The 57,671-nt window shown below is 34.9% G+C and carries 35 protein-coding genes (2 of these 35 only partly in view); 13 read left to right on the top strand and 22 right to left on the bottom strand.

Translation table 11 applies throughout. The features are described from left to right. Positions 1-5,015: the 5' portion of an MBG domain-containing protein gene (locus tag OZP12_RS14290; protein WP_281225704.1), read on the bottom strand. It extends 1,984 nt beyond the left edge of the window; only the first 5,015 of its 6,999 coding nucleotides appear in the window; its start codon is at positions 5,013-5,015; the stop codon falls past the left edge of the window. Positions 5,016-5,109: 94 nt separating this feature from the next. Between OZP12_RS14290 and OZP12_RS14285 the strand changes: the two genes are divergently transcribed. Then, complete coding sequence (locus OZP12_RS14285) at positions 5,110-6,126, top strand: SAM-dependent methyltransferase (RefSeq protein WP_281225703.1); 1,017 nt, start codon at positions 5,110-5,112, stop codon at positions 6,124-6,126. A 9-nt stretch (positions 6,127-6,135) separates the two neighbouring features. Here the strand turns inward: OZP12_RS14285 and OZP12_RS14280 are convergent, their stop codons facing one another. Together OZP12_RS14280 and OZP12_RS14275 are read right to left on the bottom strand one after the other, a co-directional pair. After that, positions 6,136-6,690, bottom strand: coding sequence for a phage tail protein (locus OZP12_RS14280; RefSeq protein ID WP_281225702.1), 555 nt, complete (start codon positions 6,688-6,690; stop codon positions 6,136-6,138). 49 nt (positions 6,691-6,739) lie between these two features. Further along, complete coding sequence (locus OZP12_RS14275; RefSeq protein ID WP_281225701.1) at positions 6,740-6,883, bottom strand: tail fiber protein; 144 nt, start codon at positions 6,881-6,883, stop codon at positions 6,740-6,742. Between the two features lie 824 nt (positions 6,884-7,707). On the opposite strand from OZP12_RS14275, the gene mprF reads away from it, so the two are divergent. The 3 genes from mprF (at position 7,708) to OZP12_RS14260 (ending at position 14,986) form a co-directional block, all read left to right on the top strand. Beyond that, complete coding sequence (gene mprF, locus OZP12_RS14270; RefSeq protein ID WP_281225700.1) at positions 7,708-10,335, top strand: bifunctional lysylphosphatidylglycerol flippase/synthetase MprF; 2,628 nt, start codon at positions 7,708-7,710, stop codon at positions 10,333-10,335. Positions 10,336-10,849: 514 nt separating this feature from the next. Next, complete coding sequence (locus OZP12_RS14265; protein ID WP_281225699.1) at positions 10,850-13,642, top strand: outer membrane beta-barrel protein; 2,793 nt, start codon at positions 10,850-10,852, stop codon at positions 13,640-13,642. Positions 13,643-13,699: 57 nt separating this feature from the next. Next, positions 13,700-14,986: a BNR repeat-containing protein gene (locus OZP12_RS14260; protein ID WP_281225698.1), complete on the top strand. Its 1,287-nt coding sequence runs from the start codon at positions 13,700-13,702 to the stop codon at positions 14,984-14,986. An 89-nt stretch (positions 14,987-15,075) separates the two neighbouring features. Here OZP12_RS14260 and OZP12_RS14255 read toward each other — a convergent pair whose 3' ends face one another. The 5 genes from OZP12_RS14255 to OZP12_RS14235 all read right to left on the bottom strand — a co-directional run bounded on the left by OZP12_RS14255 (position 15,076) and on the right by OZP12_RS14235 (position 26,575). Then, on the bottom strand, positions 15,076-16,875 hold the full coding sequence (locus OZP12_RS14255; protein ID WP_281225697.1) for a glycoside hydrolase family 2 protein: 1,800 nt from the start codon (positions 16,873-16,875) through the stop codon (positions 15,076-15,078). A 54-nt stretch (positions 16,876-16,929) separates the two neighbouring features. Further along, positions 16,930-19,287 (bottom strand): glycoside hydrolase family 2 protein, encoded by a 2,358-nt coding sequence (locus OZP12_RS14250; RefSeq protein ID WP_281225696.1) that lies wholly within the window; start codon positions 19,285-19,287, stop codon positions 16,930-16,932. A gap of 90 nt (positions 19,288-19,377) precedes the next feature. Then, on the bottom strand, positions 19,378-20,559 hold the full coding sequence (locus tag OZP12_RS14245) for a glycoside hydrolase family 88 protein (RefSeq protein ID WP_281225695.1): 1,182 nt from the start codon (positions 20,557-20,559) through the stop codon (positions 19,378-19,380). Positions 20,560-20,812: 253 nt separating this feature from the next. Beyond that, positions 20,813-24,892 carry a two-component regulator propeller domain-containing protein gene (locus tag OZP12_RS14240; RefSeq protein ID WP_281225694.1) on the bottom strand — a complete coding sequence of 1,360 codons (4,080 nt, stop codon included), beginning with the start codon at positions 24,890-24,892 and terminating at the stop codon, positions 20,813-20,815. A 48-nt stretch (positions 24,893-24,940) separates the two neighbouring features. After that, complete coding sequence (locus OZP12_RS14235; RefSeq protein WP_281225693.1) at positions 24,941-26,575, bottom strand: DUF4955 domain-containing protein; 1,635 nt, start codon at positions 26,573-26,575, stop codon at positions 24,941-24,943. A 727-nt stretch (positions 26,576-27,302) separates the two neighbouring features. Between OZP12_RS14235 and OZP12_RS14230 the strand changes: the two genes are divergently transcribed. The 8 genes from OZP12_RS14230 (at position 27,303) to OZP12_RS14195 (ending at position 43,392) form a co-directional block, all read left to right on the top strand. Next, positions 27,303-30,641 carry a SusC/RagA family TonB-linked outer membrane protein gene (locus OZP12_RS14230; protein WP_281225692.1) on the top strand — a complete coding sequence of 1,113 codons (3,339 nt, stop codon included), beginning with the start codon at positions 27,303-27,305 and terminating at the stop codon, positions 30,639-30,641. A gap of 25 nt (positions 30,642-30,666) precedes the next feature. Further along, positions 30,667-32,658 (top strand): RagB/SusD family nutrient uptake outer membrane protein, encoded by a 1,992-nt coding sequence (locus tag OZP12_RS14225; protein WP_281225691.1) that lies wholly within the window; start codon positions 30,667-30,669, stop codon positions 32,656-32,658. A gap of 278 nt (positions 32,659-32,936) precedes the next feature. Continuing rightward, on the top strand, positions 32,937-33,503 hold the full coding sequence (locus OZP12_RS14220; RefSeq protein WP_281225690.1) for an RNA polymerase sigma-70 factor: 567 nt from the start codon (positions 32,937-32,939) through the stop codon (positions 33,501-33,503). A gap of 245 nt (positions 33,504-33,748) precedes the next feature. Next, positions 33,749-34,927, top strand: coding sequence for a FecR family protein (locus tag OZP12_RS14215; RefSeq protein ID WP_281225689.1), 1,179 nt, complete (start codon positions 33,749-33,751; stop codon positions 34,925-34,927). A 230-nt stretch (positions 34,928-35,157) separates the two neighbouring features. Then, positions 35,158-38,652: a SusC/RagA family TonB-linked outer membrane protein gene (locus OZP12_RS14210; protein WP_281225688.1), complete on the top strand. Its 3,495-nt coding sequence runs from the start codon at positions 35,158-35,160 to the stop codon at positions 38,650-38,652. 14 nt (positions 38,653-38,666) lie between these two features. Next, positions 38,667-40,748 carry a RagB/SusD family nutrient uptake outer membrane protein gene (locus OZP12_RS14205; protein WP_281225687.1) on the top strand — a complete coding sequence of 694 codons (2,082 nt, stop codon included), beginning with the start codon at positions 38,667-38,669 and terminating at the stop codon, positions 40,746-40,748. A gap of 136 nt (positions 40,749-40,884) precedes the next feature. Next, on the top strand, positions 40,885-42,135 hold the full coding sequence (locus OZP12_RS14200) for a pectate lyase family protein (protein WP_281225686.1): 1,251 nt from the start codon (positions 40,885-40,887) through the stop codon (positions 42,133-42,135). Positions 42,136-42,147: 12 nt separating this feature from the next. Then, positions 42,148-43,392 carry an oligogalacturonate lyase family protein gene (locus tag OZP12_RS14195; protein WP_281225685.1) on the top strand — a complete coding sequence of 415 codons (1,245 nt, stop codon included), beginning with the start codon at positions 42,148-42,150 and terminating at the stop codon, positions 43,390-43,392. A 114-nt stretch (positions 43,393-43,506) separates the two neighbouring features. Here OZP12_RS14195 and OZP12_RS14190 read toward each other — a convergent pair whose 3' ends face one another. The 8 genes from OZP12_RS14190 to OZP12_RS14155 all read right to left on the bottom strand — a co-directional run bounded on the left by OZP12_RS14190 (position 43,507) and on the right by OZP12_RS14155 (position 50,307). Then, positions 43,507-44,049: a YceI family protein gene (locus OZP12_RS14190; RefSeq protein WP_281225684.1), complete on the bottom strand. Its 543-nt coding sequence runs from the start codon at positions 44,047-44,049 to the stop codon at positions 43,507-43,509. Between the two features lie 10 nt (positions 44,050-44,059). Continuing rightward, the gene (locus OZP12_RS14185; RefSeq protein WP_281225683.1) at positions 44,060-44,404 is read right to left on the bottom strand and encodes a hypothetical protein; all 345 of its coding nucleotides are present in this window, start codon (positions 44,402-44,404) and stop codon (positions 44,060-44,062) included. Between the two features lie 18 nt (positions 44,405-44,422). After that, complete coding sequence (locus OZP12_RS14180) at positions 44,423-45,286, bottom strand: DUF5777 family beta-barrel protein (RefSeq protein WP_281225682.1); 864 nt, start codon at positions 45,284-45,286, stop codon at positions 44,423-44,425. A gap of 5 nt (positions 45,287-45,291) precedes the next feature. After that, on the bottom strand, positions 45,292-45,687 hold the full coding sequence (locus tag OZP12_RS14175) for an OB-fold protein (protein ID WP_281225681.1): 396 nt from the start codon (positions 45,685-45,687) through the stop codon (positions 45,292-45,294). Between the two features lie 24 nt (positions 45,688-45,711). Further along, positions 45,712-46,095, bottom strand: coding sequence for a c-type cytochrome (locus OZP12_RS14170; RefSeq protein WP_281225680.1), 384 nt, complete (start codon positions 46,093-46,095; stop codon positions 45,712-45,714). 211 nt (positions 46,096-46,306) lie between these two features. Next, entirely contained in the window at positions 46,307-48,757 is a 2,451-nt protein-coding gene (locus OZP12_RS14165) for a carboxypeptidase-like regulatory domain-containing protein (protein WP_281225679.1), read from the bottom strand. 84 nt (positions 48,758-48,841) lie between these two features. After that, positions 48,842-49,741: a FecR family protein gene (locus OZP12_RS14160; protein ID WP_281225678.1), complete on the bottom strand. Its 900-nt coding sequence runs from the start codon at positions 49,739-49,741 to the stop codon at positions 48,842-48,844. A gap of 50 nt (positions 49,742-49,791) precedes the next feature. Next, positions 49,792-50,307, bottom strand: a complete 516-nt coding sequence (locus OZP12_RS14155) for an RNA polymerase sigma factor (RefSeq protein WP_281225677.1) — start codon at positions 50,305-50,307, stop codon at positions 49,792-49,794. A 189-nt stretch (positions 50,308-50,496) separates the two neighbouring features. On the opposite strand from OZP12_RS14155, the gene OZP12_RS14150 reads away from it, so the two are divergent. Next, a complete protein-coding gene (locus OZP12_RS14150; RefSeq protein WP_281225676.1) occupies positions 50,497-51,516 on the top strand; it encodes a hypothetical protein in 1,020 nt (339 codons plus the stop codon). Between the two features lie 157 nt (positions 51,517-51,673). Here OZP12_RS14150 and OZP12_RS14145 read toward each other — a convergent pair whose 3' ends face one another. The 6 genes from OZP12_RS14145 to OZP12_RS14120 all read right to left on the bottom strand — a co-directional run. Then, entirely contained in the window at positions 51,674-53,173 is a 1,500-nt protein-coding gene (locus OZP12_RS14145; protein ID WP_281225675.1) for an FGGY family carbohydrate kinase, read from the bottom strand. Positions 53,174-53,224: 51 nt separating this feature from the next. Continuing rightward, positions 53,225-54,100: an ABC transporter permease gene (locus OZP12_RS14140; RefSeq protein ID WP_284702033.1), complete on the bottom strand. Its 876-nt coding sequence runs from the start codon at positions 54,098-54,100 to the stop codon at positions 53,225-53,227. 113 nt (positions 54,101-54,213) lie between these two features. Continuing rightward, the gene (locus OZP12_RS14135) at positions 54,214-55,704 is read right to left on the bottom strand and encodes a sugar ABC transporter ATP-binding protein (RefSeq protein WP_281225673.1); all 1,491 of its coding nucleotides are present in this window, start codon (positions 55,702-55,704) and stop codon (positions 54,214-54,216) included. Between the two features lies 1 nt (position 55,705). After that, positions 55,706-56,317, bottom strand: coding sequence for a DUF2291 domain-containing protein (locus tag OZP12_RS14130; RefSeq protein ID WP_281225672.1), 612 nt, complete (start codon positions 56,315-56,317; stop codon positions 55,706-55,708). A gap of 2 nt (positions 56,318-56,319) precedes the next feature. Next, positions 56,320-57,240 (bottom strand): D-ribose ABC transporter substrate-binding protein, encoded by a 921-nt coding sequence (locus OZP12_RS14125; protein WP_281225671.1) that lies wholly within the window; start codon positions 57,238-57,240, stop codon positions 56,320-56,322. Further along, positions 57,237-57,671, bottom strand: the end of a protein-coding gene (locus tag OZP12_RS14120) for a transketolase family protein (protein ID WP_281225670.1). 522 nt of this gene lie beyond the right edge of the window; only the last 435 of its 957 coding nucleotides appear in the window; its start codon lies beyond the right edge, outside the window; the stop codon is at positions 57,237-57,239. Before OZP12_RS14120 ends, OZP12_RS14125 begins: the two co-directional genes overlap by 4 nt.

Here is a 57,671-nt window from a genome sequence, read left to right as displayed (position 1 = left end):
CCTGTTATCTGTCCAGCTGTTGATAGCGAAAAACCAGAAGGCAAACTTCCAGCTGTAACTGCATACGTTTTAGATCCTGTTCCTCCTGAAGCTACTATAGTTTGGCTATATCCAGTATTATAATCATAACCAGATAAAACTGTTGTTGTAAAATTAATAGCCGTAGGCTGTGTAATGGTAAAGTTTTCGGTGATTGAACAACTATTGGCATCAGTAATTGTACAAACATAAGGTGTAGCACTTGCCGCTAAACCTGAAGCTGTTGCTCCTGTTCCACCAGAAGGCGACCAAGAATACGTATAACCACCAGAACCACCTGCAGCAGTTACCGAAGCCGAACCGTTAGTTCCGCCGTTGCAAGCCACATTGGTTTGCGAAGTAGTAGCTGTTATAGCTGTAGGCTGAGTAATTGTAAAACTTTTTGTGATTGAACAACTATTGGCATCAGTAATTGTACAAACATAAGGTGTAGCACTTGCCGCTAAACCTGAAGCTGTTGCTCCTGTTCCACCAGAAGGCGACCAAGAATACGTATAACCACCAGAACCACCTGCAGCAGTTACAGAAGCCGAACCGTTAGTTCCGCCGTTGCAAGCCACATTGGTTTGCGAAGTAGTAGCTGTTATAGCTGTAGGCTGAGTAATTGTAAAACTTTTTGTGATTGAACAACTATTGGCATCAGTAATTGTACAAACATAAGGTGTAGCACTTGCTGCTAAACCTGAAGCTGTTGCTGCCGTTCCTCCGGAAGGCGACCAAGAGTAAGTATAACCCGGAGTTCCGCCGGAAGCAGTTACCGAAGCCGAACCATTCGATCCACCATTACAAGATACATTGGTTTGCGAAGTAGTAGCTGTTATAGCTGTAGGCTGAGTAATTGTAAAACTTTTTGTGATTGAACAATTATTCGCATCAGTAATTGTACAAACATAAGGTGTAGCACTTGCCGCTAAACCTGAAGCTGTTGCTCCTGTTCCACCAGAAGGCGACCAAGAATACGTATAACCACCAGAACCACCTGCAGCAGTTACCGAAGCCGAACCGTTAGTTCCGCCGTTGCAAGCCACATTGGTTTGAGAAGTAGTAGCTGTTATAGCTGTAGGCTGAGTAATTGTAAAACTTTTTGTGATTGAACAACTATTGGCATCAGTAATTGTACAAACATAAGGTGTAGCACTTGCCGCTAAACCTGAAGCAGTTGCTCCTGTTCCACCAGAAGGCGACCAAGAATACGTATAACCACCAGAACCACCTGCAGCAGTTACCGAAGCCGAGCCATTCGAACCTCCATTACAGGCTAAATTGGTTTGCGAAGTAGTAGCTGTTATAGCTGTAGGCTGAGTAATTGTAAAACTTTTTGTGATTGAACAACTATTGGCATCAGTAATTGTACAAACATAGGGTGTAGCGCTTGCTGCTAAACCTGAAGCTGTTGCTCCTGTTCCACCTGAAGGCGACCAAGAGTAAGTATAACCCGGAGTTCCACCTGCAGCAGTTACCGAAGCAGATCCATTTGATCCACCATTACAAGATACATTGGTTTGCGAAGTAGTAGCCGTTATAATAGCTGTAGGCTGAGTAATTGTAAAACTTTTTGTGATTGAACAATTATTCGCATCAGTAATTGTACAAACATAAGGTGTAGCACTTGCTGCTAAACCTGAAGCTGTTGCTGCCGTTCCTCCGGAAGGCGACCAAGAGTAAGTATAACCCGGAGTTCCGCCGGAAGCAGTTACCGAAGCAGATCCATTTGATCCACCATTACAAGATACATTGGTTTGCGAAGTAGTAGCTGTTATAGCTGTAGGCTGAGTAATTGTAAAACTTTTTGTGATTGAACAATTATTCGCATCAGTAATTGTACAAACATAAGGTGTAGCACTTGCTGCTAAACCTGAAGCTGTTGCTGCCGTTCCTCCAGAAGGCGACCAAGAGTAAGTATAACCCGGAGTTCCACCTGCAGCAGTTACCGAAGCAGATCCATTTGATCCACCATTACAAGATACATTGGTTTGCGAAGTAGTAGCCGTTATAGCTGTAGGCTGAGTAATTGTAAAGCTTTTTGTGATTGAACAACTATTGGCATCAGTAATTGTACAAACATAAGGTGTAGCGCTTGCTGCTAAACCTGAAGCTGTTGCTCCTGTTCCACCAGAAGGCGACCAAGAGTAAGTATAACTAGGAGTTCCACCAGAAGCAGTTACCGAAGCCGAACCATTTGATCCACCATTACAAGAAACATTGGTTTGCGAAGTAGTAGCTGTTATAGCTGTAGGCTGAGTAATTGTAAAACTTTTTGTGATTGAACAATTATTCGCATCAGTAATTGTACAAACATAAGGTGTAGCACTTGCTGCTAAACCTGAAGCTGTTGCTGCCGTTCCTCCGGAAGGCGACCAAGAGTAAGTATAACCCGGAGTTCCACCGGAAGCAGTTACCGAAGCAGATCCATTTGATCCACCATTACAAGAAACATTGGTTTGCGAAGTAGTAGCCGTTATAGCTGTAGGCTGAGTAATTGTAAAACTTTTTGTGATTGAACAATTATTCGCATCAGTAATTGTACAAACATAAGGTGTAGCACTTGCTGCTAAACCTGAAGCTGTTGCTGCCGTTCCACCAGAAGGCGACCAAGAGTAAGTATAACCCGGAGTTCCACCGGAAGCAGTTACCGAAGCTGAACCATTCGATCCACCATTACAAGAAACATTGGTTTGCGAAGTAGTAGCCGTTATAGCTGTAGGCTGAGTAATTGTAAAACTTTTTGTGATTGAACAATTATTCGCATCAGTAATTGTACAAACATAAGGTGTAGCACTTGCTGCTAAACCTGAAGCTGTTGCTGTCGTTCCTCCGGAAGGCGACCAAGAGTAAGTATAACCCGGAGTTCCGCCGGAAGCAGTTACCGAAGCAGATCCATTTGATCCACCATTACAAGATACATTGGTTTGCGAAGTAGTAGCTGTTATAGCTGTAGGCTGAGTAATTGTAAAACTTTTTGTGATTGAACAACTATTGGCATCAGTAATTGTACAAACATAGGGTGTAGCGCTTGCTGCTAAACCTGAAGCTGTTGCTCCTGTTCCTCCGGAAGGCGACCAAGAGTAAGTATAACCCGGAGTTCCGCCGGAAGCAGTTACCGAAGCCGAACCATTTGAACCTCCATTACAGGCTAAATTGGTTTGCGAAGTAGTAGCCGTTATAGCTGTAGGCTGAGTAATTGTAAAACTTTTTGTGATTGAACAACTATTAGCATCAGTAATTGTACAAACATAAGGTGTAGCACTTGCTGCTAAACCTGAAGCTGTTGCTCCTGTTCCTCCGGAAGGCGACCAAGAGTAAGTATAACCCGGAGTTCCGCCGGAAGCAGTTACCGAAGCAGATCCATTTGATCCACCATTACAAGATACATTGGTTTGCGAAGTAGTAGCCGTTATAGCTGTAGGCTGAGTAATTGTAAAACTTTTTGTGATTGAACAATTATTGGCATCAGTAATTGTACAAACATAGGGTGTAGCGCTTGCTGCTAAACCTGAAGCTGTTGCTGCCGTTCCACCAGAAGGCGACCAAGAGTAAGTATAACTAGGAGTTCCACCAGAAGCAGTTACCGAAGCCGAACCATTTGATCCACCATTACAAGATACATTGGTTTGCGAAGTAGTAGCTGTTATAGCTGTAGGCTGAGTAATTGTAAAACTTTTTGTGATTGAACAACTATTGGCATCAGTAATTGTACAAACATAGGGTGTAGCGCTTGCTGCTAAACCTGAAGCTGTTGCTCCTGTTCCTCCGGAAGGCGACCAAGAGTAAGTATAACCTGGAGTTCCACCGGAAGCAGTTACCGAAGCCGAACCATTTGATCCACCATTACAAGAAACATTGGTTTGCGAAGTAGTAGCCGTTATAGCTGTAGGCTGAGTTATAGTAATGTTTTTTGTAATTTGTGTTGATTCATTATCTGTTATAGTACATATATAGGCTCCAGCTGCTAAACCTGTAGCAGTAGCTCCTGTTCCTCCCGAAGGTGACCAAGAATAACTATAACTTGTAACACCGCCAGAAGCCGTTACTGAAGCTGTACCATTACTGCCGCCGTTACAAGATACATTAGTTTTACTAGTGGTTGCCGATAATGCTGCATTGGTTGTAAAAGATAAATCTGCACCATAACCGGTCCCTCCAGAATTCTTAGCATATGCTCTGTAGTGAATGAGCGTTGATGGTGGGAATGAAGAAACGGTACCACTATAAGTTCCGACACCGGTTCCAATTTGGAATTTATTGTTCGCAATAGTTGGATTAGCTGTTGTTGCCCAAACGATTCCTCTTTCTATGGTAGCATCACCACCATCGGCAGTAACATTACCACCCATAGTTGCTTTTACAGCACCTGTATTGGTTGCTGTAGTAGTAGTTACTGTCGGAGCGACAGCACCATTTACAAATATAAAATCATCAACAGCAAAATATCTGTAATTGCTGCTCAAATGAATTTCAAGTTGATCGATAATAAAACCGGTGTTATCTGAACCTCCTTCGGTAACAAAATTGATTGGCATAAAACCATTGTTTGGAAGAGCGGTACCTATATCAGAACCTGTAGTATTTTTTACTACCGTAAATTGTGTTACTCCGGCAAGTTTCCCTATAAAGGTAATCGAGCCAGGTGCGCCAGTACTGGTTGCACCTGCCGCAAATGTTGGACTACCGGTTACAAATAGCCATAGACTGTTGATTTTAAAGCTACCAGTAACATCAGAGATAGTTCCACTCTGCCCAAAAGTTAGGTTACCGCCATCTGCGACCTCAATATATTTGTTTGAACCGTTATAACCTGTACCGGCAAGATTGGCAACGGTAAAGCTGATATCGCTGCTGGTTAAGTTAAACGTTTTCGCTCCATTTGTAAAACTGGCTGAGCCATCGGTCTGGCTTTCAAAGGTTTCAGTAGTTTGCGCACCAATATGCTGGATAGTAAAAAACAACAGAGTTAATAATAAGTAGAGTTTTTTCATAATTTATGTATTAAATTGATGTGTTGGTATTACTGTATATTATTTTATCCTATATTTCTAACTTGAAAAAAGTCAGATACTAAAGTTTTAAAATATGTATAAACAGGAACTTATGTTTATTGTGGAGTCTATCCTTGCATCAAATACGGTTGATGAACACATAGAATGTGCCCAAAAGCTTTCATGTTTTTATAAAAAAAAGACTATGCTTGCAATTTCAGCAGACAATGAAATTCTCGTAAAAGGAGGTGTAGCTTTATCAAGCTCCGGAGCTGCAGACTGTGTTGATGACTATTTGCGTACCGTTTTTTTTATAAAAGGGATTCACAAAGCTTTAACTAAACTGTGTACCGATTTTCCCGAAAGAAGCATTAATATTCTCTATGCCGGATGTGGTCCTTATGCAACATTAATTCTGCCTTTACTTCCATTATTTGATAAAGAGAGGATTAATGCTGTTTTATTAGATATTAATGCAGAATCAATAGTAGCAGTACAACAGTTGTTAGCCGTTATTGGTCTTGAGGATTATCAGCTTCAATTAATAGAGACTGACGCCATCACGTATACTAAACCGGAAGGTTTTACTATAGATCTGGCAATATCCGAAACCATGCATTATGCTCTTACCCGGGAACCTCAAGTGGCAATTATGAGAAATCTTATGAAACAGTTAACTCCTGATGCCATCTTAATTCCGGAAGAAATAAGGATCGATCTTGCTTATACCTTTTTTAATCACGAGCCTTATCTTAACAATACTTCGTATGAAGTAAAGGGCTACAAAAAAATGCAGCCCTATCCTAAGAATGTATTTGTAGATAGATTATTTACAATAAACAAAGAACATTTAGGCAGGGAAAATCACAATTCAAAATTGGAGAGTCGCTTTTATACCCTGCCTGCTGATTTTAGTAACCAACCTGATGTATGCATTTTTACTGAAATTAAGGTATTTGGAGACATTGAGTTAAAAACTGCGGAGTCTTATATAACAAATCCTTATTGTGTTGTATCTATGTATAATCTTATCGGTTACTCAGGAATTCAATTAGTATATGACTATTGTGAAATACCGCAATGGACCTATAATCTTGCTCTAAAAGAATGACTGTAAAGTTTAATTTCTGGAAGGAAAAATACCTTCAGTGCAGATGATATAGTTCATAGCCAAATAAGGTTGCATTATTGAAATTGGAATATTACTACCAGTGGTACCTGTAGTAATACTAGTTGCTAAATTTACATTTGGGGTTGATGTTGCAAAGCCTAATGTTGGTGTAAAGACTCTTGAAATGACTGATCCAGGAATAGCGATAGAAGACCCTGTTGTTGGTATTGAAGCGGTAGAGTTTGTGTTGGCTACGGCTATAGTACCAGGGCCAGTGTGAGCGTGTGCCGGTAAGTTGCTAGTTAAAATACTTGTACTTGGAGTACCGGCAGCTTCTCCTAAGTCATAGGTTTCGCCATTTCTGGTTCCTGCACCAAGAGGTACTGCTCCCTGTAAATTAGGCAATGCAAAAGTGGACTGACCATCTCCGCCGTAAGTGGTACCTAAAATTGAAAATAATGCTACATTCTGCGAAATTGGCAATATTTGTCCATTGCATAAGGCCCATCCTTTTGGGGCGAAATTCCCTGCGAAAAGTTTTACGATTCCAATGTATTCATCCATAGTGTTTATTTTTAAAGGTTAGTGTTTATTTAGTATTTATATTGATAAATTAAAAATTACTTTCGAGCTGTAATGAAAATAAAGCTGTATTTTGTTCAATTGACAAAATTTGTCCTTGGTAGGGCATATATTCGCGTGGCGCAAAATTGAATCCTAAAATTTTAGTTTCTCCAATAAATGGTTCTGTTGACATAGTTTTTTTTTTAGAATTAAAAATTAAATAAATAAAAAAAATGTGAACAGGATATACGTATATATACCTGTTCTCGTTAATCATGATAAAATTAGATAATTTTGTATTTTTTTATGGAGAAATGGTATAAGGTGCCTTTTTCTTGTCATGAGAGAAGAAAATTGATATATGTAAGAAATGGCTTTTAATGATGAAGATGTTAAAAATGGATATAGTTACAATTCAGATGATGTAATTGATAGTAGTTAGGCTTAAAAAAAGCAAAGTTTTTGAGATAAATAAAAGTCCAATTTTGCTAACTATTCCAAAATAAAATGACAAATTAAAGTTAGTTCGAAGTAAAAAAATAAATATATATATTAAAAAAAACAGATTACTTGTATGTGTAAATGGTTTAAAATCAATAAGATAAATTTTGAGTAGTCTCTATGTTAGATGCTACTAGAATTGCAAAAATTTACTTTATTATAGACCAAATCAATATAAATTCACAATTTATTGCAGCTGCGAGATCAATATATGTTTTTTGATCATTTTAATTACAACTTTCATTCTTTCAGATAATCCAACTCCTGTTCGTGCGTTGGGAATGGAATACTTTTGGAGAATTTACGATAGGTTTAACAACATCAATTGAAACCCTCGATTCAATGATTGGCTTTACACTTTTCCCTAAAGTAATAGTTTGTTTAGGTAATGAGCTGGAAGCTGTAACTTAAATTCTATTTTGTATCTTATTGTTGGTTTTCAATTGACTGAATATTAGTATATTTATATGTGTTAAAATTAGATTTTTCATAGATAAACTACCCGCAGATATAAATATGAAAACAGTAACCATTTCCAACAAATTTTTTAGTTTTTTTAAAGAAAGAAAAGGAACTTCATTTCTGCATGAAAATGATAAAATTATCAGACAATTTGTTTTGACTATTTTTTTTATCGGAATTGGAATTTGGTTTATTAAGCATGAGCATTCAGAGTTAAGGGAAGTAAAAAATGTAATTGCAAATGCCAGCGGTTTTTGGGTTTTCAGTGGAATTATTTTAGCTGTGATCTATATTGTCTTGCAGGCACTAATGTATTTTGCCTCTTTTAAAGCTATCCAAAGCCATATTTCATTTAAACAAGCAGTAGTTCTATTCCTTAAGCGAAATTTTGTTAGTGTATTTTTACCGGCAGGAGGGATTTCTTCTTTAGTCTTTTTCACAAAACCAATTGAAAAGGAAGGAGTGAAACCAACACAAATTCATTTTGCTTCAATATTATATGGTTTTGTTGGTATTCTTTCTGTAATCATTGTAGCGATACCGGCTCTGATTTATTCTTTTTTTGAAGGGATAGTAGGATCAGGTGAGTGGTATGCGTTTGGTGCAATCGCAGGATTAAGTTTGCTTATCTTTTTTATCTATTCTTCAATTTTAAAAAAAGGAAAGCTATATCGACTAATACTAAAGTTTTTCCCGTCTGCGGAGGTGTTTATATATGATTTGCAGAACAACAAAATCGACAAAAAGAAATTTTTTCAAATTGTTTTTTATTCCATACTTATCGAATTTGTTGGGATTGGACATTTGTATATAGCAATGGTTGCCTTGGGATTTTCACCATCATTGTCTGCCGCTGTGATGGGTTATATTGTTTCGGTTATATTTTTGATTGTTTCTCCTTTTCTGCGTGGACTTGGTGCTATAGAAATTTCAATGAGTTTTATATTGATCCAATTTGGTTTTAAAAATGTCGATGCTATTGCAGTAACTTTTTTATATCGCTTCTTCGAATTTTGGATTCCGTTACTGTTTGGAGCTTCACTTTTTTTAGTTAATGTCAATAAGTTGTTGCTTCGAATTGCACCTTCATTTTTACTTTTTGCATTAGGATTAATAAATATTTTTTCTGTTTTAACACCAGCAATTTCAGAAAGGTTGCATGTTTTAGAAAACCTAATTCCTATTTCGGCTATCAAAGCTTCCAATATTTTTGTAATCACTGCCGGAATATTTTTGTTAGTCAATTCTGCGTTTATGCTAAAAGGATTGCGGACTGCTTGGTGGTTCGCTATTTTCTTAAGCGGAGTTTCTGTCGTTGGTCACCTCACAAAAGCCATAGATTATGAAGAAGCTTTGGTAGCTTTGATTGTTGTTGTTAGTTTACTTCTTACCAAAAAAGAATATTATATAAAAAGCAATTCACATTTGCAAAGTATAGGTTTAAAAACAGTTTTAGTAAGTATTGCGGCTGTTTTAATATACAGTGTTTTGGGGTTTTATTTTTTGGATAAAAAACATTTTGATATTGATTTTCATTGGTTGCAGTCTATTAGATATGCGTTGCAAAATTACTTTTTGATAGGCAGTTCAGATTTGGTTCCTCTTGATAGTTTTGCCAGACACTTTTTACTTTCTATAAATATTTGCGGTTTTCTGTCTTTAGGTTTTTTAATCTATGCGCTAATTCGTCCCTATACTATCAAAAATGAGGTAGTAGAGGATGATTTTGTAACAGCCAATTCTCTTTTGAATCAGTATGGGACTTCTGCTTTGGATTATTTTAAAACGTACGATGATAAAATTATTTTTGTATCAAAAAGTAAAAGAGCGTTTTTGGCTTATCGTGTGATAGAAAATTTTGCTGTGGTTTTAGAAAATCCTGTTGCCGAATCGGATGCGGGAATCAAACAATGCATACTCGAATTTGATACTTATTGTTATGAAAATGGATTGCGTAGTATTTATTACCGGGTCCCTGAAGAAGATTTAAAGATTTATTTCTTACTCAGAAAAAAGAGTTTGTTTATAGGACAGGAAGGAGTAGTCGATTTATCGACTTTTACTTTAGAAGGCGGTGCAAAAAAATCACTGCGTAATGCGATAAGCAAAGTAAAAGAGAAGGGATATAAAACTTCAGTTCATGCGGCACCAATAAAAGAAGGGCTTTTGCAAAAAATAAAATCAGTAAGTGATGAATGGTTGACCAGTACTGGAAAAAGTGAAATCATTTTTTCTCAGGGAATGTTTAATTGGGATGAACTCAAACAGCAAACCGTTATTACTGTCGAAAACTCAGAGGAAAAAGTAGTGGCTTTTTTAAATGTAATTCCCGATTATGCAAAAGGAGAGGGTACTTATGATTTGATACGTAAAACGAATGATGCTCCAAACGGAATTATGGATTTTATTCTTGTTGAACTTTTTACGTATTTAAAGTCTAAAGGTTGCACCTCAGTAAATTTAGGATTTGCCGCAATGAGTGGGATAGAAGAAGCGCATACTTTTCCTGAAAAATCAATGAAGTTTGCCTATGAAAGGATTCATTTTTTTTCACATTATAAAGGCTTGAGGGATTTTAAAGAAAAATTCTCTCCTGTATGGCATAATAAATATTTGATTTATACCCATGATTATGATTTATTACAAGTTCCCATTGTTTTAAATAAAGTGATAAAACCATAATTATTAGTTTCAAATAAAGTTTAAAACTATGCACTTTAGTACATTCGCTTTTAGCTTCTAAAAAATATTCATTTACCACAGATTCACAGATTTTAAGATCATTTTAATCTGTGAATCTGTGGCAATTTCATAAAATTTTCGGAATCGAACCTTGCTGACTTTCAGCTTCTCGTAAAACAGATCTCCGAACTTTTATTGTAGAGTGGTTTAGTTAATGCAATGTATGCGAACAAATCGAATAATTTCACCCAATGGGTAATTTACTCTTCGGCATTCATTTCTACATTAAAATCATTCTCAGAACTCCTTATAAATTTTGATACTGTTATAATTTTAGAAATTTAAATAGTTGTTATAAAATTAATTTTATTTCGTTTTTTTTAACGTTTAATTAAATTTTTTTTAAAGTATTAATTACTAGGTTTGGAAATGCTTAAAAAAACTTACAAAAAAACAATATAAGCATCAGTCATAGCAGTTAAATCAATTTTTTAAAAAATTAAATTATTACCGTATGAATAAAATTTACTTTCAGATCATTACTTGCTTTATTTGTTTTTTTGCCGATGCCCAAACCAAAGTAACCTTAAAAGGAAAGCTTTTGGATAAAGAGACATCAGCCCCAATAGAAGAAGCAACTGTTTACATTACCAGCGTCAAAGATTCTACTGTAATTGATTATACTGTTTCGGATAAGAATGGAAATTTTAAGATCGATACTAAAAAAATTACTGTTCCCTTTTTTATGAAAATTTCGGCAACAGGTTACGGAAATCATACCATCAAGGAGAATTCCTGTACCGAGAATAAGGATTTTGGAGTTATATCGATTTTGAAAAAAGGAATAGTACTTTCTGAAGTTGTAGTGAAAAATGAAGCTCCTCCCGTCAAAATTAAAAAAGATACTTTAGAATTTAATGCTGCTTCTTTCAAAGTGCGCCCAGACGCGAATGTGGAAGCTTTGATTAGACGCTTGCCTGGAGCCTCAATAGATGAGAACAAGAATATAACTATCAATGGAAAAGCGGTTGACAAAATCTTGGTTAATGGTAAGCCTTTTTTTAGTGAAGATGGAAAGATTGCACTTCAGAATTTAACGGCTGACATGATTAAAAAAGTGCAGGTCTCTAATACCAAAACAAAAGAAGAAGAAATGACCAAACAAGAGTCAAGCTCAAATACTACAACCATAAATCTGGTTTTACAGGAAGATAAAAACAAAGGTTTTTTCGGGAAATTTATGGCAGGTTACGGCACCGATAATCGCTATGAAACGAGTGGAATAGCCAGTTATTTCAAAAACAAACGCCGTATTACTGCTATTGCTTCGTCCAACAATATCAATGCTACAGGATTTTCCATGGACGATGTTTTTGACAATATGGGAGGAGGAAGGAATAATAGCAGTGTTCGATTTATGGGAGGTAATAATTCTAATTCGGGTAATTCAGCCGGGATAACTCGTTCGAGTACTGTCGGATTAAATTATGACGACGAATTTGTAAAGGATTTCAATTCACACATGGCATACAATTATAGAAATTTGGACAATGAAAACCGCAACAAAACTTCAAGGGCGGATTTTTTACCAAGTGGAAATATCTTTACCGAATCAGAATCTGCAAGCAATCAATTAAATGAAGGACATGATGCTAATTTTGAATTTGATTATAAAATCAATGACAAGACCAGAATTATAATGAGCCCAAAAATGTCAACATCGTCAATAATGGGTGATTATACCTCGCATTCCTCTTCTCGAGACGATAACAATCAATTAATGAATGAAAGCAGTACCAAGAATAATAGCAAGAGCGATTCTGATAGAATTGATAACTGGTTATATTTTAGTAGAACACTGAATAAAAAAGGACGCTTCTTTAATGCTTCCTTATCTAATTCCAATTCAAAAAAACACTCCGATTCGTTTAATAATTCGATTACTAAATTTTATCAGGACGCAACGCCGGATGATATTCGAAATCAAAATGTATTATCTAAAAATTCATATGATAGATACGGTTTATTTGCTCAATATTCGGAACCTATAACTGATTCTTTGTCTGTTTCAGTAAGTGTATACACAAATTCGGAAAAATCGATACAAGACGATAATACTTTCGACTTTGATAACACAGCAGCAGGATATTCAGATAGAAATGAACTACTGTCAAAATATTATAATTCTAGAACTACCACATTAGAACCTAGTGCTGCATTTATGGTTAGGAAAAAAAATCTTACAATGAGAGCGAGTATTGGAACATATTCAGCGACTACAAACAATCATTCTAATTATTTAGGTATCAATACTGATTTGGAAAAAAATTATGTGCTTCCCAACGGAAGTTTCTATATGAATTACAAATTATCAAAATCAAAAAGTTTTTATTCATATTATTATCGTCAAATTAATTTGCCTTCAGCTCAACAACTATTGCCAGTAATCGATCTTTCTAACCCATTGAATACGGTTGTAGGGAATAGTAATTTGAATCCAGGAAAAAGTCACTATGGCAATTTGGGTTTTTCAAATTTTGATACAGCTCGTAATACGGGACTTAATATTTATGCAAATGCTAATTACAGAGATAGCGGTATTGTCACTACTTCATTTTATGATGAGAATGGAAAACAAACTACAACTTATGCCAATATTTCAGGAACTTACAATTTCAATGGAGGAGCCAATTGGGACAAAACCTATAAAAAAGAGTTGAATACTTTTAAATATTCATTGAAATTTTACGGCGGATATGAACTAGCAAAAGGATACACCAATACGAAATTGTATTCGGCTGAGATAAAAAGCCTAAATCCAGGAGTATCTTTCTCGTATGATTATGGAACATTTTTTACGTTGCGTCCATCCTATAATTTTACATTTAGTAAAACCAATTATGACAACTACAGTATTGATGAAACTTCAAACAGAGAACATAATTTCAAGATAGAAGCAACCAATTATTTTTATAAACAATGGGTTTTTGGGAATGATTTTAGTTATAATTATAATTCGAATATTTCAGGAGGATTTAAAAAAGATTTTTATTTGTGGAATACGAGTTTATCTTATAAATCAAAAGATGACAATTGGATATTTAAAGTAAAAGTTTATGATATTTTGGATCAAAACCAAAGCGCCAAACGAACTATATCTGCAACATCGATAGTGGATTCGGAAAACACTGTTTTGAAACGTTATGGAATGCTTTCGCTTACGTATAAATTTAAAAAGTTTGGAAAGAAATTGGAAATAAAAGAAGAGCAAGAGAAAAAGGAAACTAAACCGGAAGTGAAAAAATAAGCTATTTTTGTGTCAACGTATTTTATAATGATCCAGAATTAAAAAAATCAAAAAGCAATGAAGTCTATAAAACTGTTTTTTTTGTTGGTACTAATTTCAACTTTTGGAAATGCCCAAGAAGCTTCAAATGTAGGTTTAGGTTGGGCGGGTAATAGTGTTAATACTGTTGTTTTTAGGAAAAACTCGGTGGTGACTTTTAAAAACACACAGTATACTTCGTATTACGATTCTATTGGCAATGTGATCCTTGCCAAAAGAACGTTGGGTTCTAATAACTGGAACATCAAAAAAACAGCCTACAAAGGAAATTATAAAGATGCCCATAATTCAATTAGTATTATTGTTGATGGTGACGGGTTTTTACATATTTCTTGGGACCATCATGGAAATAAATTGCGATATGCTAAGAGTATTGCTCCAAACTCCTTGGATTTAGGTGAGGAACAACCAATGACTGGACAAAACGAAACCAAAGTTACCTATCCAGAATTTTACAAGTTAAAGAGTGGTGATTTACTTTTTTTGTATAGAGAAGGTGCATCGGGACAAGGAAATTTAGTTTTAAACAGATACCACATCAAAACAAAAAAATGGGAGCGTATCCATAATAATTTGATTGATGGGCAAGGCGAACGAAATGCTTACTGGCAAGCTTGCATCGATAAGCAAGGAGTTTTTCATTTAAGTTGGGTTTGGAGAGAGTCAAGTGATGTGGCAACCAATCATGATATGAATTATGCAAAGTCATTAGATGGAGGAAAAACATGGATTTCATCAGAGAAGCAAACTCTTGTGATTCCAATGAATTTGAATAGCGTAAAACCAATTATCACGATTCCTCAAAAAAGTGAATTGATTAATTCAACATCTATGACGACAGATGCAAAAGGGAATCCTTATATAGCTACGTATTGGAGAGAACAGAATTCTACCATTCCGCAATATCATCTTATTTATTTCAATGGAAAAAAATGGGATGTTCAACAAGTTTCCGATAGGAAGACTCCTTTTTCTTTAAGTGGAGTGGGAACCAAACGTATTCCGATTTCCCGACCACAAATTGTAGCCAATGATGAAAGAATTAGTGTCATTTTTAGGGATGAAGAACGCGGAAATAAAATCTCTATAGCAACTAAAAAAATAAAAGGGAATGGGATTTGGAATATTACAGACGTAAGCAATGTTGATGTAGGTTTATGGGAACCATCTTATGATACAGAATTATGGCAAAGTAAAGGAAAACTCGATTTATTTGTGCAACAAACGGGGCAAGGTGATGGAGAAAAATCCGAAAACAAACCAGCTCAAATGGTGAAAATTGTAAGTGTAAATAATTTTAAATAAACTTGATAAGCTTGAGTTTTTAAATAAAGAAAAATGGGGTCGACAAACCCCATTTTTTAATTTATTTAGTTCATATACTTGAGATACAATTATTGTTCTTTTTTCTTCTTTGCATACCAATCCTGCATAATGTAAAAAGCTTTCTTTTTTTGACCATCATTTGATATAAGTCCTTTTCGGTTGTATCCGTCCTGAATGCCAGGAAGTAATCTTTTTGGCGACCTGAAATCAACCAGAATCCAAGGACTTAATCCGCTTAGGTGAGGGATTTTTTCAATCATTTTTAAATTCTGAATGTATAAATATTCCTGATATTCTTCAGTCCAGCGTTCGTTTTTTTCTCCATGAAAACCTGCTTTTGCACCACCTCCAAATTCAGAAACAATTACGGGTTTGTTGTATGGCGTTTTCCAAGACATTTTTTCGGCATCTTCCAAGTTTCCTCCGTACCAGCCTAAATATTGATTGAAAGCAATAATATCAAGAGATTTGCCAATTTCGTCATCAATCATTCCATTATGTGTCAATAAAGCCGCACTGATTAATCTTGTATTATCAAGAGACTTTGTGTAAGCGGCTAAATTCTTGATGAATGTATTTCGGGCATCAGAAACTGGAGTTTCATTTGCGATAGACCAAATAATGATACAAGCTCTGTTTTTGTCTCTTGTTATCGCGGCAGTCAATTGATCTTGCGCATTTTGATAGGTTTTTTGATTGGTGAATTCCACTGTCCAGTAAACCGGAATTTCTTCCCAAACCATTAAACCCATTTTATCAGCTTCTCTGATGATGTTTTCATTATGTGGGTAATGCGCCAGACGAACATAGTTACAACCCAACTCTTTTGCCCAGTTTAACAAGCGCAAAGCATCTTCTTCAGTGTTGGCTCTACCACCTTTAGCATTTTCTTCGTGAATCGAAATACCACGCAAAAAGATTGGTTTTCCGTTTAATAAAATTTTGTCTTCTTGTGTTTCAATCGTTCTGAAACCAATGTTATCTTTAAGTTTCTGTCCATTATAATCAATAGTTACGTCATACAATTTTGGATTTTCCGGTGACCAATAAGAGACTTTTTTGACAGGAATTTCAAAATTTAAAATTCCGTCGGCGCTAATTTTTCCTTTGTAATTGATTTTTAATTCAGGGATAGAAATTGTTACCACATTCTGTAAAGCATCTGGATTATTGACTTTGATAAAACCTGAAATTAAATCTTTGTTACCTTTTTTAAGCTGAATATTATAATCTTCCACAAAAGAAGCATCTTCTTCAATTAAAGTCACATCACGGGTGATTCCGCCATAATTCCACCAGTCAGTATTTACAGTAGGTACATCTTCTTTGTGACGGGTATTATCCACTTTGATGACCAAATAATTGTCTTTTGGTTTTACAACTGAAGTTATTTCATAATTAAATGGTGTAAATCCGCCTTCATGTGTTCCCAGTTTTTTTCCGTTTAAATAAACATCCGCTTTGTAATTGATGGCGCCCAAATAGATAAAAAGACGTTTTTTAGCGGCCAAATTATAATCGAAAGATTTTTTGAACCAAACATTTCCTTCGTAATATTTAAGTTCAGGAACTTGTGAATTCCAATCGCTTGGAATATTGATTGTTGGCGATTTGTCAAAATCATATTCAACCAATTCTTGCTTGTTTACAGCATGATAATTACTGTAGAATGCCGATTTTGGTGCTTTTTCCTGTTTGTCATATTGATCTAGATGAAAGCTGTAAAACCCAGTTTGATAAGGATCGACGATATAATTCCAAACACCGTTTAAAGAAGTAGTATTTCTATTTGGAACATTTGAGATTAGATTTTGAGCAAATCCAAAAACAGAAGATGTTAGGAGTAGTGCGGTTAATAGTTTTTTCATTTTTTATAATTTGTGTTTTGTTGTCTTTGCTATAATTTAGGCATTTATTAAAACTTAATTTTTTTGCGAAATTGACTTTGTGAGATTATCGGTTACCGGTATTTTTAAATATTCCCCTTTAAAACTTTGGTTCAGTGCCGTCATCTCAATCGGATTGTTTGATCCATCTGGAATAACTTCAATAGAAGCTTTTCCGTTTGCCATTTTGATGGATTCGCTTCCGGTTGGTGTTCCTTGATTTTTTAAGGTTTTACCGCCTTTTAAGCATTGAAAATAAACACTTTGTTCATAATCCAAACAGCGTAAGTTATTATTGTCAATTGCAATTGCTGTTACCAGATAATTACCATTTTTTAATTTTTCCGAAGATAATTGCAACGACACAGCGGCATCATTTTTTACAAATCGATAATTGACTTTTAGTGTGTCAGAAACCGTTTTTCCATCTTTGTTTTTGCCTATGGAAATTAAAATATTATCTCCCTTTTTAAAATTTACATCCCAAGTTAAACCATTTGCAGGATATAGGGATAGATTTCGTTGTTTTTCTCCGAGGGATTTTCCATCATGATACAAAGTGACTTTTTCGCAATTACTGAAAACACTGATTGTCCTAGGTGTGTTTTCTGGTCCCTGGCGTTCTGTCCATGTATGTGATTCTATATAAGTAAAAGGTTCATTACTCCAATAGCTTTTAAAAACATAATAAGCATCTTTGGGATTTCCGTTTCGATCAACCAATCCTTTTTGATTCATATACGGAATATCGTCTTCTGGCCGTAACGGCGTTGCAAAATCCTTAAATGCCCATTGTATGTTACCTACAAAAGTTGGGTCATTCTCGGATATATGCAAGTGCCAATCAAACAAATCAACAATGTAATTTTCGCTCCAATCCCCAATCTGGGCAATATTGGTAATTTTCGTTTGGACAATTGGTTCTTCCCAACCATCCGATTTTATCAGGCTTTCACCTGTAATGGGGTTTTCACTGTGACGGCCAACATGACTGTCTCCGCCATATTCAGCGTGGATAAAATGTTTGTATTCTTTTTTATAAACATCAATTGCTTTTTGATAGCTTTTATAACTTCCGGAATACCAGCCAGACCAAATAGAAGGGGAGAAGACATCTACAATATGTGAGCCTTCATAATATTTTCTGATAGCCGTTTTTCTGCTCGGATCCAGTTTGTGCGCAATAGTATTTAATTCGGTTAAAAAGATATTTGTTCTTTCGGCATTGTCGCCGTCAGGAAAATCGGGAAGCCAGTTGATTTCATTTCCTAGTGACCAAATAATAATGCTCGGATGGTTGAAATTCTGATTAATCATCTCGTTCAGCATATTTTTAGCATTGGTCTGCCAAAGTTCATCTCCAATGCCTCCACGACACCAAGGCAATTCATCCCAAACCAATATACCCAGTTCATCACAAGCTTTATAAATTTCAGGGTCTTGTGGGTAATGAGCTAAACGAACAAAATTTGCCCCCATTTTTTTGATCGATTCCATATCGGCGCGATGCTGTGCATTGCTCATTGCAGCACCAACTCCTGCTTGTTCTTCATGACGGTGTGTACCACGAATAAGCAGACGTTTTCCGTTAAGGTAAAATGGTCCGTGATCTTTAAACTCAAACCATCTAAAACCTATTTTTTCATTAATAGAATCTTTGATTTGTTTTTTTTCTGATAACAAAACCGTTAGTGTATATAGATTCGGATTTTCGGTATCCCAAAGTTCAGGGTTTTTGATATTTTCAAAAGTGATCGTCGAAGTTTTATCTGAAACCGGAATAGTTTTGCTGACTATTTTTTTTCCTTTCGGATTTTTTAAAGTTAGGGTTAACGATAAATCTTTTGAATTTTCAGCATTCACTATTGAAGAAATAATTTGTACCGAAGCATTTTTAGCCGAAACATGAGGAGTTGTAATTTTTACATCCTCAATATGATTTTTGTATTTGGATACTAACCAAACATCACGAGTAATTCCTCCGTAAATAAAGAAATCGCTTTTTTGAGACGGAATAATTTCAATATCATAACTATTATCAACCCGAACAAAAATGTCGTTGTTTCCTTCTTTGATAAAATTAGTAATGTCGATTGTAAAACCAATATATCCGCCAATATGCGAACCGGCTTCTTTACCGTTTACATATACTTTGGTCGTAATGTTTGATCCTTCAAAATATAAAGAGTAACGCCTGTTTTTATCAATTTGTGGAATATTTAGTTTTTTTTGATACCAACTTGCATCGCGCCTGTATCCGGGGCTTAAATCGGTGGCATCTTCGGCATTCCAAGTGTGTGGTAAGTTTAAAGAGACCCAGTTTGAGTTTTTTTGAGCCTCGCTTAGATTTGATGTATGGTTTTCAAGATAAAGCCAATCGTTATTAATGTTCATCTTTGTCTGAGCAAAACTGCCCAGACAAATTTGAAACATAACAAAAAACGCAATAATCGAAAATGTACTATAATGTGATTTTTTCATATATTATAAGGCTTTCTTTCTTAGCAACGCTTCAAGGAAATAGTAATCAGCATAGATTATTGGTTCGTCAATTTCATCGTGTTTTGGCCAGTTTCCTGTGCTGTGATCGAGTACAAAAGGCGCCTTAATTTTTGAATCTAAAATATACTTATCTGATTGTACAGATGCCATTACTTTATTGGCAAAGGCCAAATAACTTTCATTTTTGGTATAACCGTATAATTCGTATAAAGCGGATGCCATAATCATTGCAGCAGAAACATCTCTGGCCGAATTTGGAATACTTGGATCTTTTAAATCCCAATACGGAATTCCATCCTCAGGCAGATTTTTATTTGTCATAAAAAACATTGCTGTAGCTTCGGCTTGTTTTAAATAAGCTGCATCTTTTGTATATCTGTAGGACATGGTAAAACCGTAAACTGCCCAAGCTTGACCGCGTGCCCAAACCGAATCATCATTGTATCCCTGCAACGTCGTTTTCTTTCTGACATTGCCAGTATTTGGATCGTAATCAATAACGTGGTAGCAACTATTGTCCTCTCTAAATTGATTATTTAAAGTCGCATTAGCATGTTGAATCGCTATGTCACGATATTTTGGATTTCCTGATAATTTTGTAGCTTCAAAAAGAAGTTCCAGATTCATCATATTGTCAATAATTACGGGATAGTCCCAAACATTTTTATTGAAATCCCAGGAACGAATGGCACCTACTGTTGGATTAAATCTTTTGGATAAAGTTTCGGCACCTTTAATAACCACGTCTTTGTATTCTTTCTTGTTTTCCACTTTTAGCGCTTCTCCAAAACTGCAATACACTTTAAAACCTACATCATGTGAATCATTATTAAGGCTTTCTTTTTTACTGAAAGAGGTCCATTTTTGAGCTAGTTCTTTGTATTTGGAATCGCCTGTAAGCTGGTACAACTGCCAAAGGTTTCCGGCAAAAAAACCACTCGTCCAGTCTCTTGAGGATACTTTTTTGATAGTATTGGTTTTAATAGTCATACTTCTGGGCATCGACATCGAATCAACAGGGTAATCAAGTAACATTTTGTAACGGGTTTCCAGAAGATTATTTTCTGCCGAAGCTGTGTGGTTTGGAGAATTAATTCCGGATCTGCACGCTGTTGCCAGCGATGCAAACCCAAGAACTACAGAAATGAAATTAACTTTATTCATAACTAACTAATGTTTTTATAACCAAGATAATTTGGCTTGTAATATTTATTGATTTAAGGTTAATGTTAGATAAAATAGAAAAGCAATAAACTCATTCCAATTATGACAATTGCAAGTAGAATTTGAAGTAATAAAAGGTTTGTGTTTTTGATTTTCATATTGCAAATGTATCAGAGCGGCAGAATATAGGAATACAAAAAAGGGTATCTAAAAATACAGATACCCTTTTTTAAGCCTTTAAAAACAAGAGTTTTTAAAAAACATTAGAAGATTTGAAGAATTTATCGGCGAATTGCGATGGAGTTTCTCCATATTTTTTTTGGAAACATTTGCTGAAGTATTTCGGATTGTTGAAACCAACTTTATAGCTTACTTCCGCTACGGTTAATTTGTTTTGTTCCAATAATTGCGCAGCACGTTTTAATCGTATTTCATTGATGAATTCATTTGGCGTACAATTAGTCCATGCTTTTATTTTTAAGAATAACATCGTTCTGCTGACTCCCAATTCTGAGCAGAAATGAGGTATATCAAATTGTTCGTTTGAAATATTTTCCTCGACAATTTTGAATGCTTTTCTCAATAATTCTTCATCCAGTGATGAAACTGTTATTTCTGACGGAATAAAATTTTCCTCGCTTGAAAATTTGTTTTTCAGCCTTTCGGTTGAGTTCAACAGGTTTTTAATACGCAGTTTGAATTCGGTTAGATTGAAAGGTTTACTGATATAATCATCGGCACCGCTTTCTAAACCTTCGAATTTATAAACTAACGATGATCTTGATGTCAGTAAAATAACAGGGATATGACTGGTTTTGATATTTTCTTTTATTTTGGAACAAAGTTCAGTTCCCACCATTTCAGGCATAATAACATCGCTGATGATTAAATTTGGAACAAATTTTAAAGCTTTTTCTAAGGCTATTTTACCATTTTCAGCTTCAATAATATTGTACTCTTTTTTGAGTAAATTTTTCATGAACGTGCGTAAGACTTTATGATCTTCAACCAATAGAATGGTTTGTTTTTCTTCGTTTACAACAAAATCTTCAATGTCTTCGTGCTCTGTTATTTCCGGAGTTTCCAGCTGTGCGATATATTGTGCAACGTCATCACTAATTTTAAAATCGGGAATAATTTCAGCGTCCAAAAGATGTTCTCTGCCCAATGGTAGTGCGACTTTAAAAATAACTCCTTCGGTTTTTTTATTGATGACTTCGATAGTTCCTTTATGAAGTTCTACTATATTTTTTACAATAGATAAACCAATTCCTGTTCCTTTGTTATAGTTTTTTTGAACGTTATTGTGCATTGGGACTTCAAAAAATAAATCGAAAATTTTATCAATATGTTCCGGGGCGATTCCAACACCGGAATCTTCAACAGCGATGAAAAGGTTTTCATCGTCATGGGATATTTTTAAATTGATATGGCCGCCTTTTGGAGTATATCTAAATGCATTTGAAATCAAATTATAAAAAACACGCTCTAGTTTATAGCGGTCAAAATAGACCATTATTTCATCTTCCGATGATTCAAAAGTATAAGTGTACCCCCCATCTTTGGCATATTCTATAAAGGACAAAAAGATTTCTTTGGTAAATTTCACAATATTCCCGTTGGCTGATTCTAATTTGACCTGATGATTTTCGAGTTTTCTAAAATCCATTAAACGATTGATGAGGCTTAACAAATGATTGGCGCTTCCTTCAACAACCAAGAGTTTTTTATACATTTCATTAGTTCCGTTATAATCGGCTAAAATTTGTTGTAAAGGCCCTAAAATCAAGGTCAGGGGAGTCCTGAATTCATGCGAAATATTGGTAAAAAAGTCCAGTTTTAATTTGTTGTTTTCCTCGATTCGCTGGGTTTCCAGATATTCTAATTCCAATTTTTGTTTCAGTGCAGCTTTCGATTTCATAATCCAGATCAAACCGTATATTCCGGAGCCAATTATTAAAGCATAAAGTAAAAATGCCCAGATACTGCGCCATGGTGCAGGTTTTACAATTACAGTTAAAGTAGTTGGGACTTTATTCCAAACACCATCGTTATTTGCGCCACGTACTTCAAATACATAGGTTCCCGCATTTTGAATGGTAAAAATGGCTTCTGTATTTTTGGTTGTCGTCCAGTTATTATCAAGACCAATCAAACGATAACTGTATTGATTGCTTTTTGACCGAATGTAATTTGGAATTGCAAAATCAATCGAAAAATTGGCTTTGTCATAATCCAGAGTAATAGATTTGGTATATCCAATACTTTTTTTCAGAATTTCGGTAGTATCATTTGCGCTGATAGTTTCATTTTTAATTTTCAAATTGGTAATTAAAACCTGCGGAGCATATTGATTAAGAGAAATTTTCTTCGCATTAAAATAAGTTACTCCAGACGGGCTTCCGAAATAAAATTTATTCGAATCCAGTTTTAAAGCCGAATTATTATTGAATTCATTACTGGCTAAACCGTCTTTTTGGTCATATGCCATAATCGTTTTTTTGGAAGTGCTGTATTTTATGATACCCTGATTGGTGCTAATCCACAAGTTTTTAGCGTCATCTTCAAGTATGGAATGAATCGAAGTAATATCAGTATTTCCTGTTTTTAGATTTATTCTGTTGAATTTTTTTCCATCAAAATAATACAGTCCTTTTGATTTTGTTCCAACCCATATCTTATTCTGACTGTCCTGAAATAAAGTCAATATATCATAGCCTGTTAAAGCCGAATCATCAAAAAAGTAATGTTTTATCGTATATTTATTGGGAGTAAAATTTTGCAATGAAATGAGGTTTAACCCATTTTGTGCGCCTATCCAAAGCCTTTTTTGCTTATCAACCAAAATTGTTCGAATCATATTATTGGTCATAAAACTGGCTTCAGTATTATTATTACCAATAATTTGAAATGCTTTGGAAACAGTGTCGTACCAAATTAATCCTTTACTAAAAGTTCCAATCCATAATATGTTATTCCCTTCTGTTTTGATGGAATAAACACCGGTTTCTTTCAATAAATTATTTAGTTCAGGTGCAATTCGGTTGTCTTCTATTCTTTTTGTAGTTGTATTGTAGGCTGATAAACCTTTTGAAAATGTCCCAATCCATAAAATATTGTTTGCAAGGCACATTGATTTAATATCATTTTTGGTTGTTTGCCCACTTTTGCTGTTAACGTAACTTATGGCTTCGGTATTTTTATTGTAAACGGTGATACCTCCTCCTTCGGTTCCAAAATAAATATTATGGTTTTTATCAGCAATTATTGAACTCACTACGTCAAAACTCAAAGGAATCTTTTTGGAGTTTTGGTTGTAGTTCGAAAAATTCATATTCGAGGGATCCCAGATATTTATGCCTTTATAATAACATCCAATCCAAACAGATCCTTTTTTATCAATATAAACTGATTTTACTTTGTCGATTCCGTTGCTATTGTTTATTTTTTGAATGCTTTTGTCTTCTCCTAAAATATAAATACCATCATAAGCTCCAATCCACAGATTGCCTTGACTGTCAATCTTCAAAGCACGGATTTCGGTACTGATTTCTTTGTATTTTTGATCGGGCAGAAAAGATACAAATCTGTTGGTTGATGTTTCAAATTTTAACAGTCCTTTGTTTTTTGTACCTATCCATAAATTGTTATAACGATCTTCAGTAATAGCCTGTACATTTAGGATATCAGTAGTATTTAATGGATAATTTTTAAACAAGAATTTTCCATTTTTTCTAATAGTAAGTAATAAACCATTAGTAGTCCCAAGCCAGATTTGCCTTTTTTTGGTTTTTAAAATACTTTGAATATTGTTGCTTGGTAAACTTGAAATATCTTTATCGGAATGAATTATCGAAGTGAACTTTCTCGTTTTCTTATCGTAAATAGTTAAACCATTAGAAGTTCCAATCCACATTTCATTACCAATTTCATTAATACACCAAATGGCATTATTAGTTATTTCATGGTTGTTTTTAGCATGCAAATATCTTTTAAATGTATTGCTGACAGGGTCATAACAATTAAGTCCGTTATATGTTCCAACCCATAGCTGTCCTGAATTGTCTTCTTCAATCGATAAAATATCATTGTTGCCGATAGACAATTTATTAGAAACATCATTTCTAAAAATCGTAAATTGACTGCCATCATATTTATTAAGACCGTCGCGTGTACCAAACCACATTTGTCCCAATTTATCCTGATGTATGGCAATAACAGAGCTCTGAGAAAGCCCGTCTGCGGTAGAGAGATTTTTTAGGCGATATTTATCTTGGGAAAAAAGATTCCCTGAAATAAAAAGCAGAATCAGAAAAACTATTTTGTATTTCATAACATTTTTTTTAATTGTAAAGAACACAAAGCAACAAAAGAACAAAGTCTATTTTAATCGCTTTTGTAATTGATAATCATACAGTGACGGAATTTTTTCTATTGGTATGTTTAAAAATTCAATATAAGGATTTGTGTCGTATTTCAGTTCAAATTTAGTGTTTCCGTGCAAACCAACTATTCTGGCAAGAACACCATCTTTCATTCCGTACAGTAAAACCGGTTTTGTTTGATCCGGATTTTCGACCTGAACATTCAGATTCCAAAACGTACTGAAAGGTCCATGTGAGGGTTTCCAATACTCGGCACCGCCTCCACCAAACAAGGCGTAACTGTTATTTTTGTCTGTTGCTAAATGAACGGTGATATTGTCGAATAGATTTTGATGATTAGCTCCAGAATGTTGATCTAAGACCGGATCAGCAAATATTTCGCAGTTTTGATAAACGTTTTTTGTTGCAAAGGTATTGAAACTTAAAGCATGAACAGCTTTGTTGTAAATCTTAAGATTTTTAACCAAAACATCATGAACTCCCCCCAAAGTCACAGTATAATGCGCCATATGTGTTCCTTCAGTAGTAATATCTTGGATAGTGACATTTGCAATTTCTTCGGTCAAAATACTACTGTCAGCATTTGTAACGACAACGTCTTTTACCCAACTGTTAAAAAGACGTGTTAAAAAGATAGCGTTATTTCCCGGTTCTACATGATGCGCTATTCTTGGAATATCAGGAAAAATAAATCGAATATGTTCGATTCCAACTTCGCTTAAATGTTTCCATTCTACTAATTGTGCATGATAGCTAGGTTTGATCGAAATAATTAAAGGTGTTTTTATTGTGATTTTTGAACCAGAAATCTTTACGATTTCAACCTGTTGCCTTACGATAGGAAGGTTTGGGTATTTCCAATGATGCGAACCAGGTTTTATATTGGCATTTTGGTATAAATCTTTTATGATTTCGCCATTTTCACCATCCTTATTAAACAATTGCAATTCAACAATATTTCCAACTTTTAATCCATTTACAGCAGAAACAGTTAAAACATGTTCGCCCATTTTCCCGGAACTGACTTTTGCCAAAGGATTTGTTTCCGGTTCATATTTATCCAAATACGATTTTACACGTTTATCCGGAATTTGAGTCCAGATAAAACCGCCGGACCAGGAATATTGTGAAAAAGGGATATCGATATTATTTTCAGGCTCGCGCTGTCTTTTGTCAAGAGAGGTTAGATATTCACGGAGTTCAGCGTGTGATTCAGGATCTTTGAGATACATCATTGGTCTTGGAAAGTAAATTTCTGTACCATTTTTGTCTGATCCAGCGCCGCGAAGTACAAAGTTGTTTCTTTCAATATATAAAATGTCGCTCAGAATAATTCGGCCAGCAGGTAATTGTAAAATCACATTTCCATCAACTGCGTTTGCTGCTTTTAAAGCCTTTAATAAAGCTTTTGAATCATCCAGGGCATCATTTGCTTTCACGCCAAAATCGGTTGCATTGATAATTTTTCCTTGAAATTCAGGAAGATTAGCTTCTCCATTATGATAACCGGCAAAACTAAAATCTGGAAGATAATTGGTTTTTGGAGAGGTAATAATCTTTGGTAATTCCTGAGCAATTGTAATGCCGTTTGCAAAGAGGCAGCAACAGATGAAAAAGGTTTGACGAATCATTGTTTTTATGGTTTTGTGTTTAGTAATGTTTTAGTATCGATGTTTCTAATAGGAGATGCTTTTTTAATTCATAAAAATACAAGTCAAAAAAAATATGCAAATACATAAATGGTATAATTATGTACAATGTTTTGAAAATGAGTTACATGTGTTTTTGTTTTTTATGCATTCCGTTATTTCTTTTTCATTTTGTTATTTAATAGGTACTAAAAGTTGGAGAATATTTTTTTAAGAATCTTGTTCATCATTTAATATGGACATAATTTTTTTTGAAGATTGATTTTCTACAAATGACTTATGACAATTAAGGCAGTTTTTACAAAGCTTTTTATAATGAGGAAATTTTATATGGTTAGTATTAGTGCCTTTTCATTGTGAAGATTAGAAAGGTGACTTTTTGCAGAATGATAATAATGTAGTTCATAAATAGATTATAGCAGTTGTAATGCAGCTGCTTTTTTTTGTTCAAAAAAGGATTTGAAGGACATAAGTCTCGTGTTGTTTTTTTAATTATTTGAGGCCTGTATTTTTTTAATAATGTCATTTTTCACTGCTGAAAACTAGATAAAATGCATAGGCAAAACTTTAGTATACCCAAAAACGGATTTTATTTCTCTCTGTAAAAATCTTTATTAATCAATTTTGCAGCGTAAATAATTAATGCAATTAAATCGAAGTGCAGTGATTTTTACAAACTAACTAAACTATTAATTAACCAAAATTTAAGATGACAAATTTTATTAGGATTAAAAAAGATTCTGATTGTGTATCTGGATTTAATTTGAAAAAGAAAATGATGATGCTCGGCATATTGTTTTCTTTATCTCAAGTTCAGGGGTATGCTGTCAGTTTTAAGGGCGCAACAGAGTTAAAAAATGTTCAAGTACAAAAAGTAATTAAGGGACAAGTCAATGATGAAAACGGTATGTCAATGCCGGGAGTAACCGTTACAGAAAAAGGAAGCAAAAATGCTACTTTGACAGATTTTGATGGAAAATTTACTTTAAAAGTAGATAACGAGAATTCGGTGTTGGTATTGTCTTTTTTGGGTTATACAACAAGAGAAATTAGCTTAAAAGGAGAAACTTCAATTACTGTAAAAATGCAAAAAGCGACCACTTCATTAGAAGAGGTTGTAGTGGTAGGTTATGGTAAAATGAAGAAAAAAGATTTAACCGGATCGATTGTACAGGTTAAGCCTGAAAATTTAGCAAGCCAAAATCCACAGACCGTTCAAGACATCCTGAGAGGGGTTCCAGGTCTAAGAGTAGGTTATGATCCTTCGGCAAAAGGTGGAGGGACTATGCAAATTCGTGGGCAAACTTCTGTTTATACTGGAGGAAGTCATAATTCGCCTCTTATTATTTTAGACGGAATGCAATTCTATGGAGAGCTTTCAGAAATCAATCCAGATGATATTGGCCAGATTGATATTTTAAAAGACGCATCGGCGACATCTGTGTATGGTTCCAAAGCAGCAGCTGGAGTTATTGTTATCTCAACCAAAAAAGGGAAAACGGGTAAACCTGTCATTAGTTTTACAACAAACACAACGATTAGTAATAAGAGTGCCTATCGTCAAGTATATTCTCCGGAAGGATACTTAAAATATCGTGAAGATTGGGAGACTACCCAAACTTATGGTAGTAATCCAACAACTGGACAATATGAAGCATGGATATCAGGAACAGTTGCTGCTGGTAAACCAGGGTATTTTTCAAGTCCTAATGATTTAGCTAAGTGGGGAATTACTGAAGCGCAATGGTTAGCGTATCAACCCGCTTCACAAACAGCTGGGAAAAGTTCGAAGGAAGTATGGGGAACACGTTTAGGGTTGAATTTTGATCCTTCGCTGATGGCTAATTTCCTGGCAGATAAAACACATGATTGGAGTGATAGCTCTTTTAGAACAGGAATAAATCATGACAATAATATGAGTGTTTCCGGAGCAGGTGAAAATGTAAATTACTATTTCTCTGCGGGGTATTTAACTTCAGAAGGAGCTATTGTGGGTAATGATTATAAATCAGCTCGTTCCAATATGAAAATTGACGCTAAAGTTGCGAAATGGCTTGATTTTGGAGTAAATGTTAATTTTCAAGACCGTACAGATGGAGACGTTACTCCTTCTTTAGGCACTGGTTCCGGGGATAATAATATGATGAGAACCAGCCCATTTGGAACCTTCATAGATGCAAATGGGAACTATGAAAGACAGCCAATGGGAAAAAATGTTTCGGGACAGAATTATAACTATTACTACGAGCGTCAATTTATTGATAAAGAGACAGGATTTACAACGTTAAATACCATTTTTAACACAAAGATAACTTTGCCTTTAGGTATCACTTATACATTTAATGCTTCTCCCCGTTATCAATTCTATCATGATCGTTACTTCAGGTCAACGCAAAATCCAAACTGGCCTGCTGCTACCACTGGAGCAAATAGAAATAATGCTACAAGATTTGATTACAGTTTGAACAATACATTGGCATGGGATTATACAATTGCCGAAAAGCACCATTTTGTTGCCACTTTTGTTCAAGAGGCCGAAGAACGTCGTTATTGGTCAGATGGAATGGATGCCTATAATATTCAGCCTACGGATGCTTTAGGGTTTCACCTTGTTAATACTGCAACAATGGCAAATAGCGCACTTAGATCAAACGACACACATCAAACGGCAGATGCTTTGATGGCAAGACTTTTCTATTCGTTTGATAATCGATATATGTTAACAGCGAGTGTTCGTCGTGATGGATATTCAGCATTTGGAGCTTCAAATCCGTATGCGGTTTTCCCTTCTATTGCAGTTGCCTGGAATGCAAAAAATGAATCATGGTTTGATTGGGATGCTATGTCCACTGCTAAATTACGTTTGTCTTGGGGAGAAAATGGGAATAGATCGCTTGATGATCCATACATTTCTGTAGCAAACTTGGTAAATACGGGAACTATGGGATATTTAGATGCTTCAGGGAAAGCTCTTGAGATGAAGTATTTAGCTCTTGATCGTATGGCAAATCCAAATCTGGAGTGGGAAAAAACAAGTGCAACAAATATTGGTCTTGACTTAGGTTTCTTGCATGATCGTATTACCGCTACTTTGGACCTTTACAAGATGTCTACACATGACATGATTATGAGTCAATCTCTGCCTGGTTTCACTGGTTTTTCATCAATTGCAACCAATCTTGGAGAGGTTCAAAATGAAGGTTTTGAATTCAGCCTTAATACTGTTAATATGAAACAGCCAAACTTTGAGTGGCGTACTATATTTGGAATATCTTATAACAAGAATACTATTAAGTCATTATATGGCAATATGGTAGATATTAAGGATGCCAATGGTAATGTCATTGGGGCTAAAGAAGGCGATGATTCAGCTAACGGATGGTTTATAGGCAGACCGATTTCTCAAATTTGGGATTATAAAGTAATCGGAATTTGGCAAAAAGATGAGTGGAAAGAGGCTCAAAAATATGGGCAACGTCCTGGGGATCCAAAAGTTGAAAATAGCTACACCGCAGATGATAAGCCTGATGGAACACCAGTTTATAATGAAAAAGACAAGCAGTTTTTAGGAACTTCAAATTCTCCTGTACAGTGGTCGTTGCGCAACGAATTTAAGATTTATAGAAATTGGGATTTGGCTATTGATATGTATTCCAATGTGGGAGGCAAATCACTTAGTTCGACTTATATGAATACTTTCAACGATAGTAGTTTGTACAAATTCAACTTTAATCCATATGTAAATCCATATTGGACATTGGATAATCCAACCAATGACTGGGCGCGCCTTGATGCTAAGGGACCTGCCGGAGCAGGAACGGCAAGATTGTATGATCGCAGTTTTGTTCGTTTAGCTAATATTTCGTTGGCTTATTCTTTTCCAAAAGACCTTATAGAACGCTTACACATTAAAAATTTAAAAATTTACACTTCGGTTCAAAATGCAGGAACGTGGGCTGCTTCTAAAGAATGGAAGTATTTTGGAGACCCTGAAACAGGTGGATTGGCCACACGACTGTTTAATTTAGGTCTTAATGTATCACTTTAAAAATTATTCAATAATGAAAAGAAATATGAAAAATAAAATTAAGAAACTGCTGCCTTTTTTAGTATTGGCAACTGTATCTGTTTCTTGTTCAAAAGATTTTCTTGAAGCAGACCCGCTTTCGTTTTACGAACCCGAAACTACATTTTCTACCGAAGCTGGGTTGCAGGCAACTTTAGCTTTGTGCGATAAACAGTTGCGTAATAATTATATTCACTATGGTTATTCGGGTGTTAGTGTGCCTATTGGTACGGAGTATCTTTTCTCAGATATGGCGCAATATGGAAAAACGGATACAGGCAGTAATATTGCTGATTATGCCGCTACTATCGTTCCTACGGGAGACTTTAGAAGAGATCCAAGTGGAGAATCGATTTATCTTGGATTTATGTGGACCGAAGCTTATACAGGTATCAAGAATGCTAATACCGTATTGACTTATATCGATAAAGTACAAGGTTTATCACAAGATATAAAAAACAAATATATCGGGCAAGCGTATTTTCATAGAGCTTACCGTTATCTTAATTTGGTTTATCAATTTGGGGACATACCGTTGATTACTAAAATTTTGGAGGTTCCAAAGCAGAGTTATTATTCTACTAAGAAGGAAGCCATTATAGAAATGATTACAGCAGATATGGAAAAAGCTGTACAATTTGTCCCTGACCAATCAAAAATAGGATACATAGGTATGGTCAGTAAAGGTGCATGCCGTCAGTTATTAATAAAATGTTATTTGGCATCAGGCAGATTTGCCGATGCAGAGGCACAGGCCAATGTCCTGATAAACCAATCAGGTTACACTTTGGTACAAGGTAATTTAGGAATTTTTGATCCGGGAGGAAATCCTACGGCATGGCCAATTACCAGAAATGTGATCTGGGATTTGCACAGACCTGAGAACAAAGTTATTCCTTCTAATACTGAAGCTATATTGGTTGCGCCAAATGGAGGAGCACAGTCATTTTTAGCATTTTCTTCGATGAGAATTTTTGGTCCTAACTGGAATGATGCTAATTTGATTACTCCAGATGGGAAAACAGCAGCACCGCGTTTTCCATTGACCGATAAAACTAATTATAATGCAAAATATGATTATCAAAGAGCGATAGGACGTGGTATAGGTACTATCAGTGGTTCTTATTATTCACAACATCCTATGTGGGTTGTGAACGGTATTGAGGATAAGCAGGATCTTAGACATAACAGCACTGTTGGTAACTGGGTGAATATGACCGATCTTAAATACGCTCCCGGAACAGGTGGTAGTGCTACATGGGCTGGACAAAATTTTAGAATGAAAGATGCAGCTGGAAAATTGTTAGCACTGGATTCAATTCGTGATTGGTTTGATTTTCCACATTATAAAATCTTTTTGCATGATGTTGTGGCTGAAAACAATCCAGCAGCTAATGATTTTCAGGGAGCTACTGCGGGAGCTAGTGCAAATTGGTACATATATCGTTTAGCTGAAACTTATCTATTACGTGCAGAAGCTCGTTTTTATCAAGGTAATGTTGTTGGTGCGGCTCAGGATGTGAATGCAGTAAGAGCTAGAGCAAAAGCCTCGCAAATGTACACGACAGTAACTATCGGTGATATTTGTGCTGAAAGAGGAAGGGAACTTTATCTGGAAGAATGGAGAAATGTGGAGTTAAAACGTATTTCGCACTGTTTGGCCCTTAGCGGAAAACCAGACGAATGGGGCAATACTTATAGTAAAACCAATTGGGATAAACAATCAGGAAAAGATGCAGCCGGAGGAAGTTATTGGTGGCAGCGTATTGTACATTATACCCTTTATAACAAATATCCAGCAGGTATTTCTATTAAACCAGGTGTAAAGTTTTATACTATGGATAAACGTAATAATTACTGGCCAATTCCATACAGACTAGCTATTGAGCCGAATATTAAAGGGCAATTAAGTCAGAACTATGGTTATGATGGTTACGATGCCAGCGTGAAAGTTTGGGACAAATGGCAGGATGCCGTTGCAGATGAAGATAAAATCTAAATCTTTTTTTATCCTGAAAAAGGTGGTTTGAGACCGAGTTAAACGTGTGTAAAAGCCCATTTCGTGAAGAAATGGGCTTTTTTTGTAACCCTTACAGGACAATTTAGGGACTATTCAGATAGGTTTTGGTTTATAAATTTAAAATCAATATCGAATAATTTATGCAACAACAGAAACCAGACGTTTAACAAACTTTCAATAAAGCGATAGATTGTTATGTTAAAATTGGGGTATTATATTCAATTTATTTTCTTTAATTTGCTCACAGCTATAAAACATTGGGAGCAAAAGTGAATATGGTCAATAAGAAGGATATAAAGAAAATATTTAATGAATATTATGCATCCCTTGTGCAATACGCTAACCGTTTTTTGGTTACAGTTGACGAATGCGAAGATTTAGTTCAAGATGTATTTGTTGATTTTTGGGAAAAAGAAAATCTATTTCCAGATGAGATATCTTTAAAAGTATATTTATACAAAGTTGTACGAAACAAATGTTACAATGTCATTAAACATAATCAGGTAAAAAATAAATACGCCGAAAATACTATTCAATCTTTAGAAGATGACAATTTATTTTTAAAGCAAATTCTTGAAGAAGATATTGTTCGTCAACTGCATAAAGCCATTGAAGTCTTGCCTCAACGAAAAAAAGAAATTATAAAATTAAGCCTTAAAGGACTTAAAAATATAGAAATTTCAGCCGAATTAGGAATCCAACTCCAAACTGTAAAGACATTAAAAACTCAGTCTTACAAAATATTACGGGAACAGTTTAAAGATTTAGAGTCTATAATTTATTTTTTATTGACCAACACTATCCACAAAAAAGCGTTTGATTAAGAATTCTTTTAATCAATCCTCAATTACTTTTTTAAAGTACCAGTTAAATTTTTTTATAAAAAAAAAGATTTTCCAATAGTACCTTTTTTGCTTTCAGTTGTTCTATGATAAAATAACATATTGAGCACTTGATTTTTTTTAATTCTCTAAAAAAGTATTCGATTTTTTTTCTTTTTGAAAAAAAATATAGTTTTCGAGTAGTACCTTTTTTAATCTCAGTTGTTCAATAATAAAATAATGCTAGGATGAAAGATATTTTTCAAATTTCGAAACTTCTAATCAAGAAAAAATTAAAAGTCATAACTGATTCTGAGAAATTGGAATTAAAAGATTTTAAAGCGAAATACTCTTTTTTAAAAGATATTAAAGTAGATCAATTAATAGATAAGGTTGATGACCTTTCAGAAATTGATAATAAAAAAGCGTGGAAATCAATCAAAGAAAAATATCAGGACAGAAATGAAGAGCCTGTTATTTCTATAGCCAAAAAACCTTGGTTTAAATATGCAGCAGCTTCAATTGTGGTCGCATTTTTAAGTACAACTTTCTTTCTACACAGAAATATCGTATCCAAGCAATCTGTTGAAATTTCTCCTGAAGTCGTAAAGAACAATATCGAGAGTTTTAAACCCGGAACAGATAAAGCTACATTAACGTTAGGAAACGGTGAAAGTATTGTTTTAGGAAAAGGAACTTCGGTTCAAACACACAACGCAAAAAGTAGCGGTGAAAAAATCGTATATGAATCCAACAAATCGAATGTTTCAAAAACCGAGTATAATTATTTGACAATACCAAGAGGCGGACAATTTTCTATACAATTATCTGATGGTACAAAAGTTTGGCTGAACTCAGAAACTCAATTGAAATTTCCTGTAGCATTTGTAGAAGGAGAAACAAGACAAGTAGAATTGGTTTACGGAGAAGCCTATTTTGAAGTTTCGCCTAGTACTGCACATAAAGGAGCTCATTTCGAAGTGTACAATATGAATCAAAAAGTTGAAGTCGTAGGAACTGAATTCAATATAAAAGCATACAATGACGAATCAAACATTTACACCACTTTAGTCAAAGGAAAAGTTAATGTTGAGATTGAAAAGAAAAAACAAAAGTTAGTTCCTAACCAACAACTAAACCTTGATCTAAAAAATAATACTTCAATAATTAAAACTGTAGATGTTTATAATGAAATATCATGGAAAGAGGGCGTTTTCAGTTTTAAAGGAAAATCTTTGAAAGAAATAATGAGAGTAATATCAAGATGGTATGATGTTGATGTAGTTTTTGAAAATAAAAAATTGGAATCGCTTGAGTTTAAAGGAAGTCTTGATAAAAAGCAATCCCTAAAAGAGATCTTATCAATCATGAAGTCAACTACAATAAATAGTTATGAAATAAAAGATAAGACTCTAGTAATAAGATAAACCATTAATATAAAAATGACTAACTAACCCACAAAAAACGAAATTTTGCCTATGATATAAAGTTTTATAAAAAAAAGAAGGATAGAGTTTACCCGCCAAAGTAAAGACTCTATCCCCTTATCCTATTATCAATTAATTAAAGAATTAACTAAGAAATAACGACCAAATTTATGGAAATTAAACTAACTAAACCCCATTTTCAGTTTGGAAAATGGTTAATTAGGAATATTATGAAAACATTCATATTCTTATTTTGCACGACGCTATTTGCTTTAACTCCGGAACATGTTTTATCCCAGCATGTTAAAATACAGGTTAAAGAAAATAAGAAAATGTCAGTAGATGAGGTTTTTGACCTGATCATGGAGCAAACTGATTATAAATTCTTTTATGAAGAAGGCATATTTAAAGGGCTTCCTAAAGTTGAAGTAAAAAAGGGAAGTATAGAAGCTGATGATCTTTTGAAGCAAAGCCTATCAAATGCTAATATTGACATCGTTATTGGTAAAAATAATGCGGTAATAATTAAAGAAAAACCTAGAAATGTCAACGCAATTCTGCAGAAAATTAAAATTACAGGAGTCGTAACTACTCCGGATGGACTGCCTTTAGCGGGTGCTAATGTTTCGGAAAAAGGGACTTCAAATGCTACGCAAACTGATTTTGATGGTAAATTTTCAATAATGGTTGAAAATAATAAAGCCATTTTAAAAGTGACTTATATAGGTTTTGATGCTAAAGAAATAACAGTAAATAATCAAACAACAATTAAAATTGTAATGCACGAAAGTGCTTCTTCTTTAAACGAAATCGTTGTAGTAGGTTATGGAACTAGAAAAAAATCAGATTTAACAGGGGCAATATCATCTGTTTCGGCTAAGCAATTAGCATCTGTTCCTGCAATGACTGCAGCTCAGGCTCTTCAGGGAAAAGCTGCCGGTTTAAATATTGTTACAACTAGTGGTGCGCCGGGTGCCGGAACCAACATCACAATCCGTGGAGGAACATCGATTACTCAAAGTACCAAACCATTATATATTGTTGATGGTTTTCAAATGGACGATGCACTTAATGTTATTAATCCAAATGATATTAAAAGTATTGAAGTGCTGAAAGATGCTTCCTCAACAGCGATTTATGGGGCTCGTGGTTCGAATGGTATTATAGCAATTACAACCAAATCAGGGAAAAAAGGAAAAACAACAGTTACTTACAACTCGTTTGTTTCGTTTGACCAGCTTTCCAAAAAAATGGATATGATGTCCAATGCCCAAGATTTTGTAAAATATCAATATGAATTGGCAGTATTACAAGGAAAACCAGCTGCATACAGTAGTGTTTTTGATAATAACTTAGCGACAAATGACCCTAATTTTTATAAAGGAGCCTATGATCGTATTAATCAGCGTTATGCTAATGGCTATAACATCGATTGGCAAGATCAAGTTTTTGGAGGAACAGGTTTTACTCAAAACAACAATTTATCGATAAGTGGTGGTAGTGAAAAAACTCAGGTTTTATTAAGCTATAACTATAATAATCAAGAAGGGATCATTGCAAATCACAATGATCTAAGACATTCATTGCGCACTAAGATTAATTCTGAGTTGTACAAAGGTATTCGCTTGGATTTCAATTCTATGTTTACAAATACTTCAACAGATGGTGGAGGTGCTTATAGCGGATTGAAAAAAGTGCTGTTGCAACCAATTAATGGAGGAACTTTATTTAATAGAGACCAGTTGCTTAATACACAGACTTACGGTGATTTTTCTGCTTTGGACTCTGCTTATGATACAGAAAATCCAATAATTGAAAATGAAGCATCGAAATCCAATAAAAAGAATCGTGTCTTTCTTGCCAATGCTGGCATAGAATTCGATTTTCTAAAACATTTCACTTGGCGTACTTCTAGCCAATACACTTTTTCAAGCGGAAAATCTACCACTTTTTCTGATGAAAATTCCAGAGCGGCCCTAACAGATCCTATCAACACGGGTATTAATGGAAGTATTGGTAACTCAGAATCGTATAGTTATCAATTGACAAATACATTAAACTATAAGCAAATATTTGCTGATAAACACGACGTTAGTGTTTTATTGGGACAAGAGATTACTTATAATGAATCGGAAGGGAATAGTATAAGTCTTAAACAGTTTCCAGTTCCAAACTTTGGTTTAGATGATATTTCAAATGCAACTGTATCAAACAAGTCAGTAAGTCATTCACGTAGCGACTTGGCGTCTTTCTTTGCACGTGCAAATTATTCATTTGACGAACGCTATCTTCTAACAGCAACTATTCGTACAGATGGTTCTTCAAAATTTGCCGATGGTTATAAATGGGGAGTATTCCCATCTGTGTCTGGGGCATGGAGAATTTCTGAAGAAAGTTTTTGGAAAAACCTTAATATAGAGAACACTATTAATAATCTAAAATTGCGTCTTGGTTATGGTATTACCGGTAACAACGGCATTGGTAATAACTTATATCTTACTACAGTAGCACAAACCGACTACCCAATTAATAATACTCCGGGGAATCCTGCGTATGTACCTAGTACAACGCTAGGTAACCAAGCTTTAAAATGGGAAACTTTGCACGCCAAAAACGTCGGTTTAGATTTGTCAATGTTTAATCACCGACTTGATATCACTACTGAGTGGTATAACAACGAGATAAGTGATATGTTATTAAAAAGTACAATTCCTTCTTCGACAGGATATTCAGATCAGTACCAAAATATAGGTACTATGCGTAACCGTGGTTGGGAATTTACAATTAGTACAGTAAATATTAAAAGCAAAGATTTCCAGTGGACAACCGATTTGAATTTTGCTTTCAACAAATCAAAAGTTTTGTCTTTAGAGAAAGATCAAACTCAAAAATCGTTCGCAGTGGGTGATAACAGATCCGGTACAGTTACTTATTATGCCAAAGTTGGTGATCAATTAGGTGATATGTATGGTTATGTATATGACGGTATTTATACAACAGCTGATTTTACGCAAAATGCTAATGGTACTTACACTTTGAATCCGGGTGTTGTTAAGCCATCTACCGGAACTCCTAGTCCTGGTGATATTAAATTTGCTGCCGATAATGATGCTGGAGATCAATTTACCCGAAAATTGGTTAAAATCGGTAATGGTACTCCAGACTGCATTGGAGGTATCAGTAATACATTTACTTATGATGGTTTTGATTTCAGCGTGTTTATGAATTTCAGCATCGGTAACGACATTTACAATGCAACTAAAGCGAGTACTAGTCCATATGCGCCTTTTCAGAATGTTCCTGAAGAATTTGGAAATACTTACTACCGTTTGATTGATCCAGCAACTGGACAAAAAGCAACTTCGCTTGCTCGTCTGAAAGAGTTGAATCCTAATGAGGCTTCTAATACTGCTGCTTTAAATCTTGTTAATTCAAGCTACATTACTTATCCTTCTTCATACTATGTGGAGGATGGTTCTTACCTAAGAATTGGACAAATAACATTAGGATATACTTTGCCAAAAGAAGTGTCTCAAAAAGCATATATCTCTAATCTGCGTTTTTATTTCACGGCTAATAATTTGTTAACTTTTACGAAGTACTCAGGTTATAATCCGGAAGTTTCTTCCGGTAACAATGATTTAGTGGCGGTTACACCTGGCTATGACAGTTCTGCTTATCCTAGATCAAAAAGCTTTGTTTTTGGTATGAACTTAACATTTTAATACAAAAGTAAATTATGAAAAAGATATCTATTAATTTGTTTCAGATAAAAATGACATTGATAATGTCGGTTCTTGCCATATCGTTGAGTACGACGTCATGCCAGGACTACTTGGATTTACCATCTTATAATACTGTCGATACAGAGTCTGTATTTTCAAATGAACAAACAGCCGATATGTTTGTTCAAGGTTGTTACCGTGGTATAATTCATTCCGAATTCTTTTATCAGTTGGGTGCAGGGGAGACCGTAATGCACTCTTGTGAAGACGGAACTACAAATAATTCAAAGTATAATATCTGTAATTATTTTTTCGACGCGACCACACCTTATACCGTTACAACAATTTTTAAGGAGCAATATCGTATTATTGAGGCTACCAATATTGCAATTAGCCGTATAGGAAAAATGCCTGTGACAAATAAAACCAAAGCGTTGTTAGGAGAAGCAAAGGCTATTCGTGCATTTTGTTACTATAACTTAATCCGTGTTTATGGTGATGTTCCGGCTGTATGGACACCGCTTGAAGAATTGGATCCAAATGATGAAAGTACATTTTACCCAAAACGTTCTCCACGTGATGAAATTTATGACCACATCATCGCTGATCTTCAATCTGCAGTACAAGATATACCCTGGCTTTCAGAAAGTGGTTTTTCTACTGATGAGCGTTTAACAAAACAAGGAGCTTATGCATTGTTATCTCGTGTTGCTCTTTATGCTGGCGGGTATTCATTGCGTTGGAACCTTCAAACAAACGATCCTTCCAGTTTATTGATGTCCCGTCGTAGCGATAATGCCCGAGTACAGCAACTTTATCAAATTGCCAGTGATGCTTGTCAGGCAGTCATTGCAAAAAATGAAAATAGATTAGTGCAAGCTCAGGGAGGTAAGAGTGGTTTCGAATATTTGTGGTATAATTTTGCCAACCGTAATTTTGCAGCCACTAAACCTGAAATGCTTTGGGAAGTTGCCAATTATGGACCTAATACAAACTCTGATTTTGGTGTGTATGCGCATCCTGGATCTAGGGGAGGTTTGTTTGGTTCGCGTAAAGCACTTCAGTTTATGTTGCCAACGTATTATTTGTCATTTGACTCAAAAGATACTCGTCGTGACGTTTCTTGTACCTCTTACAGTATTTATTTCCTAAACTCCGGCGCCGCAACTGATAAATGGGTTGATGTAGGGACGACTTTCTCTTGTATTATGCCTGGTAAATTTAGAATTTCATGGTGTAAAGAACCGCAAGGAGCCTCTCAAAGAAACTTAAATATCCCTGTTTTGCGTTATTCTGATGTGTTGTTAATGTATGCTGAAGCTCAAAACTATCTGAATAATGGCCCAACACAGGCAGCAAAAGATGCTTTGCTTGAAGTAAGAAGCCGTGCAGGTATTGGTTCAATGGCTATACCATCGGCAAAACAGGATTTTGAAGATGCTATTGTTCAGGAACGTAAGTGGGAATTTGCAGGTGAATTTAACTTACGTACTGATTTGATTAGAATGAATCGTCTGGCAAGTGAATTGGCCAAAACAAAACAAAGCATGAAAGATCTTTCAGATAAGAAAGGTGCTTACGCAAATGTTGCAGCTTATCGTTTGTACAAATTCCGTTATGATGCACAGGCGTATGGCGATCCGTTTTTGGCGGTTCAATACACTGATGTAACAAATCCAGCTGAAATTGCGCAAATCCAAACGATACCAACTACTGCTGCACAATATCCAGCTTTCCTTGCAAAAACGGCAGCCATTGCTCAGGCTCATGGTTTTACCGTAGCAGCTGGTGATATGTGGTATCCTGCAAAAATGTTTGAAGCTTATACAAGTTCTTATAACGGCAGTTCTCGTAAAACGGTTGGATTTACAGCTGGTTTTAACGCGCTGCAAATAGGATCAATTATATACACCAAACCAACAGGTTCAGTTGAAAACGGTGGTACATATCCAAACTGGATTCAAGCCGCAGATGGTACTGACGGATTGTATTATGGATTTAAAGAAAACCACTCGGAATTGCTTCCTTTTGCTAATAAAGCTGCTGGACATCCAATGGTTGACAACAAAAATCTGACTCAATTACCAGGATATTAATCAAAGGCATGAGAGTATAATAAAATAATTTCTAATAAATACCTCGTGGGTTTTCCCCGGGGTATTTTATTTAGATAGGATTTTTAATGTACTTGTTTTCTGGTATTACATATAATTAAAATTAAAAAGCATTGTTATGAAACAAAAGCTATTGCTAGTATTTTTTATTTTTTCAGTAGGATTGTTGAACGCGCAACAACTTGCATTTCCTGGTGCCGATGGATTTGGCAAAAAAGCGATTGGTGGTAGGGGCGGAGAGGTTTATCATGTTGTAAATTTAAATGATTCGGGAGCTGGGTCATTTCGCGAAGCGATAAGTCAACCCAAACGAACTGTGGTATTTGATATCAGTGGGGTGATTAAACTTGAAAGCAAATTGCAAATCGCCTCTTATATCACAATTGCTGGCCAGACAGCTCCTGGAGATGGTATCGTGGTTTACGGGAATGGAGTGTCGATGACTGGTTCCAATGATGTAATTATTCGATACATGCGTTTCAGAGGAAGCGTAAATATGAATAAGGGTACTTGTACACTCGCTGCCGATAATGCGCATGATATTATTTTCGATCATGTAACGGTGGAGTGGGGTCGATGGGATAACCTTCATATTAAGGAAAGTAATAATGTGACGCTTCAATATTGTTTGATTGGCGAGGGGATTAATCCGCAAATGTTCGGGGCATTGCTCGAAAATCCGACTAATTTGACTATTCATCATTGTTTGTGGGTAGATAATCAAAGTCGTAACCCAAAAGCAAAAGCAGGAATTGAAGTGATCAATAATGTAATTTATAATTGGGGAAGCAATGGATTGGTTGGCGGTCACTCGGCAGCCGATCATTTTCAGGATTTAATCAATAATTATTTTATTGCCGGGCCAAATTCATCGAATGTATTTTTAGGTATGTTTTCGGCTACGGATCATGTTTATCACCGCGGAAATTTAGTCGATTTAGACAAAGACGGAAAATTAAACGGACGTGCTGTGATCGATTCCGATATTATAAACACAACTGCTACATTGGTCAACAGTGCTCAACGTCCGGGTTTGTCCGAAACTGCAATTGAAAGTGCAGAAGCAGCTTATAAATCGGTAATTTTAAATGCTGGTGCTTCATTGAAACGTGACGAAATTGACAACCGATTAATTGCTTACGTAAAATCATTAGGTAAAACAGGTCAGGTTATCAAATCGGAAGAAGAGGTTGGAGGTCAGCCAGCCATAAAAATGGCAAAAGCTCCGAAAGACAAAGATGGCGATGGAATTCCCGACGAATGGGAGAAAAAACATAAGTTAAACTCCAATGATGCAGCTGACGGAAAGTTAATCGTATCAAGTGGATACAGTAATTTGGAAGAGTATTTAAATGATTTAGTAAAATAATAAATATCTACTATGAAAAAATCAATTTTAAATCTTGGTATTGTGATAATTGCCATTCTGTTTTCGGCAAAATTATCTGCCCAGGAGCTTATGCAGACCGGGAGACAAAAAATGCCTTTGACGTGGATTGACAAAGATACACATCATAAAATCGTCCGTCTTACTCAACGTGACGGCAATAGTGCGAGTTTTTACTTTCACAACAATCCTTTTGTGTTAGGAAAAGAGCACAAGGACGACCGTATGGTTTTTTATGGAAATGATGCTTACAAAAGTGATGGAGTGGGAATGCAATTGTTTACTGTTAATTTGTCCGATTATAAAATTTCTCAATTGACCGACGGTAAGAAGATGAAAAAAGGAGAAATAGTTGGTCAAAAAAATCATCAAGTGTACTATCAAGTCAACGATTCTGTTTTCAGTACCAATATTGATACAAAGAAAACGCAATTGGTTTTTGTGTTTCCAGCCGATTTTAAAGCCAACATCACTACATTGAATGCTGATGAAACTTTGTTGGGAGGAGCCTGGTCTTCAGAAGAGGAAAAAGCCATTTTAAAAGCCAATCCAGCCAAACACGATTATTTTAACAAAATATACGAAGCCAAATTACCACGAACCTTGTTTACAATCAATCTGAAAACAAAAAAGCTGGATAAATTATTTACTGATACAGCTTGGTTGAATCATGTGCAATTTTCGCCAACGGATCCAAAATTAATGATGTTTTGTCATGAAGGGCCTTGGCAAAAAGTAGATCGTATTTGGACGATAAATATTGATACAAAAGAAATTAAGTTGATGCACAAACGAACCATGGATAACGAAATTGCCGGTCACGAGTGGTTTAGTCCGGATGGGAAAACAATTTGGTATGATTTACAGTTGCCTAGAGGACAACGATTTCTTGTTAGCGGAACTAATGTAAACACTGGTGAAGAGACAAGATATGAGTTTGATAGAAATCAATGGAGTGTACATTATACTATTTCGCCTGACCAAAAACTGTTTGCAGGTGATGGTGGCGATACCGTGTCAGTAGCCAATGCTCCTGATGGGAAATGGATAAACTTATTTACTCCAAAAGGTGATCATTTTGATTATGAACGCTTGGTAAACATGAAACACCATCAGTACAAACTGGAACCCAATGTACACTTTTCACCAGATCAAAAATGGATTATTTTCAGAGCCAATTTTGAAGGGTTCGAAAGTGTGTATGCTGTGGAAATTGCCAAAGCAAATCTAAAGAAATAAAAAGCTAGTAAAGAGTAGGGGAAAACGTAAAAAAAGCGCTAAAATCTAAATTTTAGCGCTTTTTCAGAATATTGAGAAATTAGATTGCGATTCGATTAATTCTATCCAAAACAATTATTTCTCACTCAAAACAAAATCAACCGTAATATTAACATCTTCAGAAACTTTATTCTTTACGATGCTTGGTATTTTAATATCAAAATCTATTGCTTTTACCGTAAAATTACAATCGGTTTTTATTTTTCCGTCTTTTAAAAATAGAGAAATTTTAGTCTTAATCTTTTTGGTAACACCGTGTATGGTTAAATCACCTTCCAAATCGTATTTTGACGTAGTTGACAATTTCGATGCATCAAAATTGATGATTTTCCCTTTGAAAGTAGCTTTTGGAAATTTGCTGGATTCAATATAATTTTCATTAAAATGCTCTTCCATCAAAGGAGCTTTAAACTTAAAAGCTTTTATCAATGCTAACGCCGCAAATTCTCCAGTCGATTCATCAAGAATTGCCGAAACCGAATTGTTTACTGCCGCAACAGGTTCGAAAGCAGGAACCGAAGCCTCAAATTTAATGACACCTGTCCTCGTCATCATCTTTTGAGAAAAAATCACATTTCCCACAAAAATGAAGACTATCAATACTATTGTCTTTTTCATCTTTATTGGATTATTTTTCTACAAATCCGTTAGAAACCCAAAGTTTAATCAAATCGATATTTGGTTGAGGCAATTTTCCACCTTGCGGCATTCTTATACCACAGTCTTCTCCTTCGATTCGGCAAACCAAATTATTGACCAAACAAGCGCTCCTTACCCCAGAATATGTTTCCAGATTAGGGAATTGATTCGTTCCATAATGACAGCTAGTACAATTAGATGTTATTATTGGCTTAATATTGGCTTCATAAGTAGGATTGCTCGTTTGCCCCGATACTTCGCTATAAGTATTCGATTCACAAGAAACAACAAGTATGCTGCATAACACTATCAAAAATATTTTTATTTTTTCCATTAGAATATCCTATTAAATTTAAAAAACCCGGTATAAATTAAATCCGAAATAAATGCTTCCTCCATTCCATTTCCCGGTAGCGTTTGAAAACACATAAACGTCATTCATAGTCTGACAGTTGGAAAATACTAACTGAAAAATATGTCCGCCTGTTTCAATATCCAAACCTACAGACAGTAAATCATGGTAAACATCGTTTTCCGGAGCATCTATTCTTGCAGCATATTCTAAATTTACACTTAGTCTTTTTGTTAATTTATACCTTCCGCCAGTTCCAATCACAAATTGATTGTCTCTTTCGGTAGTTGGGTCGTAGAGGTTTTTATGAATAAAAACAGGAGCTATTTCTGCCGAAAACCTATCGCTGAATTTTCTTGAAACCAATAATTGTGTAGTGTATGCCAAACGATTGTTGAATTCTAAATTTGGATAAATATCGGTACTCAAATTGGTATTGATATCCATAGTATTATACCCTACAACAGTAACAGGAAACCCATTTTCTTCCTGGCTTTTGATTCTGTATTTTGCCGTTAGCTCGTAAATTTTGTTATTGGTTTGTCGTGACAAACCAACAGACAATCCATTTGTTATCCCATAAATTGCACCAATTTTTGTGTAGGCATCATCCAACCCGAAAAAATTGTCCAACCCTTCGGTCAAATCACCAAATCGATGTGAAATCAATACATACCATTCGCCTTTGGCTGCTAACTTTGTTGATTGCATGTTGCAAATTTGCAGTCCTTTAAAAGCTGCAATTTCAACTTGTTTTTCTTTAGGCTTTACAGTATCCAATTGCTTTAGCAAGTCGTCTTGTGCCAAAGCTTGTCCAATGACCGAAAGGCCAAGCATCAAGGATAATAATAGTTTTAAATTCATTTACTTTAGTTTTTGATTACAAAACATTGATCTAGTTTTAATTCGCCCATTAAATCATCATAGCCCACAATTCTCCCTTTTATGGTTACTGTCTGGCCGATTTTGATTGATGAATCCTGATTTTTGAAACTGCAGATAATTATCTCATCTAAAATAACTTCATTGCCATTTACAGCAGTGATTTTGCCCTTTACAGCCACGGCTTTTTCAAGATATTTTTTATTTGCGGTTTCGGTGTTTATGGTAAATTCTGAGGTAATCGATGCCGAAGTCACCGAGAAATTTGTCTCTTCGTTTTCCAAATTTCTCGCTCCTCCATACATTACATAATTATAGGCGATGAATCCAATCAGGCCAATTGCGATTAGGGCAAAAAGAATTATTTTGATTTTTTTATTCATTTCTTTAACTGTAAAGACTTGGCTTTAATTAGGCATTCCGTTTGTTATCCATGCATTGATTAAATCGATATTAGTCTGCGATAATTTTCCTCCTTTAGGCATTACCGAAGCATTGCCGGCCGGTAATTCGATTCTTTGTTTAATTAGTGATGCTTTCGCGCTTACCTGTGCGTAGGTTTGTAAAGGAACTGAGGCGTTTTCTCCTCCTGGTCCATGACAGGATACGCAATTATTGTCTATAATGGATTTAATATTTGCTGTATAAGTAGGATTGGTTACAGTTGTACCTCCACTTCCTCCTGTAGTTGTTGTGGTTGTAGTATCTGTAGGTGAGTCATCACCCCCGCTGCAGGACATTATTGCAAAAGCTATAACTAGGGCTGTACAAATTGGTTTTAATTTTTTCATAGTTAATTATTTAGTTGGTTAATAAAATAAATCTCCACGCTAAAATGGGATGCCTTAGCTTTTTTTAAGAGATGTTTTCTGTTTTTTTTTTTGATGCTGTTCAATAATAAAACAGCTTTGATACAGATTACCCTACTAAAGAATTATTATTTTGATAAAAAAAATGAAAAAAAAAGTGTGTTAGGTTTTTAAATTACTAATACAGAATGTGTTAAAATAAAACTCTAAAACTGATATTTGGAGTTCTTCGTAGCGAGAATGTGTTTACTTCTTCAACAGAATTTGTTAAAGAATTTATTCTATAGTACTCGTTGATTTCATTTTTCGTGTTAAAGATGTTTAAAACGGACAATCCTAATTTGTATTGAACTCCTTTGATTGTTTCCCATTTGTAAGTCGACGAAAGATTTACCTGTAGAAAGTTATGTAAATTGGTATTGTTAGGTGTATTATAAACTAAAACAGGATTAGAATAATCAATTAGAGTGTTATCAAGAGAGGTTTTTGGTCTGCCCGAAGTCCATTTTGTTCCCAAAGCGATTTTGAAATTGTTTTTCTCATACATTCCTGCCAAAGTAGCAGTATGTATTATTTCAAAGTTGTTAGGGAAAGTAGGGTATTCATAATTAATAAAATGATAGTTATTATGGTTATAGGTATAACTTAACCAAGTTAGAAAGTGGTTCATTTTTTTTTGGGCAAGAATTTCGGTTCCCAAAACTTCATAATCGCCTGCCATTTTTACAAACTCCAATTGGTTCTGAAAGCCTTGACTAGAAGTCGTAATTCCGGTTACTTTTTTATAGAAATTTTCTATATCAAATAGCCAATCATTTTTTTTATAGAATAAATTGAATGATAATTGCTTGCTTCTTTGGATAGGGATTGTCGAATCATTAGAGATAATCCACCTCCTTTTTTCAATTCCAAAATAGTCTTTTTGTAAATCAATGATTTGTTGGGAGGTTTGACTTTTTAACTCACCCAACAGCTCTAAAATCAGATTTTTATTGATGCTGTAGCCAAATTGAATTCGGGGTTCTACGATGCATTTCTTAAATTTATCAATATAATTAATTCGTGTTCCCGCTTTAAAATAGATCCTTGAAATCGTATCGTTATATTTTCCTTCAAAAATTAAAGCGTGGGTTCTAAGGACTTCTTTAACTCTACGATAGAAATCTGGATTTGTTACATCTTCTAAATTTGTAACACCGATTTCATTGAATTGATATCCTTCGTTAAAGCTAAATTTAGGCGTAATGATATGGTTGTTTTCTAAATTGACTCCATTATTATTGACCGTATTTTCCTGAATGACAATTTGATTGTCAAAAGTTGTTTTTTGATTGGCCAAAAGATCATACGCAGAATTGTAAACATTGATTTTAGTCGTATTTGAACCATTCCAGTTTCTTGTCCATAACAAATTCCCTCCATAATTTTGCTGTTGCAAAGTATTGTCTTCAGATCTGTAAGTGTCATTTGTGGTTGCGCTTTGAAACACTTTCAGATTGTCCTTAATGGTAATTAAATCGAGTACAATTTGGTCTTTAAGGCCTATTTTTTGAACATATTTTAGCGTAGCATCATAGAAATCGAATTTTTTGTCGCTTTGGTAGTCCGTATTTTGGTTTTTTGAAAAATCGGTGATTGTTGTATTTTGAAATATTTTATCGAAATATTCTTTGTAGGTGGGGGTTTCCACAAAATCAGTGATGGATTTACGCCCAGAAATTTCTATAGAACTATTTTTCGAAAGATTGTATTTTGCATAAATATCGGCATTAATCATATTTATTCCTGCACCAAATGAATTTTTTTCCATTGTTTCAGGGGTGGATGAAATGGCAACGACACTAGAAACACTTTCTCCGAAAAAGGCCGAACTTCCATTTTTATAAATAGATATAGTGTGTGGTAAATTTGGATTAAATACAGAAATCAATCCAAAAAAGTGCCCCGTTTGAAACATTCGGATTCCATTCCACAAAAATAAATTTTGGTCGTGTGTACCACCTCTAACGTTGATACTTGATACACTTTCATCAATACTGTTTACTCCAGGGATCTGTTGCATCGTTTGCAAGGCGTCAGGCTCAATGAGTCCGGGAAGAATACCAAATTTCTTGGGTTTGATTTCAAATGATCCATCTGTTTTTTTTGAAATTCCTGATGCTAAAATGGAATTGGTTTTAATTTCCTGAAGCATGGTAATTTCAGGTTCCAAAAGTATTTCAAGACAATTTTTTGAATCAGGATTGTTTATGATAATTTCTTTTGAAATAAATCCAACGTGAGTAATAGAAATTATAATTTCGCCTCTTTTCTTAAACTTAAAATAACCATTTGCATCAGTGGTGATGTGAACTTTGTTAGGTAAAGTAATGTTTACGTTTTCAATTGGTTTTTTGTCCTTACCAGAGAGAACGTAACCGCAAATTATTTGGGATTCTTCCGTTTTTTTATAAATATTAATGAATTTGTTCCCAATGTTTTCAAAGGATAAATTGGTTTCTTTGGCTAGATATTCCAGTTTTTGTCCTAATGAAAGTGATTTTTTAGGCGGAGTTATTTCGTAATTAACAATGTTGTCTTCTGTGTAATTAAAGCTTACCAGATGTTGTTGCTCAATATCAAACAATATTTTTTTTATAGGCATTGTCTTTTCATTGTCCTGAGCAAAAAGATTCAGGGCAACAAAAAACAGCAATATCAAAAAATGAGATTGTTTGGGACGCAACATTTACTTCTTGTCAAAAATTATTTTATTTTTGGAGACTTTTTTGGCTTTTAAATTATAAGTTGTGCCGATAATTTGCAAGGCTACATTTAAGTCCTTAGAAGGTAATTTTCCTGTAAATAAAGAGGTTGTGTCGTTCGTGTTTAATTCAATTGTAATATTGTATTGTCTTTCAACTTCGTCAAGTATGCTTCTGATATTTTCCTGATGAAAGGATATTTCATTATCAATCCATTCCGGTTTTAATGAGTTCACATTTATGTTAACCTGCTTTTCATTTTCAAAACTAACACTTTGTCCGTGGGTCAATACAATTTGAGTGTGCTTATAATTTACTTTTACGCGTCCTTCATAACACACTACATCAAACCTTTTGTTTCTAGCCTTAACATCAAATTGAGTTCCCAAAACGGTAACTTTTCCTAATTGGGTATGTACTTCAAATCGTTTGCCTTTTGAAACCCTGAAATAAGCTTCTCCCTTTAATTCAAGCTTTCTGTCATTATTCCAGTTCCATTTTTTATATTTTATTTCGGAACCTGAATTTAACACTACTTCAGAATTGTCAGGTAAAGTACAAGTGGTTTTTTCTCCAAAACCTGCAGTTTGTATTTCAGGCGTGAAAAATCGTAGTGCAAACGTAATTCCAAGAGCTAAAACAAGCACCGCAGCTATCCTAAGCATCCATTTTTTGTCAAAAGAAACTACCTTGCCCGCCACTTTTTTCTGTTTGAGAATGTTGGACAACATTGCATTTTCATCCAAATCATCTAAAGTTAAATGAGCAGTGTAATTTTTAATTCTTTGGTATTTTTCAAAATCAGGACTAGCTTCAAATTCGGCTAATTCGTCCTTAGACAAATCATTGTTGAGCCATTTTGCTAATAAGCGATCTTTTTTCATTGTATTTTCATTGTATAATTAAAACAATCGGAACTAAATTTACCCTACTTTTATAAATCAATATCTTTACGTAAGTTCAATAAAGCCAGATGAATACGTTTTTCGACTGCCTTTACGCTTATGTTTAATTCCAATGCGATTTCGCTGTATTTTTTTTCATCAATTCGATGCATCAAAAAAGCAACGCGCTGTTTTTCGTTTAAGTTTTCAATGGCTTTTAAAAGTTTGGCTTGAAATTGTTTTTCTTCCAAAAGATATTCGGGGCTTTCATTTGTCTTATCTAAACCCTTGAAGTTCTTTTCGTATTTCAAAACCACTTTTTCATGCGCAATTTTGTTAAGACTACTGTTGTTGGCAATAGTGTAAACATATGATTTTGCTTTTTCCAGTGGTACCGAACCACAATTTTGCCAAAGTTTAACAAAAGCTTCCTGCGCTACATCTTCGGCATGATCGAGATTGCCAAATTTGTAAAAAAGAAAATTTCGAAGCGCTTTGATATGACCTTTAAAGAACGTCGAAAAAATTATTTCATCGCAGGTATTCGATTGGTTTTTAGTTGGCATTTAAATCTTTAATTGGTGTTATACAAATATATTGTTTTTAATATAAGTAGGGTAAAAGGAAACCTAATTGTTTTATATAGGAATGGAAAGCTGTTTATTTATAGTAAGTTATAGTTTTATGGAAAACTTATCGCTAAATAAATTAAGAAACAGTTTAATGAATTTGATTACATTTGTAAAAATATAAATATGACCACTTTGAAGAAAATTTTATCTATAGCGGCGTTGTTGTTCTTGTTGTCGTGCCAAAGTGAATCGGATGTTCAAGAGAATAACAGACAAGGAACAATTACAAATACTTCTCCTCTTGCGACTTATCTGCAAAGGGTTGCTATGGTCAATACAGTGCAGAATAACATAATTGACGGGTCAAGCTATTGTACCATAAAATTCCCATATACGATTACTGTCAATAGTGCAAAAATTGCAATTAATTCGGCGGCTGATTATAAAAAAGTTATAGATAATATTAATGCAATCAGTACAGATAGTGATATTGTGAAAATAGATTTTCCCGTCACTATGATTTATTATAATTACTATGAAAAAGTTGTTCCCAGTGAATCCGATTTTAATTCCTTAATCGATTATTGGAATCATTACCCTGATCTTTTGGCCAAAATCAATGGATTAAACATTAATTACCCAATAACGATTACTACTTATAATAGTTTTAATCAGTCGGCAAGTTCTCAGTCTATACCGGACGATCAGGCGTTTTTTAATTTTATAAAAAATTTAAAGCCTGGCGTATATATTTCCTTGCAGTATCCAATTTCTGTGGTGGATTACAATGGGAAAACAAATTCCATTATGAATGATTTAGATTTTGAAAATGCCATAAAGTACGCTATTGATTACTGCCCTGACAATAATATTGTGAAGCTGGATTTTATAGCTACGGTAACAAAAGGTTCTTGGGAAATATCTTATTTTTTTGATGGTTCTGAAAAAACCTCGTCTTGTAGAGATTATACATTTTTATTTCAAAATGATAATTCGGTGATAGCCACTAAAGGAGGTATTTCAGAAAAGGGACAATGGAGTACTAGCATTCAGAATGGCGTTAGAGAATTAAAAATAAATTTTAGTTCGGATTTGCTTAATAAATTGAATAAAAATTGGAAGTTATTCGAATTTAATAATTCACAAATACGATTACGTGATGTAAGCAATAGCACTAATTACCTTTACTTTGAAAAAAAATAAATAATAATTGTTGTAAAAAATCAAAATAAAACCCCATTCGTTTGAAGTTTTTTTATTTTCTATTACATTGAAATATAACAACTTGATCCCCAAAAAAAAAGAAGCATTTTACTACTAAACATGCTTCTTTTTTTTTAATTTTTTGGTTTTTCAAAAACTATTCTTTTGTTATTTTTTCTTTCCAACCCAAATATCCATTTGAAGGCAATTCATTCAATAAATTAGCTAAAACTTGTTCAGTTTGGTTTTTAACAAGATTTGAAAGTTGTTCAATACTGCTGTACACACCGCTTTTAAGTCCGGATAAATAAGCGGCTCCTAAAGCAGAAACATCCGGATTTTGTTGTCTGTTTAGCGGAATTCCTAGTAAATCGGCCAGATAATGAATAACAAATTTGTTTTGAGTCATACCTCCGTTTACAGAAATAGATTTTAATGGTGCTTGCATGTCTTTTGCCATAGCTTCCACCACATCTTTTATTTGGTATGGAATACTTTCTAAAGCTGCTCTGACAATATGATTTTTAGTTGTTCCAAAAGTCATTCCTTCGATCGATGCTTTTCGGCTCATTTGCCAGTGCGGTGCACCTAATCCGCTAAAAGCAGGAATTAGATAAACGCCGGCATTATCAGCAATAGCGGTTGCCATAGCTGCTGTTTCGACCACATTGGAGAATAATTGCAATTCGTTTTTCAACCATTCTATGGTGGAACCGCAGGAAACAATAGCGCCTTCAAGCGCATAATCCACTCGGTTTTCCGTACTCCAGCAAATAGTTGTGAGCATTCCTGAATTGGATAAAACGGCTTCGCTGCCAATATTCATCATAATCGAACTCCCTGTTCCCAGTGTGACTTTGGTAGTACCTTTTTCAAAACAGCCTTCTCCAAAAGTGGCTGCATGAGAGTCGCCAATTAAGGCTGTAATTGGAATTGAAATAGTAGAATTGTCATTCAAAATCTGACTCAAATCAAACGCTCCAAAATCATGTGAGGAAGGGCAGGCGTGGGGCAGGTTCAAGTTGCTCAATCCCCATTTTTCAAGAATTTCAGTATCCCATTTTAGGGTATGAATATTGAAAAGTAAGGTTCGGGAAGCATTTGTATAATCGGTTTTGAAATGAGTTCCATTGGTTAGTTTGTACAAAAGCCAGCAATCTACAGTTCCAAAATAAACTTCTCCATTTTCTACTTTTTCTTTTAATTCAGCGTCATTTTGTATCAACCAAAGTAATTTAGTACCCGAAAAATATGGGTCTAATAATAAGCCTGTTTTTTGTTTTATAAAATCATTTTGCCCTTTTTCGATTAAATCAGTACAAACGTTAATAGAACGCTTACAAGCCCAAACCACTGCCGGAGCCACTGCTTTTCCGTCTTTGTCCCAAAGAACAAATGTTTCTCTTTGGTTACTGATTCCGCAGGAAACAATATTTGTAAATTGAAGTCCCTGATTGCTAAAATTGTTCAGGCAAATGCGAACAGAATCAAGAACATTTTGATAAATATCTTCCGGATTTTGTTCTACAAAACCATTGTCAAAATAATTCGTTTTTAGATCCACACTGCCTTTAGAAACTGCTTGTCCTAATTCGTCAAAAAGTATGGTTTTGGTACTGCTCGTACCTTGGTCAATGGCAAGAATATATTTTTTCATTTATTTTTACGGTAAAAAAATGGTTTTCGGTAAGTTCAGTATGGATAGCTATTATTTATTTTTTTGATTCATTTTATCAATAATTACCGCCAATAAAATAACAAATCCTTTCACTACCTGCTGCCAAAAAGGTGAAACATCGAGTAAAACCAATCCATTGTTTAAAACCCCAATAATTACCGCACCAATTACAGTTCCTGCAACGGTACCAATACCGCCGGAAAGTGACGTTCCTCCAATAACCACTGCTGCAATTGAATCCAGTTCGTAACTTGTACCGGCATTTGGCTGTGCTGAGTTTAGTCTCGATGTGACTAAAACACCTCCTACGGCAGCCATCATTCCGGCGATTCCATAAACTGCCAGTTTAATTTTATTGATATTAATTCCTGATAAAAAAGCCGCTCTTTCATTTCCTCCAATAGCATAAATGTATCTTCCGAAGGTTGTTTTTTTTGTTAAGAAAACAACAATTAGAACCATGAATATAGAAATCCATACCGGCACCGGAATTCCTAACATCCAACCCGAACCTATGAATTCGAATTCTGTACCTAAATTAGAAATAGGAATCCCTTCCGTATAAAGCATTGTTAATCCACGGGCAATGGTTAACATCGCCAGTGTTGCCACAAAAGGAGGGATGGAGAATTTAGTAATCACCCAACCGTTGAAGAGACCTAAGACCAAACCGATAAGTATGGATACTAAAATGGCACCTAAAACGGTAAAGCCAACAAATAAATCCATAGATTCGAATGCGAGTCCATTTTTTAATAAACCGGCACAGACTGCTGCTGTGAAACCTAATACAGAACCGACTGAAAGGTCAATTCCGGCCATCAGAACCACTAAAGTCATTCCGACAGAAATACAGACATTAACAGAGATTTGTCTTAATACATTCCAAAGATTGGCGCTAGTCATGAATTTGTCAGACAATAAGCTGATAAATAAACATAAAAGAAATAAGGCAATTAAAGATTGCGATTTTTTGATAAGAGGGTGGTTTAAGGAGATAGTCATAGTTATAGTTAGAATTATTCCGGTAAAGCCGATTTTAATAATTTATCTTCATTTGCTTCGGCTGCTAAATAGGAAGCTTTAATTTTTCCTTCAGCCATTACTAAAATCCGGTCCGAAAGGGCAAGTATTTCGGGAATTTCAGAAGAAACTAATAGGATACTCATGTGGTTAGCAGCGAGTTCTTTTATTAGATTGTAAATTTCATTTTTAGCATTGATATCAATTCCGCGCGTTGGCTCATCCATCATTAAGATTTGCGGATTAGTCGCAAGCCATTTTGCCAGAACAACTTTTTGTTGATTTCCGCCACTTAAATTTTGACATAGCTGCATTTCAGAAGGGGTTTTGATCCGTAACTTTTCAATATAATCCTTTGAAGAACTTTTATCTTTTGATGGGGTCAAAAGCCCGAAAGTGGGTAGGTATGTCAAACTGATATTGGATGAAATATCCATTCCTAAAACCAGTCCTTCTGTTTTGCGGTCTTCGGTTACAAAAGCCAATCCGTTTTCAATGGCATCTTTTGGTTTTTTGTGAAAAGTATTTTTTTGATCAATTTCCAAATTATAAGAACCATTCGTTGGATGCATACCAAATAAGGTTTCCAAAAGTTCAGTCCTGCCGGCACCCATCAAACCAAATATGCCCAGAATTTCTCCTTTTTTTAATTCGAAAGAAATATCATGAAGCAATTTTCTTTTTTTATCGTTTGGATTGATGAGATTAAGGTTTTCGACTTTTAAAATGGTATTTTGAAATTCATTATTGGTGTTTTTTTTCTCGATCAAAACGTCACGGCCTACCATTTTTCTAATCAATTCCTGCTCGGTAGTATTTTTCATTTCACCTTCATCTATGCTGTTTCCGTCTCGTAAAACAGTATAGTTTTCGGCAATCTTGAATAATTCATCCATTTTATGAGAAATGTACACGATGGTTTTGCCTTCTTTTTTTAACTCATAAATAATACGGTGCAGGTTCTCTATTTCTTTGTCGCTTAAGGCGGAAGTAGGTTCATCCATCAAAATAACATCAGCATTACAAAGCAATGCTTTTGCAATTTCAATCAATTGCTGTTCACCGACTTTTAGATGTTGTACTAAGGTTTTTGGGCTTACGTTCAATTGGATTTTTTCAAAAAGGCGTTTGGCTTCCGCTTCCATTTTTGAAGAATCCAAAAGTCCAAGAGAAGTTTTAATTTCTCTTCCCAGAAATAAATTTTCGGTTACGCTAAGTTCCGGGATCAGATTCAATTCCTGATGAATTATGGCAATTCCCGCATTTTGTGCCTCTTTTATATTCGAAAATGAAACTGTTTCTCCGTTTAACTGAATTTCACCTTCGTATTGGGTATAAACGCCTGTCAAAATTTTTAACAAGGTAGATTTTCCAGCTCCGTTTTCTCCCAATATGGCATTGACTTTTCCAGGATAAAATTTAAAATTTACCTGATTAAGTGCTTTTACCCCCGGGAATTCTTTCGATATGTTTATTGCTTCTAACAATTTACTGAAGTTTAATTTGTGACGGAATAATTAAAAGGTCAGTAAACAAAGTCTGTTTCTTATTTAATTTGATTGCTCCCGAAAATGAAATACTGTCACCTATTTTTACATTTTTGGTTTGTTTTGGGATTTCATTTCGAACAATCTTATTTAAGCTTTCAGATACTTTGTTAAATTGGGCATTGGTTTTAAAATCGGTTAGTTTTACAAGGCCCGAAGCATCTCGTAAATCATTTCCGAAAATGTATTTGGTGTCAATAAAAACAACACCATTTTTTTCGTCAGCAATGGTATAAATGCCATCTTTTATATCGATGATTTTCCCCGTGCTTTTAATCATGAAATAGTCTGAATTTCCAATGCCTAATCTGTTTCCATATTTTTTAAAGGCAGCTTCCTGATTCGCTTTTATCGAGCTGATCAGATCGGTTAAAGCAATCGTCTTTTTACTTTTTAAAATGCCTTTGTAATAAATAGAATCGGCGAAAGCTTTAAAGTCAAAAGATTCCTTTTGTGCTTTTTTAATATCACTCAGCTTTTTAAAATAAAAAGAATTGTACCCTAAAATGGCTATTATAAGGAAGGCCAAAATATAAACATACTTTTTTTTCATCTTTAATAGTCTTTTATGTTTGATGCATTGATCAGTTCAACTTCTACCGGAACTCTTTGAGGAAAATCTCTTCTTCCTTTAAAATATTCATCAGCATATTGGGCTGCAGTTTGGGCCATTACTTTAGGAAACTGCATGCCTGTAGCCACAATTTTCTTTTCTCTGATTTTCTCAACTACGTCTGCGGCGCCATCAAATCCAAAAATTTTAACTTGATATTCCTTCCCGGCTGCCTGTAAGGCCTGAAAAGCTCCCATTGCCATAGCGTCATTGCCACAAAAAACAGCATCAATATCAGGATTTGCCTGCATAATCGTTTCTAAAACTTCCATGGCTTTTGTCCGGTCGAAATTACCGCTTTGCTGTGCCACCATTTTTAGATTGGGAAAGTTATCCACAACTGAATGGAATCCCCCTGATCTCGCCCAAGTATTATTATCACCTACAAGTCCTAAGATTTCTACATACTTTCCTTTTTCTTTTAATTCTTTTACAAATTCGATTCCGATAGCAACACAACCTGAGTAGTTGTCTGAAAGAATTTGGCTTGTGGCCGCATCATCGGCGTTTACTTCTCTGTCCATGCAAAAAACAGGAATACCTGCCGTTTTAGCTTTCAGGATACTTGAAATAGAGCCGTCAGAATCTGTTGGGTTTAAAAGAATCGCATCATAACCCGAGGAAATAAGGTTTTCAAAATTATCCGATTCAATAGCGGGATTATTTTGTGAATCAAATATTTTGGCTTCATACCCCAATTTTCGGGCATTTTCAGCTGCTGATTCTGCCAGCATCACAAACCAAGGATTGTTTAATGTGGAAACCACAATAGCAATTTTAGGTTTCTCAGTCTTTTCTTTTGAAGAGCAGCCTAAAACTAAAACGATTGCGGTGAGTACTAAAAAATGGTGTTTTATCTTCATGCGTTTAATAAATTTAAAGCGGTATTTCTTAGTCCATCAGCAGAGATGCCATAATGATTAAAAATTTCGGTTTGCGAACCCGATACAGTATGGTCATCCGGTAATCCTACAATTTTGAATTTGTTTGAGCATCCGTTTTGAAATAATAAAGAAGCTACTGCTTCACCTAATCCGCCATTGATAGAATGCTCTTCAACAGTAATAATAGGTTTTTTATTTTCGGCTGCAGCCAATAATAATTCGGCATCCAAAGGTTTTATGGTATGCAGGCTGATTATTTTAGAACTAATATTATATTCTTTTTCGAGAAGTTTAGCGGCATCAACGCACGGAAGCACCGCTTCACCAGTCGCAATAAATGTTAAATCGCTTCCTTCCTGAATGATGCGCCCTTTACCAATTTTAAAATCTGAAGCGTCAGAATTAAGGTT

This window comes from Flavobacterium aquiphilum, assembly GCF_027111335.1.
Classification (GTDB): domain Bacteria; phylum Bacteroidota; class Bacteroidia; order Flavobacteriales; family Flavobacteriaceae; genus Flavobacterium; species Flavobacterium aquiphilum.
The sequence above is the reverse complement of the archived record's forward strand: the minus strand, read 5'-3'. Positions and strand labels throughout refer to the sequence as shown.

Excerpts from the sequence above, each read along its gene's own strand:
- OZP12_RS14240 (WP_281225694.1), bottom strand. The coding sequence starts at position 24,892 with ATGAAATACAAAATAGTTTTTCTGATTCTGCTTTTTATTTCAGGGAAT.
- mprF (WP_281225700.1), top strand. The coding sequence starts at position 7,708 with ATGAAAACAGTAACCATTTCCAACAAATTTTTTAGTTTTTTTAAAGAA.
- OZP12_RS14210 (WP_281225688.1), top strand. The coding sequence starts at position 35,158 with ATGAAAACATTCATATTCTTATTTTGCACGACGCTATTTGCTTTAACT.
- OZP12_RS14280 (WP_281225702.1), bottom strand. The coding sequence starts at position 6,690 with ATGGATGAATACATTGGAATCGTAAAACTTTTCGCAGGGAATTTCGCC.
- OZP12_RS14255 (WP_281225697.1), bottom strand. The coding sequence starts at position 16,875 with ATGAAAAAACTATTAACCGCACTACTCCTAACATCTTCTGTTTTTGGA.
- OZP12_RS14155 (WP_281225677.1), bottom strand. The coding sequence starts at position 50,307 with ATGCCAACTAAAAACCAATCGAATACCTGCGATGAAATAATTTTTTCG.
- OZP12_RS14230 (WP_281225692.1), top strand. The coding sequence starts at position 27,303 with ATGACAAATTTTATTAGGATTAAAAAAGATTCTGATTGTGTATCTGGA.
- OZP12_RS14245 (WP_281225695.1), bottom strand. The coding sequence starts at position 20,559 with ATGAATAAAGTTAATTTCATTTCTGTAGTTCTTGGGTTTGCATCGCTG.
- OZP12_RS14185 (WP_281225683.1), bottom strand. The coding sequence starts at position 44,404 with ATGGAAAAAATAAAAATATTTTTGATAGTGTTATGCAGCATACTTGTT.
- OZP12_RS14215 (WP_281225689.1), top strand. The coding sequence starts at position 33,749 with ATGAAAGATATTTTTCAAATTTCGAAACTTCTAATCAAGAAAAAATTA.
- OZP12_RS14165 (WP_281225679.1), bottom strand. The coding sequence starts at position 48,757 with ATGCCTATAAAAAAAATATTGTTTGATATTGAGCAACAACATCTGGTA.
- OZP12_RS14260 (WP_281225698.1), top strand. The coding sequence starts at position 13,700 with ATGAAGTCTATAAAACTGTTTTTTTTGTTGGTACTAATTTCAACTTTT.
- OZP12_RS14250 (WP_281225696.1), bottom strand. The coding sequence starts at position 19,287 with ATGAACATTAATAACGATTGGCTTTATCTTGAAAACCATACATCAAAT.
- OZP12_RS14275 (WP_281225701.1), bottom strand. The coding sequence starts at position 6,883 with ATGTCAACAGAACCATTTATTGGAGAAACTAAAATTTTAGGATTCAAT.
- OZP12_RS14190 (WP_281225684.1), bottom strand. The coding sequence starts at position 44,049 with ATGAAAAAGACAATAGTATTGATAGTCTTCATTTTTGTGGGAAATGTG.
- OZP12_RS14195 (WP_281225685.1), top strand. The coding sequence starts at position 42,148 with ATGAAAAAATCAATTTTAAATCTTGGTATTGTGATAATTGCCATTCTG.
- OZP12_RS14140 (WP_284702033.1), bottom strand. The coding sequence starts at position 54,100 with ATGACTAGCGCCAATCTTTGGAATGTATTAAGACAAATCTCTGTTAAT.
- OZP12_RS14170 (WP_281225680.1), bottom strand. The coding sequence starts at position 46,095 with ATGAAAAAATTAAAACCAATTTGTACAGCCCTAGTTATAGCTTTTGCA.
- OZP12_RS14225 (WP_281225691.1), top strand. The coding sequence starts at position 30,667 with ATGAAAAATAAAATTAAGAAACTGCTGCCTTTTTTAGTATTGGCAACT.
- OZP12_RS14265 (WP_281225699.1), top strand. The coding sequence starts at position 10,850 with ATGAATAAAATTTACTTTCAGATCATTACTTGCTTTATTTGTTTTTTT.
- OZP12_RS14175 (WP_281225681.1), bottom strand. The coding sequence starts at position 45,687 with ATGAATAAAAAAATCAAAATAATTCTTTTTGCCCTAATCGCAATTGGC.
- OZP12_RS14160 (WP_281225678.1), bottom strand. The coding sequence starts at position 49,741 with ATGAAAAAAGATCGCTTATTAGCAAAATGGCTCAACAATGATTTGTCT.
- OZP12_RS14200 (WP_281225686.1), top strand. The coding sequence starts at position 40,885 with ATGAAACAAAAGCTATTGCTAGTATTTTTTATTTTTTCAGTAGGATTG.
- OZP12_RS14130 (WP_281225672.1), bottom strand. The coding sequence starts at position 56,317 with ATGAAAAAAAAGTATGTTTATATTTTGGCCTTCCTTATAATAGCCATT.
- OZP12_RS14205 (WP_281225687.1), top strand. The coding sequence starts at position 38,667 with ATGAAAAAGATATCTATTAATTTGTTTCAGATAAAAATGACATTGATA.
- OZP12_RS14125 (WP_281225671.1), bottom strand. The coding sequence starts at position 57,240 with ATGAAGATAAAACACCATTTTTTAGTACTCACCGCAATCGTTTTAGTT.
- OZP12_RS14180 (WP_281225682.1), bottom strand. The coding sequence starts at position 45,286 with ATGAATTTAAAACTATTATTATCCTTGATGCTTGGCCTTTCGGTCATT.
- OZP12_RS14235 (WP_281225693.1), bottom strand. The coding sequence starts at position 26,575 with ATGATTCGTCAAACCTTTTTCATCTGTTGCTGCCTCTTTGCAAACGGC.
- OZP12_RS14285 (WP_281225703.1), top strand. The coding sequence starts at position 5,110 with ATGTATAAACAGGAACTTATGTTTATTGTGGAGTCTATCCTTGCATCA.
- OZP12_RS14150 (WP_281225676.1), top strand. The coding sequence starts at position 50,497 with ATGACCACTTTGAAGAAAATTTTATCTATAGCGGCGTTGTTGTTCTTG.
- OZP12_RS14145 (WP_281225675.1), bottom strand. The coding sequence starts at position 53,173 with ATGAAAAAATATATTCTTGCCATTGACCAAGGTACGAGCAGTACCAAA.